The 57,671-nt window shown below is 55.4% G+C and carries 51 protein-coding genes, 1 tRNA gene and 1 pseudogene (2 of these 53 only partly in view); 34 read left to right on the top strand and 19 right to left on the bottom strand.

The window, feature by feature from the left end; translation table 11 throughout:
• The 4 genes from secG to G340_RS0111545 form a co-directional block, all read left to right on the top strand.
• Positions 1–64 carry the final stretch of a preprotein translocase subunit SecG gene (secG, locus tag G340_RS0111560; RefSeq protein WP_009065576.1) on the top strand. It extends 188 nt beyond the left edge of the window, so 64 of the gene's 252 nt are visible here — the last part of the coding sequence; its start codon lies beyond the left edge, outside the window; it ends in the stop codon at positions 62–64.
• A gap of 54 nt (positions 65–118) precedes the next feature.
• Positions 119–2,263, top strand: coding sequence for a ribonuclease R (rnr, locus tag G340_RS0111555; protein WP_020073816.1), 2,145 nt, complete (start codon positions 119–121; stop codon positions 2,261–2,263).
• A 56-nt stretch (positions 2,264–2,319) separates the two neighbouring features.
• Positions 2,320–2,580: a hypothetical protein gene (locus tag G340_RS0111550; protein ID WP_020073815.1), complete on the top strand. Its 261-nt coding sequence runs from the start codon at positions 2,320–2,322 to the stop codon at positions 2,578–2,580.
• A 99-nt stretch (positions 2,581–2,679) separates the two neighbouring features.
• Positions 2,680–2,934, top strand: coding sequence for a pro-sigmaK processing inhibitor BofA family protein (locus G340_RS0111545; RefSeq protein WP_020073814.1), 255 nt, complete (start codon positions 2,680–2,682; stop codon positions 2,932–2,934).
• A 69-nt stretch (positions 2,935–3,003) separates the two neighbouring features.
• On the opposite strand, the gene G340_RS0111540 is transcribed toward G340_RS0111545, so the two are convergent.
• Both G340_RS0111540 and G340_RS18240 read right to left on the bottom strand, forming a co-directional pair.
• Positions 3,004–3,303, bottom strand: a complete 300-nt coding sequence (locus G340_RS0111540) for a DUF6809 family protein (RefSeq protein ID WP_033402275.1) — start codon at positions 3,301–3,303, stop codon at positions 3,004–3,006.
• A 141-nt stretch (positions 3,304–3,444) separates the two neighbouring features.
• Positions 3,445–3,609 (bottom strand): ribbon-helix-helix domain-containing protein, encoded by a 165-nt coding sequence (locus tag G340_RS18240; protein WP_009065703.1) that lies wholly within the window; start codon positions 3,607–3,609, stop codon positions 3,445–3,447.
• Positions 3,610–4,841: 1,232 nt separating this feature from the next.
• Here G340_RS18240 and G340_RS0111530 point away from each other — a divergent pair.
• From G340_RS0111530 to G340_RS0111520, 3 genes are read left to right on the top strand one after another with little or no spacing between them, the layout of a single operon-like run.
• Positions 4,842–5,543, top strand: a complete 702-nt coding sequence (locus G340_RS0111530; RefSeq protein ID WP_020073812.1) for an AzlC family ABC transporter permease — start codon at positions 4,842–4,844, stop codon at positions 5,541–5,543.
• Positions 5,540–5,866, top strand: a complete 327-nt coding sequence (locus tag G340_RS0111525; RefSeq protein ID WP_020073811.1) for a branched-chain amino acid transporter permease — start codon at positions 5,540–5,542, stop codon at positions 5,864–5,866. The genes G340_RS0111530 and G340_RS0111525 overlap by 4 nt, the downstream gene beginning before the upstream one ends.
• 40 nt (positions 5,867–5,906) lie before the next feature.
• Entirely contained in the window at positions 5,907–6,647 is a 741-nt protein-coding gene (locus G340_RS0111520) for a copper homeostasis protein CutC (RefSeq protein ID WP_020073810.1), read from the top strand.
• Between the two features lies 1 nt (position 6,648).
• Here the strand turns inward: G340_RS0111520 and G340_RS0111515 are convergent, their stop codons facing one another.
• Together G340_RS0111515 and G340_RS0111510 are read right to left on the bottom strand one after the other, a co-directional pair.
• A complete protein-coding gene (locus G340_RS0111515) occupies positions 6,649–7,248 on the bottom strand; it encodes a DUF4364 family protein (protein ID WP_020073809.1) in 600 nt (199 codons plus the stop codon).
• 66 nt (positions 7,249–7,314) lie between these two features.
• On the bottom strand, positions 7,315–7,725 hold the full coding sequence (locus G340_RS0111510) for a helix-turn-helix domain-containing protein (RefSeq protein ID WP_020073808.1): 411 nt from the start codon (positions 7,723–7,725) through the stop codon (positions 7,315–7,317).
• Positions 7,726–7,955: 230 nt separating this feature from the next.
• Here G340_RS0111510 and G340_RS0111505 point away from each other — a divergent pair.
• A tRNA-Thr gene (locus G340_RS0111505) sits at positions 7,956–8,030 on the top strand.
• 716 nt (positions 8,031–8,746) lie between these two features.
• On the opposite strand, the gene G340_RS0111495 is transcribed toward G340_RS0111505, so the two are convergent.
• From G340_RS0111495 to G340_RS0111480, 4 genes are all read right to left on the bottom strand, one after another.
• The gene (locus tag G340_RS0111495; RefSeq protein ID WP_020073806.1) at positions 8,747–11,287 is read right to left on the bottom strand and encodes an ABC transporter permease; all 2,541 of its coding nucleotides are present in this window, start codon (positions 11,285–11,287) and stop codon (positions 8,747–8,749) included.
• Positions 11,288–11,974, bottom strand: coding sequence for an ABC transporter ATP-binding protein (locus tag G340_RS0111490; protein WP_020073805.1), 687 nt, complete (start codon positions 11,972–11,974; stop codon positions 11,288–11,290).
• A gap of 82 nt (positions 11,975–12,056) precedes the next feature.
• Complete coding sequence (locus G340_RS0111485; RefSeq protein WP_020073804.1) at positions 12,057–13,046, bottom strand: sensor histidine kinase; 990 nt, start codon at positions 13,044–13,046, stop codon at positions 12,057–12,059.
• Positions 13,033–13,719: a response regulator transcription factor gene (locus G340_RS0111480; protein ID WP_020073803.1), complete on the bottom strand. Its 687-nt coding sequence runs from the start codon at positions 13,717–13,719 to the stop codon at positions 13,033–13,035. The genes G340_RS0111485 and G340_RS0111480 overlap by 14 nt, the downstream gene beginning before the upstream one ends.
• Positions 13,720–14,924: 1,205 nt before the next feature.
• On the opposite strand from G340_RS0111480, the gene G340_RS0111475 reads away from it, so the two are divergent.
• From G340_RS0111475 to G340_RS0111425, 11 genes are all read left to right on the top strand, one after another.
• A complete protein-coding gene (locus G340_RS0111475; RefSeq protein WP_020073802.1) occupies positions 14,925–16,529 on the top strand; it encodes an ABC transporter substrate-binding protein in 1,605 nt (534 codons plus the stop codon).
• A 164-nt stretch (positions 16,530–16,693) separates the two neighbouring features.
• Positions 16,694–17,638, top strand: coding sequence for an ABC transporter permease (locus tag G340_RS0111470; protein ID WP_020073801.1), 945 nt, complete (start codon positions 16,694–16,696; stop codon positions 17,636–17,638).
• A 16-nt stretch (positions 17,639–17,654) separates the two neighbouring features.
• Positions 17,655–18,572 (top strand): ABC transporter permease, encoded by a 918-nt coding sequence (locus G340_RS0111465; RefSeq protein WP_020073800.1) that lies wholly within the window; start codon positions 17,655–17,657, stop codon positions 18,570–18,572.
• A gap of 108 nt (positions 18,573–18,680) precedes the next feature.
• Positions 18,681–19,697, top strand: a complete 1,017-nt coding sequence (locus tag G340_RS0111460; protein WP_020073799.1) for an ABC transporter ATP-binding protein — start codon at positions 18,681–18,683, stop codon at positions 19,695–19,697.
• A gap of 11 nt (positions 19,698–19,708) precedes the next feature.
• Complete coding sequence (locus G340_RS0111455) at positions 19,709–20,707, top strand: ABC transporter ATP-binding protein (protein ID WP_020073798.1); 999 nt, start codon at positions 19,709–19,711, stop codon at positions 20,705–20,707.
• A 53-nt stretch (positions 20,708–20,760) separates the two neighbouring features.
• Entirely contained in the window at positions 20,761–21,903 is a 1,143-nt protein-coding gene (locus tag G340_RS0111450; protein WP_020073797.1) for a M20/M25/M40 family metallo-hydrolase, read from the top strand.
• A gap of 15 nt (positions 21,904–21,918) precedes the next feature.
• A complete protein-coding gene (locus G340_RS0111445) occupies positions 21,919–23,379 on the top strand; it encodes a M20 family metallopeptidase (RefSeq protein WP_020073796.1) in 1,461 nt (486 codons plus the stop codon).
• Positions 23,380–23,507: 128 nt separating this feature from the next.
• A complete protein-coding gene (locus tag G340_RS0111440; protein WP_033402274.1) occupies positions 23,508–24,170 on the top strand; it encodes a cytidylate kinase-like family protein in 663 nt (220 codons plus the stop codon).
• A gap of 298 nt (positions 24,171–24,468) precedes the next feature.
• A complete protein-coding gene (locus tag G340_RS0111435) occupies positions 24,469–25,455 on the top strand; it encodes a helix-turn-helix domain-containing protein (RefSeq protein WP_020073794.1) in 987 nt (328 codons plus the stop codon).
• A gap of 177 nt (positions 25,456–25,632) precedes the next feature.
• Positions 25,633–26,919, top strand: coding sequence for a GLUG motif-containing protein (locus tag G340_RS0111430; protein WP_020073793.1), 1,287 nt, complete (start codon positions 25,633–25,635; stop codon positions 26,917–26,919).
• Between the two features lie 318 nt (positions 26,920–27,237).
• Positions 27,238–28,962 (top strand): GGDEF domain-containing protein, encoded by a 1,725-nt coding sequence (locus G340_RS0111425; protein ID WP_326522390.1) that lies wholly within the window; start codon positions 27,238–27,240, stop codon positions 28,960–28,962.
• Between the two features lie 123 nt (positions 28,963–29,085).
• Here G340_RS0111425 and G340_RS0111420 read toward each other — a convergent pair whose 3' ends face one another.
• Entirely contained in the window at positions 29,086–29,949 is an 864-nt protein-coding gene (locus tag G340_RS0111420; protein WP_020073791.1) for a bifunctional 5,10-methylenetetrahydrofolate dehydrogenase/5,10-methenyltetrahydrofolate cyclohydrolase, read from the bottom strand.
• Positions 29,950–30,391: 442 nt separating this feature from the next.
• Positions 30,392–30,685 (bottom strand): annotated as a pseudogene (locus G340_RS0111410) (methyltransferase domain-containing protein); the annotation flags it as partial.
• A gap of 337 nt (positions 30,686–31,022) precedes the next feature.
• Here G340_RS0111410 and G340_RS0111405 point away from each other — a divergent pair.
• From G340_RS0111405 to G340_RS0111355, 11 genes are all read left to right on the top strand, one after another.
• On the top strand, positions 31,023–31,772 hold the full coding sequence (locus G340_RS0111405; RefSeq protein WP_027103977.1) for a DUF134 domain-containing protein: 750 nt from the start codon (positions 31,023–31,025) through the stop codon (positions 31,770–31,772).
• 368 nt (positions 31,773–32,140) lie between these two features.
• Positions 32,141–33,004, top strand: a complete 864-nt coding sequence (locus G340_RS0111400) for a fructoselysine 6-kinase (RefSeq protein ID WP_020073787.1) — start codon at positions 32,141–32,143, stop codon at positions 33,002–33,004.
• Positions 33,005–33,033: 29 nt separating this feature from the next.
• Entirely contained in the window at positions 33,034–35,103 is a 2,070-nt protein-coding gene (locus G340_RS0111395; protein ID WP_020073786.1) for a hydantoinase/oxoprolinase family protein, read from the top strand.
• Positions 35,100–36,845, top strand: a complete 1,746-nt coding sequence (locus G340_RS0111390) for a hydantoinase B/oxoprolinase family protein (RefSeq protein ID WP_020073785.1) — start codon at positions 35,100–35,102, stop codon at positions 36,843–36,845. Before G340_RS0111395 ends, G340_RS0111390 begins: the two co-directional genes overlap by 4 nt.
• Before the next feature lie 22 nt (positions 36,846–36,867).
• The gene (locus G340_RS0111385; RefSeq protein WP_326522389.1) at positions 36,868–37,821 is read left to right on the top strand and encodes an ABC transporter ATP-binding protein; all 954 of its coding nucleotides are present in this window, start codon (positions 36,868–36,870) and stop codon (positions 37,819–37,821) included.
• A 17-nt stretch (positions 37,822–37,838) separates the two neighbouring features.
• Positions 37,839–38,825, top strand: coding sequence for an ABC transporter ATP-binding protein (locus G340_RS0111380; protein WP_020073783.1), 987 nt, complete (start codon positions 37,839–37,841; stop codon positions 38,823–38,825).
• Positions 38,822–39,781, top strand: a complete 960-nt coding sequence (locus tag G340_RS0111375) for an ABC transporter permease (protein ID WP_020073782.1) — start codon at positions 38,822–38,824, stop codon at positions 39,779–39,781. The genes G340_RS0111380 and G340_RS0111375 overlap by 4 nt, the downstream gene beginning before the upstream one ends.
• Before the next feature lie 10 nt (positions 39,782–39,791).
• Positions 39,792–40,625 carry an ABC transporter permease gene (locus G340_RS0111370; RefSeq protein ID WP_020073781.1) on the top strand — a complete coding sequence of 278 codons (834 nt, stop codon included), beginning with the start codon at positions 39,792–39,794 and terminating at the stop codon, positions 40,623–40,625.
• A gap of 32 nt (positions 40,626–40,657) precedes the next feature.
• Positions 40,658–42,271, top strand: a complete 1,614-nt coding sequence (locus tag G340_RS0111365) for an ABC transporter substrate-binding protein (protein WP_020073780.1) — start codon at positions 40,658–40,660, stop codon at positions 42,269–42,271.
• Positions 42,272–42,428: 157 nt separating this feature from the next.
• A complete protein-coding gene (locus tag G340_RS0111360; RefSeq protein ID WP_020073779.1) occupies positions 42,429–43,400 on the top strand; it encodes an SIS domain-containing protein in 972 nt (323 codons plus the stop codon).
• Between the two features lie 175 nt (positions 43,401–43,575).
• Positions 43,576–44,283 carry a GntR family transcriptional regulator gene (locus tag G340_RS0111355; protein WP_020073778.1) on the top strand — a complete coding sequence of 236 codons (708 nt, stop codon included), beginning with the start codon at positions 43,576–43,578 and terminating at the stop codon, positions 44,281–44,283.
• A gap of 99 nt (positions 44,284–44,382) precedes the next feature.
• Here the strand turns inward: G340_RS0111355 and G340_RS0111350 are convergent, their stop codons facing one another.
• From G340_RS0111350 to citC, 8 genes are all read right to left on the bottom strand, one after another.
• Complete coding sequence (locus tag G340_RS0111350; protein ID WP_020073777.1) at positions 44,383–45,381, bottom strand: YeiH family protein; 999 nt, start codon at positions 45,379–45,381, stop codon at positions 44,383–44,385.
• 462 nt (positions 45,382–45,843) lie between these two features.
• On the bottom strand, positions 45,844–46,413 hold the full coding sequence (locus tag G340_RS0111340) for a 5-formyltetrahydrofolate cyclo-ligase (RefSeq protein ID WP_020073775.1): 570 nt from the start codon (positions 46,411–46,413) through the stop codon (positions 45,844–45,846).
• 361 nt (positions 46,414–46,774) lie between these two features.
• Positions 46,775–48,157, bottom strand: a complete 1,383-nt coding sequence (locus tag G340_RS0111335) for a CitMHS family transporter (RefSeq protein WP_020073774.1) — start codon at positions 48,155–48,157, stop codon at positions 46,775–46,777.
• Positions 48,158–48,312: 155 nt separating this feature from the next.
• Positions 48,313–48,873, bottom strand: a complete 561-nt coding sequence (gene citX, locus G340_RS0111330) for a citrate lyase holo-[acyl-carrier protein] synthase (protein WP_326522388.1) — start codon at positions 48,871–48,873, stop codon at positions 48,313–48,315.
• A gap of 16 nt (positions 48,874–48,889) precedes the next feature.
• Complete coding sequence (gene citF / locus G340_RS0111325; RefSeq protein WP_020073772.1) at positions 48,890–50,434, bottom strand: citrate lyase subunit alpha; 1,545 nt, start codon at positions 50,432–50,434, stop codon at positions 48,890–48,892.
• Positions 50,435–50,437: 3 nt separating this feature from the next.
• Positions 50,438–51,340 (bottom strand): aldolase/citrate lyase family protein, encoded by a 903-nt coding sequence (locus G340_RS0111320; protein ID WP_020073771.1) that lies wholly within the window; start codon positions 51,338–51,340, stop codon positions 50,438–50,440.
• Entirely contained in the window at positions 51,328–51,648 is a 321-nt protein-coding gene (gene citD, locus G340_RS0111315) for a citrate lyase acyl carrier protein (protein ID WP_020073770.1), read from the bottom strand. Before citD ends, G340_RS0111320 begins: the two co-directional genes overlap by 13 nt.
• 3 nt (positions 51,649–51,651) lie before the next feature.
• On the bottom strand, positions 51,652–52,677 hold the full coding sequence (citC, locus tag G340_RS0111310) for a [citrate (pro-3S)-lyase] ligase (protein WP_020073769.1): 1,026 nt from the start codon (positions 52,675–52,677) through the stop codon (positions 51,652–51,654).
• A 292-nt stretch (positions 52,678–52,969) separates the two neighbouring features.
• Here citC and G340_RS0111305 point away from each other — a divergent pair, with 292 nt between their 5' ends.
• Both G340_RS0111305 and G340_RS0111300 read left to right on the top strand, forming a co-directional pair.
• The gene (locus G340_RS0111305) at positions 52,970–53,704 is read left to right on the top strand and encodes a GntR family transcriptional regulator (protein WP_020073768.1); all 735 of its coding nucleotides are present in this window, start codon (positions 52,970–52,972) and stop codon (positions 53,702–53,704) included.
• On the top strand, positions 53,701–54,609 hold the full coding sequence (locus G340_RS0111300; RefSeq protein WP_020073767.1) for a triphosphoribosyl-dephospho-CoA synthase: 909 nt from the start codon (positions 53,701–53,703) through the stop codon (positions 54,607–54,609). The genes G340_RS0111305 and G340_RS0111300 overlap by 4 nt, the downstream gene beginning before the upstream one ends.
• Positions 54,610–54,749: 140 nt before the next feature.
• Here the strand turns inward: G340_RS0111300 and G340_RS0111295 are convergent, their stop codons facing one another.
• Entirely contained in the window at positions 54,750–55,802 is a 1,053-nt protein-coding gene (locus tag G340_RS0111295) for an AbrB family transcriptional regulator (protein WP_020073766.1), read from the bottom strand.
• A gap of 393 nt (positions 55,803–56,195) precedes the next feature.
• On the opposite strand from G340_RS0111295, the gene G340_RS0111290 reads away from it, so the two are divergent.
• The gene (locus G340_RS0111290) at positions 56,196–56,747 is read left to right on the top strand and encodes a folate family ECF transporter S component (RefSeq protein WP_033402273.1); all 552 of its coding nucleotides are present in this window, start codon (positions 56,196–56,198) and stop codon (positions 56,745–56,747) included.
• 606 nt (positions 56,748–57,353) lie between these two features.
• A protein-coding gene (locus G340_RS0111285; protein WP_020073764.1) for a TRAP transporter large permease subunit crosses the window boundary here: on the top strand, positions 57,354–57,671 show its 5' portion. 1,011 nt of this gene lie beyond the right edge of the window; the window shows 318 of its 1,329 coding nt (coding positions 1–318); it begins with the start codon at positions 57,354–57,356; its stop codon lies beyond the right edge, outside the window.

Below are 57,671 nucleotides of genomic sequence, written 5' to 3'. Positions count from 1 at the left end.
AGCGGTGGGCTTTTTCGTAATGGTGATTGCCATTAACGCCGTTATGTTTTTCACCGGGAAATAAGAATGCAGCCGAAAAGCTCCGCTGAAAAGCGGAGCTTTTTTTCAAAAGGAAAGGGTGATTTGTATTATAAAGAAAGAGAAAACACCGACAGAGATCATCTTAAAGGCGCTTTCTAAGCTGCGCCATGCGATTTCTTCAAAAGAATTGCTCAAAAGAACAGGAATCAAAGACAAATCGGTCTTTTATGATACGCTGCACCAGATGCAGGTGCGCGGCGACGTATATGTGAATAAGCGCCACCAGGTGTTCGGCAAGGCCGGCCAAACCCGTGTGACCGCGACGGTCTATTCGCTGTCGGAAGGGTTTGCGTTTGTGCGCCCCGAAAACGGCGGTGACGACCTGTATGTTTCGAGCGACCGCCTGAAGGGTGCGATTGTGGGCGACACGGTTCTGCTGAAAAATATTGTGGAAACCCCCCGCGGGAAAAAGGCGGAGGTGGCCTCGATCACGAAGCGCCGGCAGTGGGTGACCACCGGTACCGTGCGCAAGTCGTACAACGGCTTTGAAATTGTGCCGGATATTGCCATCCGCTACAATCTGCCAATTCTCAAAAGCGACCTGATGGGCGCGCGCCCGGGCGACAAGGTGCAGGCGGAGCTGGTGCGGGTGCCGCGCCGCGAAAAGCTTTCGGCCCGCGTAGTAAAGATTTACGGCACCGCCGAAAGCGCAAAAATCTGCTCTGACGCGATTGTCGACCAGAACGGCATTCCCACGGTTTTTTCCGAAGAGGTGCTGGCAGAGGCGGCCCGCGCCGCAAAGGAACCGATCACGCAGGAGGAGCTCGGCGCGCGGCTTGATTTGCGCGGGGAAGTGATCTGCACAATCGACGGCGCGGACGCGAAGGATTTGGACGACGCGATCAGCGTGCGGCGCACGGAGCGCGGCTTTGATCTGGGTGTGCATATTGCGGATGTATCGCACTATGTGCGTGAGGACAGCGCCGTGGATGAAGAGGCGTTTCTGCGGGGCACGTCGGTCTATTTTGCGGATAGGGTCATCCCCATGCTGCCGAAGGAGCTCTCGAATGGAGCCTGTTCGCTCAACGCGGGGGAGGATAAGCTCACCTTTTCCGCTTTGATTCGTCTGGACGAAAAGGGGGAAATCCTCAGCTACCGTTTTGAAAAAACGGTGATCCATTCCCGAGTGCGCGGTGTGTATTCCGAGGTTAACCGCATTTTTAGCGGCGAGGCGGACGAAGCCTTGCTGCAGAAGTACGCCCCCGTGCTCGAATCCCTGAAAGCCGGCCGCGAGCTGGCAAAGATTCTCGAGCAGCGCTCCCGCGACAAGGGGGCCATGGATTTTGAAAGCGGCGAATCCATGTTTACGCTCGATGAAAACGGCGTGTGCGTCGATGTGCGCCCCCGTGTGCAGGGAGAAGCCGAAAAGATGATCGAGCAGCTGATGATCACCGCGAATCAGGCGGCGGCCAGGCTCGCCAAAGAGGAACAGCTGCCCTTTGTGTACCGCATTCACGAAAATCCGGACCCCGAACGCATCAAGGCGCTCGTCAGTCTGGCGGCCGCTCTGGGCTTTTCGACTCAGCGGCTCCGCTCCGAAAAGCCGTCTCCCGCCGATTTTTCAGAGCTGCTGGGTCAGGTAAAGGGAACGCCCGCCGAGCAGGTGATCTCGCATCAGGTGCTGCGCACAATGGAAAAGGCGAAGTATTCCACAGAGCCGGTCGGCCATTTCGGCCTGGCCCTTGCGGATTACTGCCATTTCACTTCGCCGATCCGGCGGTATCCCGACCTTGCGATCCACCGCATTCTGTCGCAGGCGCAGAGCCTGGGGCGGATCGAGCTGGCGCTGCGCTTTGCATCGTTCGCGGCGGCGGCCGCGTCGGAGTCCTCCAAGTGCGAGGTGCGCGCCATGACGGCCGAGCGCAGCGCGGAGGATTGCTACAAGGCAGAATTTATGAAAGCGCATGTCGGCGAGGAATTCGACGGCGTTGTCAGCGGCGTGACACAGCGCGGCGTTTTCGTACAGCTCCGGAACAGCGTGGAGGGCTTTGTGCCGATCGGCGCGTTCCCGAACGCCGACTACCGATTTGACGGCGTGGTGACGCAGGTGGATGAGCGCACCGGCAGCCGCATCACCATCGGTACTCCAATGAGAATCCTCGTGGCCGCGGCAGACATCCCGACCGGGCGCATCGATTTTATGCCCGCGGGGCAAGAAATAAATTCCAAAGAAACGGTATAAATTGGGTATAAAAGTCCAACATATTAGCATATGATAAACCGAAAGGCGGAGCTAATATGGAAACTGTACTCAAGATGATCCAGCAGACGGTAAAGCCTGCGGAGGAGGTAAAGCAGGATTCTGGAATTTTGCAAGAGTTGAGGGAAGTTTCAAGGCTGATGGCCTGCAACGAAAGATGGTTTCAGATGGAGTGCAACGAGGATCTGATCGATGCCTGCGTTCACCAGCGAATCGAGCTGATGGCGCGGTACCGCCATCTCTTGCAGGAAGCAAAGCGGCAGGGAATTTCGGCTTCTCCTTTTTCAAGCCTGGTGTAATCCGGCGGCGATCCGCCGCCCGGTTTTGCTGCCCGCGCGGGGTGCTGGCCCAGCGTGAGGCGGGAATGCAAAGAAAAAGGAGGCGGTCCGGTGCCAAGCATGACGACAATTCTGGTTGCGGCAGGGATCTTTCTGCTCCTCGCGGCGCTGCACGCGCTGCTGGGATCGAGACGCCCGATGCAGCGTGCGGCGGGCGGTGTAGTTATCGGGATCGGCGCGCTGGCCGCGGTCAACCTGACCGGGTTCTTTACCGGGGTCAGTATTCCGGTCAGTCTGCTCAGCCTCGGCGTTTCTGCCGCGGGCGGGGTACCGGGGGTCACGCTGCTGCTTTTGCTGAATCTGATTTTTCAATGAGAATCGGCGGTCAAGGAGAATTCTTTGACCGCCGGTTTTTTCTGTTCTTTGCTGGAAATGATTTGATTTTTAGCCGTTTGATTCGCCAAAAACCAAACCGTCTATGCCGACAAAGGCTTCGGCTGTCATGGTAAGCCCCAGCCGGTAGCCGTAAATCAGGTTGCCGACTGCTGTGAGCCTGTTTAACTCCCCTTGGGCCCCCACGTAGTTTTCAAATATGTTTTTCTCCTCTTCGTTCAGTCTTGCAAGAAGGCGCTCTTCATTTTGAGATAGTACCCGCAGAACTTCTCCGTATTCGGAATTGTGCCGGAAAGCGCATACTTCTGGCGATAGGTTGCCGTAGGCGAATTCTTCTAAAATGCTGGTCATAAAAATCATCCTTTCTTTGTTTCCAACGATGCCTTGAAAGGACTGACAGCGCATGCTATAATATTTACGCCGCATGTGCTTTCGGGCATCTGTTGGTTTTTGGGGGACGGTGTGCTGCTTGCTGTGGTGACACCGTCCCTTTCATTTTTTTGTGATGTCGGGCTCCAATCTCCTGATACCGTCACGAATTCCTTCCGCCTTTGACGTGCCTTTTTCTTCACAATAATCGTTGAGGATTCTATAGGTCTCGTCATCGATGCGGGCTTTGATTTCATGGCGTTTCGGGTTGTCGGTCGGCCGTCCCATCTTTTTCTTTGGTGGCAGCGAAAACACCTCCTTACTTATGTGCCCCAAATATAATATAGACTAATGGGGAACAAAAGTCAATGATAATTTTTTGTTTTCATGATGTGCATGCAAACGCAGTCTGTCTGCTGGCGTAGGGAAGCCCTTATGCCGAGGAGGGGAGTTGCTTGTTCTTTAGTAAGGTGGGCAGACGAGGCTTCTTTTTCTGTGGGGTTCTTTGTAATGTGCGTGAAAGCGCAGTTTGCCTGCGGGTACCCCCGCGTGGGATTCCGCTTGCGCGGGCATGCCCCTCGTGCCGGGGCGGGCATTTACTTTCTTTACGAAAAGAAAGTAAACAAAGATTCGCCAAAGGGGAGAGTTTCGATTCTCTCCCCCTTGGAACCTCCTCTCAACGACCAAAGGCGCTGCCTTTGGAAACCGGGAGAGGCTTCCGCTCTGGTTCTGTTTCACACACAGGCACGGCCTGCGTGTGAAGCGGGTGTGTAAAAGTAGCTTTAGTGCACAAAGGGTACAAGAAATCTTTGAGCGGTGGAACACCATCTGTAAGTCGGCAAACCGGAACTACCGTCAGGCAGCCCTACTGCGAGCCAACGAGAGCGCTCTGAAAATGCCCGCCGACGGACGAAAGCACTAAGCTTTTGATTTGCAGTAGCCAGGAGAGTGGGCATTTTCATTGGAGCGCCTTTTCAGTAGCTTTTGTTTGCACTTACAAGAACTGTTCCCCAAACGGATTCCAAAGGTGCCCTTTGGCGAGTCTTTGCTTACTTTCGCCTCGTAGCGAAAGTAAGTGCCCGCCCCGGCATGAGGGGCAAGCCCTGCGTCAGCAGAATTAATATGGGGAACCCGTAATGAAAAAATAACGATTCTGATAGAAGACTGTTTTCGTGTGAGGACAGCCAGCGCACGCGCGACGAATGAAGCGCGAAGCGAAAGCTTTTCTTCGAGCTGTTGCGCGACGTGCGTGCAGGCTCAGCCTGCCGCGAGCAGAATGTTATATAGAAATTTTCGCAGGAACAAATTTTTCATCAGCGGGTTCTTTTATTTTTATTGTAGTTATAATTTTTCAATTTGTAAGCATTGCATTTGCCTTGCAGGATTTTAATTGAAAATTGATTCGGGTTCCCTTTGGCAGCCTTGTCATTTTTTTGTATTCTGTGGTATAATTATCAAAAATTTGTCTGGGCGAATCAAGCGGGCGGCAGTCGCTTTGGGGGCATATGGGAGGGGTACGGTTGAACGAAAAGCGGCATCTTCTGCGCGAAGCATTTGTACATACCATACCGGTTATGACCGGTTATCTGTTTCTGGGCTTTGCGTTTGGGGTGTTTTTGGAGAGCAAAGGCTACGGCTGGCCGTGGGCCTTGTTAATGAGCGTATTCATTTATGCGGGCTCCATGCAGTTTGTCACGGTGGATCTGCTCGCGGGCGCGGCCTCGCTGATCGGTGCGGCGATCATGACGCTGATGGTCAACGCGCGGCATCTGTTCTACGGAATCGCCATGCTGGACGAGTTCCGGGACGTGGGCCGAAAAAAACCTTACATGATCTTTTCTCTGACGGATGAGACCTTCTCGCTGTTCTGCGCGCTCAAGGAACCGCCCGGGCCGGACAGAAAGCGGCTGCTGCTTTTCATTGCCCTGCTCGATCAGCTGTACTGGGTGCTTGGCAGCGTCGTCGGCTCGGTATTCGGGTCGATCTGGCACATCCCCTCGGAGGGCATTGACTTCGTTATGACGGCCCTGTTCACGGTAATCTATTTAGACCGCTGGAAGGCCGAGGCCGATCACACCGCGTCCATTCTCGGCGTTGTGATTTCGGTGCTCTGCCTGCTGGTGTTCGGCCCCTCCGGGTTCGTGATTCCGGCGATGCTTTCCATCACGGCGGTGTTTTTGCTGCTGCGCGGCAGGCTGGAAAAGGGGAGGGATGCGCAATGACGGAGCTTCACGGTTTGCTCTTAATCGGTGTGGTGGCGGCGGTCACCATTCTCATCCGTTCGGCACCGTTCCTGCTGTTCCCGGCGGACAAACCCACGCCCGGCTGGGTGTTGTACCTGGGGCAGATGCTTCCCTCCGCCGTGATCGGCATGCTGATCGTCTACTGTCTGCGCGGAGCCACTCCCTTGGCCTTCCCCTACGGGATACCGGAGGGCGCGGCCCTGCTGACAGTGGTGCTGCTGCATTTGTGGAAGCGAAACACACTGCTGAGCATTGCCGGGGGAACGGTTTTTTATATGCTGCTGGTGCAGCTGGTGTTCTGAAAGCCTCTGAAAACTGTCACATTTCTGTGGGAGGGTACATATGAAAGCGGTTTTGGAAGTGTGTGTCGATACGGTGGATTCCGCGTTTGAGGCACAGCGTGCCGGCGCGGATCGTCTGGTGCTCTGCTCTGGGCTGGTGCTCGGCGGAACCACACCGAACATCAATTTCTATTATGAGGTGCGCAACCACCTGGATTTGCCGATTTCTGTTCTGGTGAAGCCCCATTTCGGGGATCACTGCTGTTCCCCGGCGGAGTTCGAGATGATGAAGGATGATATCGCGCTGTTCCGCGACGCGGGCGCGGACGCGGTGCAGACTGGGATTTTGACGCCGGACGGCGCGCTGGATGTTCTGCGCATGGACGAGCTGATCGTTCTGGCGCAGGAGATGAAGATGGTGCTGGGGCGCGCGTTCGACGAGTGCCGCGAGCCGGAGGAGGCTTTTCAGTGCGCGAAGATGATGGGCTTTGGCGGGCTCGTTACCTCCGGCCAGTGCCGCCGCAGCTACGACGGCCGCAGCCTGATCGCCCGGCTGCTCCTCAATGCCGACGGGATGGAAATCGCGGTGGCCGGTGAGATGGAGCCGCATGAGTTTGCGGCGTTCCGCCGGGTGACGGCGGCCTCGGTGTACCAGGGCAACTGGCTGAAAAAGGCGGACAGCCCCATGCAGTACCGAAAAAAACGCCGGCTGCTGGAGCCGGCAGACGGGCAGAACTACACGGTTTGGCAGACCGACACACAAAAAATCGCCGCCATGCGCGCGGCGATGGACGGCGAGTAGTTTATGGTTTGGGTTGTTTTTTCATGCCCATCTCGGTGAGCGTTTCCGCCATCATTTTCTGGTCCTTGGTGACGGCGGCCAGCATGGCGCGGTAGATAATGTCGGGATCCTGCTGAAAATTTTGCTTTACCAGGTTGGCCTGCTGCAAATCGGGTACATATAGCGAAAGCGACATCAGCTCCATGTCGCCGCCGGAGATGTGGCAGGTGACCTGAATGCCGTTGTTGGTGTGGGTGATTTCCACGGTGTTTTCCTCTTCGCGCTTCATGCGGGTTAAAAGCTGCAGTGCCGCAGTCAGAGTGCGCTGGCGAACAGCGGTGGGGATGGTGCCGTCAAGCTGCTTTGCGATCATCCGGGCCGATTCCCCCGGCGTGCAAAGGCCGTTTTTTATTAGAATGCTGCCCTTGTCGATCAGGTCGGAAAGCGCAGTTGTAATTTCAAAGTAATTGGCCAGGCCGTTTTCCTGCAGAATATCGATAATATCCTCTTTGCGGAACGGTGTATTCACGCTGACCAGAAGGTAACAAATCAAAATACGGATTTCTTTGGTGTTTCTCAGGCCGCCCGGTTCAATTCCGGCGGCAAATGCGTCAAATTCCATGCGGCACCTCCGGCAAATAGTACATGCAGTTTCAGTATATCATGAAACCGGGATTTCCGCAAAGGTTCAATCCATTTCTTTCTTTTTATTTTTACCCTGAATTTCGGCCGCCTTTTGCAGGAGCTCTTCTTTTTCCTCAGGCGCGCAGGCCCGAAAAAATGCGATCAGCTGCAGTTCATCCTTTTTCAGATCATAAATGTGGCTGTTATTGTCTGTTACGCGCTTTGAACCCGATTTCCCGGAAGAAGAATCGTTCAGCATGGGGGAAATATCCTCCTGTCCCAGTAATTCCGACAAGCTGACTGAAAATACCTGGGACAACATGATAAGGGAGGAAATGTCCGGCGTGGTCTTCCCGGATTCATAATAAGAATACGTGGAACGGTCAATATTGAGCACATTTGCCAGATGCTGCTGCGTATATCCGCACTTTTCCCTGAAAATCCGCAAGTTTTTACCAATAGAACTCAGTGACATAGTATCACTCTTTCTCGGGAGCTTAATGTATTAATTATATGTTATCCCGGAATTAAACATATAGTTATGTGATTTTCTTTCACTTTTTCAACACAAGGAAAAATGTTTTTCGCAAAAAGAGGATACCATCATTTTTTTCGAGAAAATCTTGGCCTGTCCACTTGACGAAACCACTTCTTTTTTGTATACTATATTGGCTGACTTAGATAAGTGCGGCAAAAAACCCAAATGCTGGTGTGGCTCAATGGCAGAGCAGCTCATTCGTAATGAGCAGGTTGTCGGTTCGATTCCGACCACCAGCTCCAGCAGGCGAGGCCTGCATAGCAAAACGGTTCCTCACTCTGTGGGGAGCCGTTTTGTTATGCGCTCGTGTTTGTTTTGACCCAATGATGCAAATCAAGATCCTTAAGCACGCATGTTTACAGGATCTTGCAAAGAGATGCCTTCCTCTACGCCTTTTATCAAACAACACAGTGTGGATCAAAACAGGCCGGCAGTTCGTGTGCATGGGCACACTTTTCCGGCGAGAAGCACGGGTTTTTACCACCTATAAAAGCATCTGTTATGAAAAATAACCCAATACTGCCGCGGCAAATATGCGGCGGCTTGGTCTGTATAGATCAACAGATAAAAAATCGAGGCTGTTGTAAAATAAATTTGCAACAGTAAACGGAACAATGGAACAGCCTTAAAAACAAGGAAATGCGCCTTGGTACGACTTTTACAGGTCAGACCAAGACGCGTTTTTTGTAAATATTTTTTGCCTAAGGCTGTTTTGCAACAGCCCCAGCTGTCGGTTGCAATTCCATTTTAATTTGCGAGACAGTTTGTGTTCCTCCCCCGCCCTCGGCGGGGGAGGAACACAAACTGATTTGCATCATCAGTTGGAAATGCTGTAAATGGTGTTTCAGCAGGTGGAGCGTCCCGCCAAAGCAGCGTTTTATTCGGTAGGCTTACACCCCTTTGCTTTTTGCCGCGTTGCTGAATTGCATGCTTTCTCCAGAAACTTCCGTGCCTGAAATCAGGCCATATCATCCCGAAGTGCGTCAATAATGTTTTCCTTTTTAATCTTGCTGACAGCATACAGCATCGTGATGGAAACGATAACAAGCACACCAAGCACACTGATCCCCATGTTGCTCCACGGGAACACATAATGAACGCTTCCCCCGCCCATAGCCATGCCTTTATAAATCAGCCAGGAAAGAATTCCTGAGAGGGGCAGACCCCATAGCATTGTCCGCATTCCATACAGAATGCACTCAAAGCGCATCATCTGATTGAAATCCTTATCGGACATCCCCACGGAGCGGAGCATGGCAAGCTCCCGCCTGCGCAGCTTGATATTGGTGGAAATCGTGTTGAAAACATTTGCAAGCGCGATCAGCGAAATCATCAGGACGAAAACAGACGAGAACAGGTTGATAATGAATGCGATATTGCGGTTTTCCTCCAGTATTCTGTGGACATTGTACAGATGATAGTCGGCGGTAATGCTGGCTCCGTCAAGCATCCTCTGCATTTCGGCGGTAGACTGGCCGGGGTTTTCCGACTGGAAGGTCATGCCCAGCTTTGTGGGCTTTGTCGCTGTGCCCAGTGCGTCAAACTGCGGTTTTACCTCGTAAGGAGCTATCACCAAAAGCTCATATTCAAGGAACTCGCCCGGCTGTGCGGGCAGCAGATCCGGATAGCCCTGTACAAAGGTTGCACGAATTGTTTTCGTTTGACTCCCGGCCTTGGAGCGGAGCGTAAATTCCATAGGTTCTTCCTGTGTATAGAAGTTCCCGGGCAGGATTCCTGCTATGACCATTTTTTTGTCCTGTCCGGTGTACTCCTTTGCAGACAGACCGAGGCCTTCGAGGAGATTTTGATAGACACTGTCTTCCACAAACTGAATGTTGAGCTGCACCTCCGCTGTTTCACTTGTTCCATCATAACCGATGAGCTTGCCGAACTCATCCAAAAAGTGACCGGACAAATTCTTTGTGTCCAACACGCAGGAATAGGTGGAAAGTGCCTGATAAGAGCTTTTGGTAACGCCTGCGGCAGTTTTCATCTTATCATAAAGCTGGAACAGCTCGCTTTCCTTCATGTCTCGCGTATCGAAAGTGATGTCATAGTTTTCGCTCACCACAGAGGAGCTCTCTGCAATTTGATTCAGATAGGTTCCGAAAGAGCTTGCGGAGACGAACAATACGACACTCAATGTAAGCGACAGCACAATGCTGCGGTAACGCCGCTTGTTTCTCTTAAAGTTTTTTAACGCAAGTGTTCCCTCCAAACCGTAAAGCCTGCTTGTGAGGCTTGAGGTTTTTATGGCCCTGGCTTCCACCTTGACCTCGTTTGTCTGGCGGATGCACGCCATCACGGGCATACCGGCGGCCTTCTTCGCCGGAAGATAGGCTGAAATCAGAATGGTGATCATACTGATCACCGCCGCCGTCACAAGAGCGGGAACAGACACCACCAGGGTTAGCGGTACATTATCATACAAAGCATTCGCGAAGTTCTTTGCCACAAGAGTAAGCACAAGCTGAATGCTCGGTAACCCTGCCAAAATGCCGATGGGAATGCCGATTGCACCGATGCAAAGCCCCTCGAACAGTACGGAATTGCGCAGCTGCTTTTCCGTGGCACCCACCGACATGAGAATGCCGAACTGGTGTGTCCGTTCGTTCAGGGAGATGTTGAAGGAATTATAAATCAGGAACACCGAGCCGAGCATAACGAGGCCAATCAAGATAGCGCCGATGGAATACAGGAGAACGGTAAGCAGCTTTTCTCCGGAAAGACCCATAAAACGCAGCACATCATCGTTCAAAACGTAGCTGTGGTTGCCCGACAGGCTGTCTGTATAAGATGGAACCTGATAGGGATTCTTCAGTGTGACAAATACGCTCAGACTGTCCGCGGCGGTATCCTCTGTTGTGATTAACGTGTATCCGGGCGCGGCGTACTCCTCGATGGCCGGCCGTTGGCAGATGCCGACAACCGTATAGGTTTTCTCTGCCGTGGCGGCAAGCGTCTCCCCCCCGGCCCGCCGATAGGAATCATGCTGGCTGAGTCTTTGATCGCCGCTCATGCGGTTACCGACCGAGAGAGTGAGCGTGCTGCCTACCGGAATTTTCACACCGCCGTTTGCCGCAACATGTGCCGGAACCAGAATTTCACTGCTGTTTTTCGGCAATCTGCCGGATAGAAGCTCAATCGGCAAAGCCGAAAAGGCGTCCTTGTTAAATCCGGCAATGAATAAATAGGGTTTGTCGGGATTTTGTCCCCCGGTAAGCGCAGCATAACCGATATTTTCAAAGGATGCTATGTGTGCAACCCTGCTGTCGTCGGCCTGCTTCTGCACAAAGGAGGTGTCTGCGTCGGGGAATGCGACGTGCCAGTTGCCATACTTCATGATGGCTCCGTTCACCATATAGCTTTGCAGAGACACGCCAAAGGTGGTGACCGCCGTAATCAGAGCGGCGGACAGAGCCACTCCGATAATGGTGACAAGAGTTCGCGTGCGGCTCTTTTTCAGTCCTTGCAGGGCAACTTTATGAAAGATGTTCATTTATCGCGCCACCTGCCTCTCGTCCCGCGCCACTTTTCCGTCTGCAATGGTGATAATGCGGTCCGCCTGCAAGGCAATATTTTCGTCATGGGTGACAAGAAGCAGGGTCTGCCCGTATTTTCGATTGCTCTCTTTCAGCAGCCTGATGATTTCCTGCCCGTTGCGGCTGTCCAGACTGCCGGTGGGCTCATCGGCCAGCATGACCGCCGGGGCGTTCATCAGCGCCCGCCCGATCGCAACACGCTGCTGTTGACCGCCAGAAAGCTGATTCGGCAGATGCGTTTTGCGGTCCTGAAGCCCCAGCAGCTCCAGCAGATCGTTCAGCCGTTCCCCGTTGACCTTCCGCTTGTCCATCAGGATGGGAAGAGTGATGTTTTCCACCACGGTCAGCGTGGGGATAAGATTGTGGAACTGGTAGATCAGCCCTACCTGCCGCCTGCGGAAAATGGCAAGCTTTTCGTTGCTCCCCGCATACACGTCCTGCCCCTCCAAATACACCTTTCCGCTTGTGGGTACATCCACACCGGCAATGGCATGAAGCAGGGTAGATTTGCCGGAACCGGAGGAGCCGATGATCGCCGTGAAATCTCCCTTTTCAATCGTCAGGGTAACATGATCCAACGCGGTGATCTGGTTATCACCCTTGCCGTAGACCTTGCACAATTGATCAATTTTTAAAAACTCCATTCTATGAGTCTCCTTTCCCGTGGGTCACTCATATTTTAAACCCTTTCCCTGACGCCCCGATGACTTTTTGGTGAGAGATCCGTCACTTTGAAAAACGAATGGCAAATACCGCGCCGCCCTGCGGGTGGTTTTTGGCGGTAATCGTTCCGCCCTGCCGTGCGATAATCGTCTTGCACAGGGCGAGTCCAATCCCATACCCGGCGGCCCCCGCGTCTTTCCCGCGATAGAAGCGGTCGAACAGATGCGGCACATCTTCTTTTGCAAAGCCCGCGCCGCTGTCGCGGATCACAATTTCGGTAAACAGCGGATTCTCCTCGCAGGCAATCACAATCCTTCCGCCGTCGCCCGCGCTTTCCATGCAATTTTTAAGGATGTTTTGAACGGCCTCTGAAAGCCAGCTGAAATCGCCCCAAATGAGAATTCCTTCCGGCACATCCGTTTGCAAAGCGATGTTATGCAGCTCCATGGAAAGCAGGAACGGATGAAGCGCGCTGCTGATCAAGCTGCGCACGTCGATTTTTTCTCTCTGAAATACGGCGATACCCGCATCCAGACGGGACAGTTTCAGCAGAGAAGTGAGCAGCCAATCCATCTGTACAAACAGTTCCTTTGTTTCTCGGATCATCGCTTTGCGTTCCGTTTCATCCGGGTGATTCTCCAGCAGCGATAAAATCAGGTTTACCGACGTGAGGGGGGTGCGGAGCTGGTGAGCGATGTCGGTCATCGACTCGGCCAGATGTTCCTTTTCTTTTTTCAGCGCATCGTTTTGCTCCCGAATGCGCAGCGTCATTTTGGTAATCTCGCTTTGCAAAATGGAGAGCTCGCCCTCGCTCGTTTCGCCAAGGAACAGATGATCGGCGTTGTGCAGCACAAGGTCAATTTGTTCCGACAGCCGCGCAATACTCTTGTACCGGGCCTTGGTAAACACCCCGAATGCCGTGCCGAAGGCAGCGGCAGAGCCGAGAACCAGAAGGCCGGCTGCCGGTTGCACGACAAACCCCGCCGCGGCAAAGGCGGCGGTAATTACAGCAAACACCACGGCAAGCCGCCGTATTTCCCTATTCCGAAACATGTCCGTCCCCCAATCGATACCCTGTTCCGCGAACGGTTAGAATGATCTGCGGGCTTGCCGGGTCGTGCTCGATCTTCTCCCGCAGGCGTTTGATGTAGACGGTCAACGTATTGTCATTTACAAACTCGCCCGCGGCGTCCCATAATTCGTCAAGCAGCCTGCTCCTTGTGAGAATGCTTTTGGGATTGTTTAGAAACACCAAAAGCAGCCGGTATTCCAAAGCGGAAAGGAACACCTCGCTGCCGTCTTTTTTCACGATACCGCTCGCCGTATCCACATGAAGGCCGAAGATTTCAAAGGCCGACGGAGAAGTTCCGCTTTTGCGCAGAGCGCTTTTGATTCGCGCAATCAATTCGCGCGGGCGAAAGGGCTTGATGATATAGTCCTCCGCCCCCATGTTCAGCCCGGTAACCACACTCCCTTCGTCACCGGAGGCCGTCAGAAAGATGACGGGAATCTTCATTGCTTCTTTGATTTCGGTACAGACCGTAAAGCCGTTGCCGTCCGGCAGAGAAATATCGATCAGCGCCAGGTCGAATTGATTTTTTGCAAGCACCGCAAGCGCTTCTCTGTGTGTGGAGGCGTGAGTGACGGAAAATCCCTCCGAGCGGAGCAAAAGCACGAGGTTTTTCGCAATCGCCTTGTCGTCCTCAACTAAAAAAATTCGCTTCATTTATGCTCGCCGTCCCCTTTCAGCAGTATCATAATCTTTATCTTTAAAATCCATCATGAGATTGCGTCGCATCCGGCCAACTCTGTAAAGCATCCGTCTCCTCGGCGGTCAGCCCGCCGTCGCCTATGCAGGCGACGGGGAAGCAAAGCCCTGTCAAACCTTGGCTTTGCGGTAATGCCGTGCCTCTGTTGAGAGCATCTTACAAATATGCTCTCAAAACCTGTTCCCCATACGCAATTCGCGTTTGGGGCTTTGCTTTCTCTCGTGAATTTTATCGGCCGGGGATGCTGTGATATTAATTCCATATGTACCATCTGGCGCGCAATTCTTTGCCGGATTTGTGTGTGCGTTCTTTCCAATTTCATGATTTCTCCCGCCGGGCCGAAGGACAGAAGGCGCTTACGCACATACGACAATGAATTCCGCCTATAATCCCTGATCTTATCAAAGCTGCGGATCAGCTCGGAAAAAGTAGCTATTGTATCGCCTCAAACACCAGTGTATCGGATCATCCGCGGCAAATCAAGACATGCGCGATAGGAAAGAGTTGGTTTTCCCTATCCCGACTCTTTTTTCAGGGCTTGGGATCAGACACCGGCACCGACGCGGTAAAGCTGGCTGTCGTAAAGGGCTCTACCGTGCAGCGGATGTGCTGCTCCGTCTTAACGAGGAAGCTGCTGTGGGAAGGACTGTGTGGAGCTTGTTCCGATCGCTCTGGTAAAAGGTCTGTGCTCTCTGCGCTCAGAACAGGTGGAGTGCAAACGGAAATTTCCATTGATTAACATGAGGCTTTTTGTAGAAATCTGTTGTTCTGTTCAAATCGCATAGAAGCCAATGCCGTTTCGGAGTATGTGTTTGTGCAAGTTTTAAAAATGAAAAATTCGTATTAAAATTTGTGAAAACTGACTTTAGTTATTCGTTCCAAATATAAAATATGGAGCTATTGCCTATATCCGGTACGAAAACTGCCGTTTGCAGGAGGTGCTTTGGAAGGGAACGGAAAAAGAAATATGACTTTTTAGAGCAGCAAACTTGCAAAAGTGAACTTGCGTCTATTGACAAATGTTTTTTGACGGACGTATAATTCAAAACAACATATCAATTTTATTTGAACGGCTTGCAATGGGGCATGCGAATTTTTAGAATTCGTGTGCCCTTTTTTGCGGTAAAGAAGATCGAAACATTTGTTAGGAGGGTACTATCACATGAAATCGAAGAAGCTCAAACGATTCCTTGCTTTGGTTCTGGCGGCGGCTATGTCGCTGACAGCCTGTTCCGGGTCTTCGGGAACACAAAGCTCCACCGGGTCCGGCCCTGCTTCCGCCCCGGAAAACGCAACATACAGGGAAACGCTGCACATTGCGGTAACACAGCAGGCGCCTTCTTTGGATTTGCACAAGAACAGCTCCCTGATTGCAAGACAAATTTGTGATGGTACCGTTTGGGAAAAGCTGGTCACGTTGAATTCCAAGGCGGAAGCGGTGCCGGAGCTCGCGGAAAAATATGAAGCGACAAACGACGGTAAAACGCTCACCTTCACGCTGAGAAAAGGCGTGAAATTCCACGATGGCAGCGAGATGAAGGCCGACGACGTCGTCGCCTCCATGAACCGCTGGATTGAGGGCTTCAGCTCTGCGAAGACGATGGTTGGAGATGCACGGTTTACCAAGGTGGATGATTCCACCGTGAAAATCGACGGCAAAACCTCGCTGATTCTGCTGCCTGCCATGATCGCGGGCGCCGCACAGCCGGCTTCCATCACAACGGCCGCCGCGTGCAAGAACGAAGACAGCAACGGCTTTTTGAAGGACTACATCGGCACCGGCCCCTATAAATTCTCTGAGTGGAAGCAGGATCAGTACGTTAAGCTGGAGCGCTTTGACGGCTACGTTCCCTACGGAACAAAGGGAACCGAGATGGACGGCTGGAGCGGCTATAAGGCGGCCCCCACCAAGATCCTCCAGTTTGATCTGGTCGCGGATCAGGCTACGGAGTCCGCAGGCCTCGAGGCCGGGCAGTACGACGTCGCGTTCAATGTTTCTTACGACGATTTTGACCGCCTGACAAACAACCCGAACCTGACTACGGTCAGCTCTCAGATGGGTTCCATCGCCTTTATCCCGAATCACAAGCAGGGCATTGCCTCCAAGCAGTATTTCCGCACCGCGGTCAATACCGCGCTCGATTGCGACGAGGTTCTGAGGGCCGCGTACGGGGGCGGCTACGAGCTCGGCTCCTCCTATATGGATGCCGGCCAGCCGTTCTGGAAATCTGAGGCCGGAAAAGAAAATTACAACCAGAAAGACCTTGAGAAGGCAAAGAAAATTCTGACGGACAACGGCTATAAGGGCGAACCCTTCACCATTCTGGTCTCCACTTTGAACAAGATGGATAACATGGGCATCGCAATCAAATCGCAGCTCGAGAAGATCGGCATTCCCGTAAAGCTCACCGTGGTGGACTGGGCTACCCTGACGGAATACCGCAAGGATCCCACCAAGTACGATATGTACATTACCACCTTTGCGGAGGTTCCGGTACCGTCTTTGAAGCTGTATTACGGCGCCGCGTATCCCGGCTGGTCCAACGATGAAAAGCTGCAGACCCTGTTTAAGGAAATGACCTCCGCCCCAACGCTGGAGGAGGCAAAAGCCAAATGGGATGAACTGCAGGGGTATTCCTGGGAGTACCTGCCGATCATCTGCCCCGGCCACTACATGGGTATGTTCGCGTGGCAGAAAAATGTGACCGGCATCAATATGTACAGCGGCGGGCCGAAATTCTGGAACGCGGGGATTGTGGAGTCTTAAGTCTGGAACAGGGAATTCTGAATACAGCCGATTTGCTTTGGAAGGAGCTTTGTGAGGAACCCGATGTTTCTTCCCCCGCCGCAAGGCAGGGGAAGAAACCGACAGACTGCTTTCAAGTGGAGCCATTTAATTTTTAGATTCTCTTGGTTGTGGGGGGAAAGTTGATGCAGAAGTTCATTGTTAAGAGACTGCTGTCCGTGATTCCGGTTTTGTTCGTGGTGTCGGTGGTCATTTTCACATTGCTGAAGATGGTGCCCGGCAGCCCGGCGGCCACTCTGCTGGGCGATTTGGCCACGGCGGACGATATTGCGAAGCTGGAAGAAAAAATGGGCCTGAACCGCCCGCTGGTGGAACAGTATTTCATCTGGATCGGGAATATGTTTCACGGCGATTTCGGGATCAGCACGGCAGGCGGCGAACCGGTTGCCAGTATGGTGTTCAGCCATGTGAAGCCGACCATCTCCCTTGCGCTGTACGCGCTCGTCATCGCCAGTGTGATCGCAATCCCGATGGGGATGCTGGCGGCGAAAAACAAGGGAACCGGTGTAGACCACGGCGTGACGGTGCTGTCTTTGGCGGGCATCTCGCTGCCCAGCTTTTTATTCGGTTTGTTTTTGATGCTCCTCTTCGCCGTAAAGCTGCATTTCTTCCCGGTTTCAGGGTATGTGGAAATCAGCCGGGGGTTTTGGCCGCACATCAAATCGCTGACGCTGCCGGCGATTGCGCTGGGGTTTATGAATGCGGCGCTGATGATGCGCATGACCCGCTCCGCGATGCTGGAGGTTCTGGGCAGCGACTACATCAAAATGGCCAAGGCGAAGGGCGTGCGGAATTTTGTCATCACCACCAAGCACGCGCTGCGCAACTCTCTGGTTACGATCATCACGATGATCGGCCAGAGCGCGGTGCAGATGCTGGCCGGAGCGGCGGTTATCGAAAGCCTGTTCTCCATTCCGGGCCTTGGACAGCTGATGGTCAATTCCATCGGCCGCCGCGACTACTATGTAATTCAGGCGATCGTGCTTTTGATCGCGCTGTTCAATGTGCTGATCAATATGCTGGTGGATCTGCTGTACGGCGTGGCAGATCCCAGAGTCAGAGCAACCTGAGAGGAGGGAAAACGAGATGCTAGGTACAAACGGTTCGGAGGGCGCCATGGTTTACACGACCGCCCAGAACAACCTGAGTCTGCAGAAGAAAAAGCTGGCGCAGGAGCAGTTTGAAATCAGGCTGAAGAAATTCACCCATAACCGGGCTTCGGTATTCGGCCTGGCGGTTGTCGTCCTTGTGATCGTCCTGGCGGTGTTTGCCCCGCTGATTGCTGTGCACGATCCGCTCGCGATGAATACGGCGGATCGCCTGAAGGGCATCAGCGCAGAGCACTGGTTCGGCACCGACAATATGGGGCGCGACGTATTTGCCCGCGTGCTGTACGGCGCCCGGATTTCTCTCGCCGTCGGTTTTACGGTCGGCCTTGTTTCGGGCTTTCTGGGGCTTGTGATCGGGCTGTATGCCAGCACCAATGCGCTCGCGGACAATATCCTCATGCGCGTCTGCGACGGCCTCAAGGCAATCCCAAGCACGCTTTTGGCCATCACGATGATGGCGGTGCTGGGCGCGGACATCAAGAACGTGATCATCAGCCTGATCGTCGTCAATATTCCCAATATGGCCCGTCTGGCCCGCAGCCAGGCGCTGGTGGTGAAGGAGCAGACGTATATTGAGGCGATGCGGTGCCTCGGTTCCTCCCAAAAGCGGATTTTGTGGGCGCACATCGTACCGAACATCCTCTCGCCGATGATCGTTCAGATGACCTTCGTGTTTGCGAGCGCCATCATCACCGAGGCGGCCCTCAGCTTTCTCGGCGCCGGAGTTCCGGCCCCCGCGCCGAGCTGGGGCAACATTTTAAAAGAGGGCAAGGACGTGATCTACACCGCCTGGTGGATGATCCTGTTCCCCGGCGTGTTCACCGCGCTGACGGTGCTGGGGCTGAACCTTCTGGGTGACGGTGTGCGCGATCTGATGGACCCGAAAAGCAACTGAAGAGAATCCGCGGCGAAACGGGAGAATTTGCGCCCGCGCCGCCGGCGGGAGGGCGAACCCCCTTCGCTGTATGGCTCGAGAAGCCGTGTGAGAGGAGAGACCGGCAGCATGGAAAGAGTATTGCAGGTAGAAAATTTATGTACCGAATTCAAAACGGAGCGCGGCATGCTCAAAGCGGTGGACGGCGTCAGCTTTGAGGTGCGCGAGGGCGAAATGCTCGGCATCGTCGGGGAATCCGGATGCGGCAAAAGCGTCACCTCCCAGTCGATTCTGCGGCTGTACGACGAAAAGTCGTTTGTGCGCTACACCGGCGATGTGCGGTTCCACGACGAAAGCTTGCTCACGCTCCCCGAAAAACAGATGGAAAGCGTGCGCGGCGCCAAGATTTCGATGGTGTTTCAGGACGCGCTCAGCTCTCTGAATCCGGTATTTACGGTGGGTGATCAGATCATGGAAGCGATTCTGATCCACCAGAAAAGAACCAAGGCCGAGGCCAAAGCGCAGGCGATCGAAATGCTGAATATGGTCGGCATCCCCGACCCGGCGCGGCGGTTTCACCAGTACCCGTTCGAGCTTTCGGGCGGCATGCGGCAGAGGGTGATGATTGCGGTGGCACTGGCCTGCCACCCGCAGCTTTTGATCGCCGACGAGCCCACCACCGCGCTGGATGTGACGATTCAGGCGCAGATTATGGATTTGATTGTGGATATGAACAAGCGCCTCGGCATGGCGGTGATGCTCATCACACATGATCTGGCGGTTGTGGCCGAAACGTGCGACCGGGTGATCGTGATGTACCTTGGCCAGATCGTGGAAGAGGGACGGGTGGAGGATATTTTTGATCATCCCATGCACCCATACACGATGGGGCTGATGAATTCCATCCCGAAGCTCGACACCGCCAAGGCGACCCGGCTGTACCAGATTAGCGGCACGGTTCCGCTCCTGAACCAGATTCCCGTGGGCTGCCGGTTTGCCCCCCGCTGCCCCTATGCCACCGACCTGTGCCGGGAAGAAATGCCCGGGCTGAGCCGGGTTACGCAAACGCAGAGTGTGCGCTGCCATTACAGGAACGAACAAAACGGCGGCTTCGTTGAGGAGCCTCCCCAGTATGAGGCCGGTTAGGAGGAAATGAGATGACAAATACCGCAAAGGTTGTTTTGCGCGGAACAGGGGTCAAAAAATATTTTCCTGTGCGCAGCTCGGTTTTAAATCGGGTGAAGAGGAACGTAAAAGCGGTGGACGGTATCGATATTTCTCTGTATGAGGGCGAGATTTACGGCCTTGTAGGGGAAACCGGCTGCGGCAAAAGCACGCTGGGCCGCACGCTGGCCTACCTGACCGAACCCACCGGCGGCTCGATTGAGGTGCTGGATCAGGATATGACGGCGATGAAGCGCCACCAGCTGATCGAAATGCGCCGCAAAATCCAGATGGTGTTTCAGGACCCCTACACCTCGCTGGATCCCAAGCAGCGAGTGGGCGATATCCTCACGGAGGCGCTGAAGATTCACAACATCGGCACCCGCGAATCCCGCATGGATACCGCGGTGGAGATTATGGAGAAGGTGGGCCTGCGGCTCGAGCATTTCTACCGCTATCCCCACGAGTTTTCCGGCGGGCAGCGGCAGAGGGTCGGCCTGGCCAGAGCGCTGATTTTGAACCCGAAGATCATCATTTGCGACGAGCCCGTTTCCGCGCTGGACGTATCGATTCAGGCACAGATCATCAACCTGTTGCAGGATCTGCGGGAAAAGGAGCAGATTTCGTTTTTGTTTATCGCGCATGATATGAGCGTGGTAAAATATGTGTCCGACAGAGTAGGGGTCATGTATTTGGGGCATATGATGGAGGAGGCCGAAACGGAGGAGTTGTTCCGCAATACGCTGCATCCGTATGCGAAGGCGCTGCTTTCCGCCGTTCCGAACCCCTCTCCCCACACGAAAAAAGAGAGAATTGTATTACAGGGCGATCTTCCGTCCCCCATCAATCTGCCGTCCGGCTGCGTGTTCCATACGCGTTGCCCGTACGCTGCCGAGCAGTGCTCGGTGCGCACGCCGCATTTGAAGGAGGCTGCGCCCGGCCACCGGGTGGCCTGCCTGATGTATGAGGAGGGCTGGTCGGCCCGGGCCTGAGCGGGAGGGAAGATCCCCGGCGAAAACGAACGATGACTGGGAGGGTACCAACAGTGCTGACACAAAACGCGCAGAATTTTCTGCAGACTCACGGCAACGAGGCGTATCAGTTGTTAAAGACAATGGCGGCGATTCCATCCCCGTCGAACCATGAAGAGCGGCGGATGGAATTTTGCAAACAGTGGCTGGAGTCCTGCGGGGCCAAAGGCGTGTACACCGACAGCGCGCTCAACGTGGTTTGCCCGGTTGGGGTGACAAAGGAGAACCCGGTCGTCGTGTTCTGCGCCCACACCGACGTGGTGTTCCCGGATACCGACCCGCTCCCCGTGCGGGAGCATTCGGGTCGGCTCTGGGCGCCCGGCGTGGGCGACGATACGGCAAACCTGGCCGCCTTGATGATCGCGGCCAAATATGTTGTGCAGGAGGGGCTTCGCCCCAAAAACGGCGTGGGGGTGCTGTTCGTCTGCAACTCCGGAGAAGAGGGAATGGGGAACCTGAAGGGCTCCCGCAAGCTCTGCGAGGATTACGAAGGACGCATTCAGGCCTTTTGCAGCTTTGACGGAACCTTGACGCACGTGGTGAACCGCTCGGTTGGGTCCCAGCGCTTCCGGGTCGCCGTAACGGCGCAGGGCGGGCACTCCTATATAGATTTTGGGCGCCCCAACGCAATTGCGCAGCTGGCCGCGGTCGTCTCCGACCTGTACGCCGTGGGAATTCCCTCTTACGGGAGAACCACCTGCAACGTCGGAACAATTTCGGGCGGCACCTCCGTCAATACCATTGCGCAGAACGCCGAGATGCTGTGCGAATACCGGTCGGACGACGCCCGCGGTCTGCAGTATATGCAGGAGCAATATGAAAGAATTTTCTCCGCACACCGGAAAAAAGGAGTGGAGCTTGCGGTGGAGGTGGTCGGGAGCCGCCCCGGCGAACAGCTTTCCGCGGCGGCGGCCGCGGAGCGCGACCGCCTGGTGCAAAGGGCTGCCGATATTATCGAGCAAGTAACGGGAAAACGCCCGGGCACGGCGTCCTCCTCCACAGACTGCAACATTCCGCTGTCGCTGGGAATCCCCAGCGTGTGCTTTGGGTCTTACTACGGCGCCGGGGCGCATACGCGGGAGGAATATGTGGAAATTGATTCCCTGCCGCTCGGGTACCGGGTCGTGATGGAAAGTGTGCTGGAGTATTTCCAATAAACCAGGAGATGACTTATGAAACAGGAGTTGGATCTGCATCGTTATCTTGCGGAAATCGATGAGAAAGCAATGCCGCTCAGCGCGCTGAGCGATCAAATATGGGAGTTTGCCGAAACGCAGTTCGAGGAATTTCAATCGGCGGAGGCCCTCTGTGCCTTCCTTGAGAACGAGGGGTTTACGGTGGAGCGGGGCGCGTTCGATATTAAAACCGCGTTTACCGCCACCTTTGGGTCGGGCGGCCCGCGCATCGGAATTCTGGGCGAGTTTGACGCGCTTTCCGGTTTGAACCAAAAGGCGGGGGTTGTCCGCAGAGAATCGGATCACCCCGAGGCGAACGGCCACGGCTGCGGGCATAACCTGCTCGGTGTCGGATCCGTTGCGGCGGCGCTGGCGGTTAAAAAGTACCTGGAGGACGGGTTCCCCGGTTCGGTTACTTATTTCGGCTGCCCCGGCGAGGAGGGCGGCTCCGGCAAGGCCTACATGGCAAGGGCGGGCGCGTTTTCCGGGCTGGACTGCGCGCTGACCTGGCACCCGTCGAGCCTCTATATGGTGTACCAGAACAGCTCGCTTGCGAACTTTCAGGTGCAGTTTACCTTTCACGGCGTCAGCGCACACGCCGCCGGCAGTCCCGAAATGGGGCGCAGCGCGCTCGACGCGCTGGAGCTGATGAATGTCGGCGCGAATTTTCTGCGGGAGCACATGATCGAAAAGGCCCGCGTTCATTATGCGGTCACCAATACGGGCGGGTATTCCCCAAATGTGGTGCAGAACCTGGCCAAGGCGATCTATCTCGTTCGCGCACCCCGGCAGGATCAGGCGCTGGAGCTTTTAAACCGGGTCAAGAAGATCGCGGAGGGGGCGGCGCTCATGACCGAGACCACCGTGGAGCACCAACTGATCAAGTCCTGCGCCAACATGATCTCGAATCAGGTGCTGGAGCAGGTGATGTTCGATTCCCTTACGGAGGTCGGTATGCCCGGCTATACTCCCGAGGAATATGAGCTGGCGCGGCGCTATGCCGATACCGCGCCAAAGGGCGCCGACCGCGGCTATATGGATGCGGTTCAGGAGCGGCTTGACCCCAGGAACAAGCGGCTCCTGCTCCAAAAAAAATCCGACCCGCTGTACGATTTCATCGTCCCTTATGAGCCGATGCATCTGGTGCGGGTGGAAGCAGGCTCCACCGATGTGGGCGATGTCAGCTGGATGTGCCCGACCGCGCAGCTGTATGCCGCCACCTGGGCCCCCGGAACGCCGGGGCATTCGTGGCAGGTGGTCTCTCAGGGGAAATCCTCCCACGCGCACAAGGGGATGCTGCTGGCCGGCAAGGTGATCGCGCTCACTGCCATGCGCCTGATGCGGCAGCCGGCGCTTTTGGAGCAGGCGAAGGAAGAGCATGCGCTGGCACTGCAGGGGCAGACCTATCTTCCGATTCCAGACGAGATTCATCCGGTGCCCCTCAGAACCATGAGCTGATCGGAAGCCGTGGATAATAATGAAAACGGGTTTCTTTGCGCGCGAAAGGCGGAGAAAACCGGCCTCAATCCCGGGTTTGGTACCGTCATACGGAAAATCAATCGGAGGAAAAAGGGAGAGTGGAAACGATGGAACCTATCGTGATTACGATTGCCCGCGGCTTTGGAACAGGCGGCCGTGAAATCGCCGCGCGGCTTGCGGATCGTCTGGGAATTCACAGCTATGCCAATCGGATTCTGACGCTCGCGTCCCAATACAGCGGCAGAGACGAACACGACTTTGTAGAGGTGGACGAACGCCTGCGGGACGGGTACCTGCGCCAGCAATTGATGTCGCTGCAAAAACGGCTGACCCCGCTGCCGCATACCCATCCGTTTGAATCCGATGACCGCCTGTTCGAGTTTCAGAAGAAAATCATTCAGGAGCTGGCCCGCACGGAGAGCTGCGTCATCGTGGGCAAATGCGCCGATTATGTGCTGCAGGATTTTGACAACGTGCTGAGCGTATATGTGGAGGCCCGCAGGGTGTTCTGTGTGGAGCGCGTGATGAAAACGATGAACGTATCAGAGAGTGAGGCGCACAGCCTGATTGCCAAAACAGATAAATATCGCGCCGAATACTATAAATATTACACCGGCGGCAACTATTGGACGAATCCGGTCAACTATGATATGACGCTGAACAGCGGCCGGTGGAGCATTGACCAATGCGTCGATTTGATCGTGCAGGCGCTGCGAATCAAATTCGGCGACCGCTGCGAAAAAGCATTTCCCTCCATTTCAATATCCTAACAGGCAAAACGCGGAAGACGACTTGTTTTCCGCGTTTTGCCGCCGGGAGGGCTGCGCGGCTGCAAAACGGGTACCCTTTTGTCTGCCGCCCGCATGGGCTGGCGTTCGGCGGCCCCCGTTTGTGTTTTGCTATCTGCATCCCTAAAAGAGAGTGCTTTGGGGGCGTATTCTGCGTCCGTTTTGAGCGAAACGGCTTTTGAGGATGCTTGACATTGTGCGCGGTATTTGATACGCTTGTTGTTAGAAAAGGCTAACTGAACAGCGGGCCTGCCCAACAGGAAGAAGTGGAGGGGACTGTATGCATTCATTGGAGGAATATGATCTGATTTCTCCCGAGTCTTTAACGGTAAGGTACCGGCCCGACTGTGCGGTGTACCACATGACAAACATCGGCGGGGAGGGAACAATGACCAGCTTTGAGGTGTTCGACGGCGTTGAGCTGGTATACAACGATTTTCATTCCGCCTATTGCGTTTCGGGCAAAGGTACGACGGCCGACGTTATGGAGATCAACCACTGCCGCATGGGGCGCTTTGAATGCGATTTTCTGAACGGCACCTGCGTTTACCTGGAAGAAGGCGACCTTGCGGTAAATATGGTGAAAAACAAGACGAAAAACCCCTGCTTCCCCTTGGAATATTACAGCGGGGTTTCGATTGTAATCGACCTTGCGCGGGCCGAACATTCCCTTTCGGGTGTGCTCAAGGACATCTCGATCGACCTCTGCGCGCTGCGGGAGAAGCTGTGCGCGGGCAACCGCTGCTTCGTTATGCGCGCCACCGATTCCATTGAGCATATATTTTCAGAGCTTTACACCGTGCCGGATCAGGTGAAGTTCGGCTACTTCAAGCTCAAGGTGCTGGAGCTTCTGCTGTTCCTCAGCGTCATCAATCCCGAAGAACATTTGGCGGTCCCGCGCTATTTTCAGAAGAATCAGGTGGAGTGTGTTAAGCGGATGAAAAACTATATGGTGTGCCATCCGGACTGCCACTTCACGCTGCAGGAGCTGTCGGAACGGTTTGATCTGCCGATGACCACCATGAAGCAGTGCTTTAAGGGGGTTTACGGAACCTCCGTCTATGCGTATATGCGATGTTACCGCATGCAGCGGGCCGCCGTGCTGCTGTGCCAGAGCAGCGAAAGCGTTTCCTCCGTTGCGTGGAGGCTGGGGTATGTCAACGCGAGCAAATTCGCCTCCGCGTTCAAGCAGGTGATGGGCCTTTCGCCGATGGAATACCGCAAAAGACATCGTCTGAATGGAGCGGAAATTGTCCGCGCGGAGTAGAAGCGTCCGCCGCTTCGGGAGTATAATCATTTTCTGTTAACAGGGCAGAGCGCGCGCCGAAGGGCGCGGTTCCTCGGACTGCGAGTTAGCAAAAGCTAACACGGCTCCCGCCGCGGCGCGGGGTGCTTCCGCCCAGCCTGAAACACAAATGATGCATACCAGAAACGGAGGAAGAATATGAACGGACAGACCCAATCCAAAATGCAGCTTCGCGCGCGGGAGAATCCGCGCGGCAAAAAAAGGTACCTTGCGCTCGCCTGCGCGCTGATGCTCTCGGTTTCCATGCTCACCGGCTGCCAGGGCCAGCAGGCAAACGACGCGGCCTCTTCGCAGGTACAGTCGGTTTCTGAGCAGGCCGGCGGCTTTGCCGGCGGCAGCGGCACTGCGCAGGACCCCTGGCAGGTGGCGACGGCGGAACAGCTGAATCGGGTGAGAGAGCAGCTTTCGGGCCATTATGTGCTCACGGCGGACATCGATTTGTCGCCGCTTGGCAGCTTTGACCCCATCGGTACCTTCGAGCCCAAATCTGAGAAGGAAGAGGATGCGGAAACGCCGAGCGACGCGGCCGCGTTCAGCGGTACCTTTGATGGAGCAGGACATAAAATCTCGAACGTGGCTGTCAGCAGCAAGTACCAAAACGGTGTAGGCCTGTTTGGCTGCATCAGCGGAGAAGCCGCCGAGCTGAAGGATCTGACGGTGGAGAACATCGTTGTTCCGTCCTCTCAAATGTATGTGGGAGGAATCGTCGGCTACGCCAACGGCAAGGAGCTTAGCGGCCTCACCCTGACCGGGAAAAGCAGCGTGACGGGCCATTTTCTGGTGGGCGGCGTTGTCGGCGCCAGCCATGCGGATATTAAAAACTGCAAGGCCAGCGCGACCGTCATCCTCAGCGGCGACAATACCCAGGGGGCGGGCCTGATCGTCGGCGGGGGCGAGGACTGCAATGTGGAAGGCTGCGAGGCTTCCGGCGCGGTTGAGGCCAAGGGAACCGGCTGCTACAGCATCGGCGGTCTGGCCGGGTGCTTCCACAACAGCGAATACGCGAAAAACTGCACGGCGGATTCCGTGACGATCACCGCCGGGGAAAAATCCACTCTAATCGGCGGCCTTGCGGGCCACGCCGGCACACAGAGCGGCGCCGCAACGCAGATTACAGACTGCAAAGCGACCAACATCACCATTCAGGCGGCAGACACTGCCAGCCGCATCGGCGGAATTGTGGGCGGCGGCTTTTATCTGAATGCTTACAGCAATTATTACCCCGAGCCCACGGCTTTTGATGTGGTGAATTGCACCGCGTCCGGCAAAATCGACGGCGGCAGATTTGTGGGGAGCGTCGCCGGGTATGTTCACAACAACGCCGTTGTAAAGGACTGCACCGCGCAGATTGCGGTCAACGGCAATTCCAATGCGGAGCAGATCGGCGCGGCCTACGATTCCTGGAAGGACGTCGGCGCGATCTGATTTGAGAAATGGGGAGCGCACGCCGCCGTTTGGGTCATGCCCTTCCCCTTTTTACCAGTGTGTTTTTTCGGCGGAGATAACCTCCTGTGCAGAGTGCTGCTCTGCGCAGGAGGTTTTTCATGCGGAAATCTGGCGGGGCTTCTGCTCCGACCTGTTTTTTTAATTTGATTTTAACGCGTTATCAGAGCATGCATAATCGAAAAGATGTATAATTTACATGCAAATTTTTATAAATGAGAAATGTTTTTATCTTCCGGTGATAGAATCGATCCAACAGAGCAACGAGGGGTGGCGGAACGGATGGGGTCTGAAAATTCTTTGCTTGAAATCATAAGAGGGAGATACATCAAGCCTGTGTATCAGCCCATCGCCTCTCTGCGGGACGGCAGTATTCTGGGGTATGAGGCACTCAGCAGAATTTCTCTTCCGGGCTGTGAAATCAACATAGAAGAGCTGTTTGATCTGGCCACCTCCACACAACGGCTGTGGGAGCTGGAGCGCCTTTGCCGCACGCAGGCCCTGAGAAATGCCGTGGCAAAGCCGGTGGGCACGCGGCTGTTCCTCAATGTGGACCCCAATATTTTGTATGACCCCGAGTTTATTTCGGGATTTACGAGCCAGATGCTCCGCGAGTTCGGAATGAATCCGGACGAGGTGATTTTTGAAATTACCGAGAAGAGCAGCGTCAGCGCAGTTCCGGTTTTTATCTCCTCCATTGAGCATTATCAAAAGCAGAATTTTCAAATTGCGATCGACGATTTTGGTTCCGGCTATTCCGGTCTGGTACGGGTCTGCGCATTTTTGCCGAACTACCTCAAAATCGATATGGGGATCGTGAGGAAAATTGATCAGGACAGCAGAAAAAAATCTGTAATGACCGGAATCGTAAAATTCTGCAGAGAAGCCGGAATCCAGGTGATTGCGGAGGGAATCGAAACACAGGAGGAGCTTGCCACTCTGATTCAGGTTGGGGTGGATTACGGGCAGGGCTTTTTTCTTGCAAGGCCCAGCGAAAATTTTCAGCGGCTGCCCGGCGAAATCAAGCTGCTCATTAAAGAAGCCCGGAACAATTCGCTGAACATGGGCGGCAGCGTGCCCGTTTTTGGGCATGTTGGCGCGATTTGCCGCAAAAAAAGAGCGCTGCCGGCGAATGCTCCCGCGCTCCCGGTGTATCGGGATATGTGCAGCGACCCCTCTATGACCGAGGTCTGCGTTTTGAATGATGACGGCACCGTCTGCGGGCTTTTGACGCGCCAGTATCTGCTGGGGCGCTTCAGCGGGCAGTTCGGGTACAGCCTGTATTACCGCCGAACGGTAAAGGAGCTGGTTCGGGAAGATTTTTTATCGGTGGATTCCGCCACGGCTATTGACGATGTGGCCGCCCAGGCGATGGAGCGCGGGCCGAAAAATGTGTACGACGCCGTGGTGGTCACCGAGGGGAAGCAGTATCTTGGCATTGTCACCGTTCGCGACCTGTTGAACGAGGCGATCAGTATTCGGGTAAAGAATGCGGCGGACGCGAATCCGCTCACGGGGCTGCCCGGCAATAACGCCATTCAGCGCGCGATTGAAGAGCTGATTGCCGACGATCGGGACTGCGCGATCATCTATCTTGATCTGGATAATTTTAAGGCGTACAACGACGCCTACGGCTTCTCCTGCGGGGACAACATGCTCCGGCTTTTGGCGCAGGCCATGAACCTGTGCTGCTCCGCCGGGGATTTTAAAGGGCATATCGGCGGAGACGATTTTATCATCCTCACGCGCGACACAGAGCGTCTGCACGAGCTGTGCGGCCATATTATCGAAACCTTCTCAGAGCAGATACAGTCGCTCTATTCCAAAGAGGACTGGGAGCGCGGCTACATCGTTTCAAAAAACCGCAACGGATTTGCGGAGAATTTTCCGATCGCCACGCTTTCCATTGCGGCGGTGACGAACCGTACGGTCGATTTTTCTCAGACGGAGCTGTTGTCGAAAACCGTTGCCCATGCGAAAAAGCAGTGCAAGCAACAGGCGGGCCATTCCGTTGTGATTGTTTGAAAGCCTGTTTCAGCGCAAAATGCGCAGCAATGCCATCCGGCGGGCTGGCCATTCCCTTGGAACAGCACGAAAACCCGCGGGCGGTCTGCCGGGAAGGATAAGCCTCCAAATTCGGCTGCCGCCTTACCGCTGCTGTTGAGGGAGGGAACGTTTTGCGGCCTCGATCACGTGCTTGGCGAGAATCGTGGTGGTGACGGTTCCGACTCCGCCGGGAACGGGAGTGAGCGCCTCCGCCACCGAGTTTGCCGCCTCAAAATCAACGTCGCCGTACAGGCGGCCGTCCGGCCCTACGGTGACGCCGACATCCAGAATCACCTGGCCGGGTGAAAGGCAGTCTTTGTTCAGCAGCGCACGCGCCCCCGCCGCCGCTATGAGGAGTTCCGCCCGGCGGCACTCCGAGGGCAGGTCTACGGTATCAATGTGGCACAGGGTGACGGTGGCCCCGCGCGCCAGCAGCATCATTGCCACCGGCCGGCCGATCACAAGGCTGGCGCCCACCACAACGGCGCGCTTGCCCCGCAAAGAGACGCCGCAGTAATCCAGAATATCAATGCAGGCCTGCGCGGTGCAGGGAGGGAACCCCTGCCGCACGCCGGTGAAAACGCCGTATAGGGAAAGACTGGTTACGCCGTCCACATCCTTTTCGCAGCAGAGTGCGTCGCGGATGGCCCGGTCGTCCAGATGCGGCGGGAACGGGCGCAGCAGCAGCACCCCGTGAACACGGGGGGATAGATTCAGTGCTTCAATCACCTGCAGCACTTCGCCGAGGCTGCTGTTTTCCGGCAGAATCAGCGACTGAACGGCAATGCCGAGCGTTTCACAGCGTTTGGTCGCCCCCGCCTGATAAGCCGCGGATTCGGGACGATCTCCAATGCGCACAACGGCCAGAGTCGGCGTGCAGCCCTGTTCCCTTAACAGGGCGGTCTCCTGCCTGAGCGCGCCGTTCATGGAGGTGACGATCTCTTTTCCTGCAATGATTCTGGCCATTTGCAAATCCTCCTATAACGAGAAAAAGATGCTTCTGCCGTTACAAGCGGCAGAAGCCAGGGGGGTTATCCATCCCAATTTTCAAGGCTCTTTCAGTCGTCTGCGGCTCGCCGCCGAAAACGGCGGGAGGCTGTAAGTCCCTTTCCAAGGAGCTGTAACCTCTGCTAAGGTTTTATTATAAAGGAATTGAAAAAAACAAACAAGGTGAATTTGTTCTAAAATAGAATAAAAACATGAAATTTGTTCTATTTTAGAACAAAGGAAAAGGTCGAATCGAAAATTTTGTTTCGGTTCGACCTTTTTGAGACGCTTTTCCAATGGTTCAGGCAGGCATTTCTTGCTCGTCTATGAAAGAATGGCAAAGTTGCTCCTGCCACAGTGGGTTTGACATTTGCTGCCTGTTCAGGTTCGGCCTATCAGCGTGTAGAGGTTTTCGCCCTGCTCAAACCCATGCGGCGCGGCAAAAGCGGTGCGTGGTGAGCTGCTCTTCCAGCCGCTCCAAGCTCCAAAGGCGCTTCGGCGGCGGACCGAACTGTGTTGGCATTGGAAAAAATTCAATGACGGCGAGGGTGCCGCCCGGCTTTAGAATGTGCCGAATTTGCTCCAGCCTTTCACCGGGCTTTTCCAGCTTGTGAGAAACGGTGCAGAGCAGCGCTGTGTCGCAGGAGGAATCCGGCACGTTTTTTACGTTGTTTTCCACAATCACGTTCCGGGCGTCTCGCTTTGCCTGCTTTGCAGCAGCTCCGGCAGCTCGGCAGAAATTTCGACCGCATACACCTTATTGGTCAGCTCCGACGCCGCAAAGGTAAAACCCCCGTTCTCGCGCCGATGTCACAAAAGGTGTTCCCGCGCGTCAGGCCGATCCTTTTCAGCGTTTCCGGTGGGTTCAGCTCCTGAATCCGCTCTGTGCGTTCCCGCTGCAGTTGCTGGTTCCCCGGCTTTTGAGGGAAGAAACAGGCTCTATTTTGAAATCCGCTTTTGCATTTATTTTGAATAATAGATTGACATATGTCAAAAATAGAGTATGATATAAATGACATATGCCGATAATTTACCTGAAAGGAGACGTCGCCATGCCAAGACCCCGAAAATGCAGGCGGGTATGTACCATGCCGCAGCGGCGCAGCTTTGGGCCGCTGGATGGGGCTGAAAACGACACTCCGCCCATTCTGCTGTCGGTCGATGAGTTTGAGTGCATCCGGCTGATCGATCTGGCGGGAATGACGCAGGAGGAATGCGCCCGGCAGATGGGGGTAGCCCGCACAACGGCGCAGGCCATCTACGCCGGCGCGCGCGAAAAGCTGGCCGATTGCATTGTGAACGGCAAAAAGCTGCACATCGAGGGCGGCGACTATATTCTGTACGGCAGTTCGTCGGCCTGTGGGTGCGGCTGCTGCCACCAGAGGCGGCCGTGCGAAAAAAAAATACAGGAGGGAAAGAACATGATTCTGGCAATGCCGTATGAAAACGGAGCGATATTTCAGCATTTTGGCAAGAGCAAGGAGTTTCAGCTGTATGAGATTGAGGACGGAAAAATCCTCGGGAGCCGCGTGATATCTGCCGGAGAGAACGGGCACAGCGCGCTGGCCGATTTGCTCGGTAAGCAGGGAGTGACCGTGATGGTGTGCGGCGGAATCGGTGACGGGGCCAAACAGGCGCTTGCACAATGGGGGATTCGGGTGCTGGCCGGAGTACAGGGCCCTGTGGAGCAGGCAGTGGAGAAGTATCTCGCCGGGCGTCTTTCCGCATCTTCCAATGCAACCTGCGACCATCATCATGAGGAAGGGCACTCCTGTCACGGCGGGGATTCCTGCTGTCACTGAGCGGCTGCACGCAGTGACATATGAATATTTTGATTTTTTTATAATTCGCTATTTACAAATAAAAGAGTATATGCTAATATAAGTTTATATTAGTGCAAAGAAAGCTGAAAAGCAGTCGGCTCAATTTGGCTGGCCGGTAAATCTGAATATTCGTTCGAGGGCGAACAAGAGCTATTTGCTTTTGTTCGCCTTTTTTTACAAATTTATTCATAGCAATTTTCACATCAGAAGATTCAAAGGAACAAATTTATAAACTTGTTACAAAATAAATTAACCATTTTTAAAAAATATATTGACATACTATTATTTAATCACTAATATAAACTTATATTAGTGATTGGCGCGGAACAAGAAAGAGGAGGATCAAAATGCTTCGAGTCATTGGGGTCGGCGATAACGTGTGCGACAAGTACCGGCATCTCGGTCTGATGTTCCCGGGAGGGCAGGCGCTGAATGTGGCGGTTTACTGCCGAATGAAAGGCTGTGACGCGGCTTATCTTGGGGTATTCGGAACGGATGCGGTCGCGGAGCACGTGATGAAAACGCTGACGCGCCTGCAGGTGGATTTTTCGCATTCCCGGCAGACGGAGGGAGAAAACGGCTACGCGGTGATCGATTTGGTGAACGGCGACCGGGTGTTTGTAACCAGCAATCGCGGCGGAGTGCTGCGGGAGCACCCAATTCAGCTGAATGAGGGGGATCTTGAGTACCTGGCCGGGTTTGATCTGATCCACACCAGCAACAACAGCTACATAGAGTCGCAGCTGCCGGCAATGGCGTCGCTGGGGCGGTTTGTTTCTTATGATTTCTCCGGCACGTGGAGGGACCGGGAACGCACGCAGAGCATCTGCCGGTGGGTAGACTGCGGGTTTCTGTCCTGCTCGGGCCTGACGCAGGAGGAGGTTCGCGAGCAGCTTACCGAAATCGTGCGCCTTGGCTGCGGGATTGCGGTGGCGACAATGGGCGGTGACGGCGCCATGGTGTGGGACGGCGAAAGCTTTTACCAGGCCAGAGCCAAGCCCGTGGAGGTGGTCGATACGCTCGGCGCGGGGGATTCGTACGCGGCGGGGTTCCTGATGGCCTACCTGACGGAAATCGTTCCGAAACAGCTTTCAAAGGGCAGCGGCGCGTACCGGGAGAAGATGGAGAAGGCGATCGCGGCGGCCTCGGAGCTTTCGGCCAAAACCTGTGGGCGGCCGGGCGCTTTTGGATTTGAAACCCAACTGGCATAAAAGTATAGATTTTTCGAGAGGTGACAAAGATGGGATACATGATAGGCGTCGACGTTGGCGGAACCTTTACGGATTTTTCCGTATTCGATTCCGAAACGAAAAGACTGTTTCACTACAAGCACAGCTCTACCCCGGACGATCCGTCCCGCTCCATCGTCAGCGGAATCCACTACATACTGGAAAGCGAGGGGATCGACCCGGTCGCGGTGGAATACCTGGCGCACGGAACGACCGTGGCGACCAACGCGCTGATTGAAAAGCGCGGCGCGCGCATGGGCCTGATCACCACCAAGGGCTTTAAGGATTTGATGGAGATCGGCAATCAGAAGCGGCCCTCCCTGTACGACCTGCTCAAGGAAAAGCCCGAAAGCCTGATTCCCTCCGGACTCAAATGCGAGGTGGAGGAACGCCTGCTGCACGACGGTTCCGTAAAAATCCCCCTCAATGAGGAGGATGTGCGAAAGGCCGTCCGGTTCTTTCAGGAGCAGAACGTGACCACCATCGCCGTGTGCACGCTGTTTTCCTTTATTAACCCGGCGCACGAGCGGCGAATCAGGGAAATCATTCTGGAGGAGTACCCCGGCGCGTATGTTTCCATCTCCAGCGAGCTGGTCAGCGAGTTCCGCGAGTATTCGCGCATGAGCACCACGGTGCTCAACGCCTACCTTGGCCCGGTTATGAAGAAGTATGTGGAGAATTTTCAGAACAGCGTACGGGAATCCGGAATCGCCGTGGCCCCCTATGTCACCCAGTCCAACGGTTCGATTATCTCCATCGCGGAAACGGTGGAATGCCCCATCAAAACCGCGGTGTCCGGCCCGAGCGCCGGTGTGGTGGGCGCAACCTACATCGGCCGCCAGTGCGGCATCGATAAAATCATTACGTTCGATATGGGCGGCACCAGCGCAGACATCAGCCTGATTAAGGACGGCAAGGCGCAGGTTTCGTATGAACGAATGGTGGAGGGCTACCCCGCCCGCATCCCCATGATCGATATTATCACGGTCGGCGCGGGCGGCGGCTCGATTGCCGCCATTGACGAGGGCGGCGCGCTCAAGGTGGGCCCGCGCAGCGCGGGCGCGGTACCCGGCCCGGCGTGCTACATGCGCGGCGGCGAAAACCCCACCGTTACCGACGCGAACATCCTGCTCGGCAAGCTGAACCGCCACAAGATTCTGGGCGGCCGCATGGATGTGGACTGGAACCTTGCTCACGACGCCATTCAAAAGAAGATTTCAGAGAAATCCGCGCTGAGCGTGGAGGACGCCGCGGCAGGCATTATTTCGGTCGTCAACTCCAACATGGTGCGCGCGATCCGCGTCGTTTCGGTTGAGCGCGGCTACGACGCCCGCGAATTTACGCTGATGGCCTTTGGCGGCGCTGGCCCTCTGCACGCCTGCGAGGTGGCCAGAGAGCTCGGCATCACTCAGGTTCTGCTTCCCCCCGCGCCGGGCACGCTTTGCTCGCTGGGGCTTTTGATGGCCGACACCCGGTTCGACCTGAGCCAGTCATATATTATGATCGCCGAAGCGCAGAATTTGTCGGAAATGAACCGCATCTTCTCGCAGCTTACCGAAGAGGGCGACAAAATGCTCGAAAACGAGGGCATCGCCAAGGAGGACCGCGCGTTCGTCTATTCGCTCGACTGCCGGTATGAGCGCCAGAACTATGAAATCACGGTGGAGATCCCCACGGGAGAGATCACCGAAGAGGTGCTCGCGGGTCTGGTGGAGCAGTTCCATCAGGAGCATGAGCGCTCCTACGGCTATTACGACCAGAAAAAGAAGATCCAGATGGTCAACTACCGCGTTGGCGCGATCGGCACCATCGACAAGCCCGACCTGAGCGAGCACCCTGTGGAGGAAAATCCGCAGGTTCCGGCCCCGGTAGAGGTTCGCAAGGTTCGGTTCGAGGGCTCTTCGGAGTATCTTGACACCAACATTTACCAGCGCACGCAGCTGCCCTGCGGCTGCACCGTCAGCGGCCCGGCGATTATTGAGCAGATGGATTCCACCTCCATTATTCCGCCCGGGTGGCAGGCGTATAACGACCCGTTCCTGAATCTGATTGTCACTTATCACGGAGGTGAAACGGCATGAGCAAACGTGTTGATGCAGTAACCGTAGAAATCATCGGCAATCTGCTGTTGTCCATTGCGGAGGAAACCGGCATCGCGATCATCCGCAGCGCATATTCCACGAACATTAAGGAGCGCCGCGACATTTCCACCGCGGTGTTCGACCCGGACGGAAATATGGTGGCGCAGGCCGAGCATGTCGCCATGCACCTCGGTTCTCTTCTGGGAATCGTACAGGAGGTTTACAAGCATTTCGACCGCTCCGACATTCGGGAGGGCGACATGTTCATCGGCAACGACCCATACAACGGCGGCGGCACCCATCTGCCAGACATTACCGTTGTCGCGCCGGTGTTCCACAGCGGCAGGCTGATCGGCTGGGTGGCCAATCTGGCGCACCACAGCGACGTGGGCGGCAAGGTGCCCGGCTCCACCTCCGGCGACGCGGTCAGTATTTTTCAGGAGGGCACGAAGATTCCGCTCGTGCGCATTTGCAGCGGCGGCGAGGTCTGCAAGGACATCGTCAGCATCATCATGGCGAACAGCCGCATCCCGAATGAGCGCTACGGCGATTTGCAGGCGCAGATTGCGGCCAACCGTGTGGGCCTGCGCCGCATGCTTGACGCTTACGACCGCTACGGAGACGTGCTGGTAGACAGCATGTATCAGCTGCAGGATTACGCCGAGCGCAAGCTCAAGGCGGGCATTGAGAAGCTGCCGGACGGCGTGTACCAATTTACCGATTATATGGACGACGCGGGCACCGCCTGCCCCGATCCGCTGAAAATTTGCGTGACGATCACCATTGCGGGCGCCAGCATGACGCTCGACTTCAACGGCACCGCAAAGCAGGTTCCCGGCCCGATCAATGTCACCTACAACGGCCTTTTGGCCACGGTGTTCTATTCGCTCAAGGCGCTCATCGACCCCACCGTTCCGTCGAACGCGGGCATTTACCGCGCGTTTTCTGTGGAGTGCGAAAGCGGCCTGCTGGTCAATGCGGAAAACCCCGCGCCCGTGGGCGAGCGAATCGATACCTGCCAGCGCGTGGCCGACGTGATTTTCGGCGCTCTGGCCCCCGCCGTGCCCGACCGGGCAATTGCCTGCTGCAACAGCTCGGTGACCTCGGCGATTTTCTCCGGGGCCGACCCCAAGGACAAAGACCGCTTCTTCGTGTATTTGGAGGTAGTCGCGGGCGGCTCCGGCGCCAGCCGCGACGCGGACGGCCTTTCCGGTGTGCAGGTGCACATGACCAACACCTCGAACCTGCCGGTGGAGGCGCTCGAAATGGAGTTTCCGCTGGTCACCGTGAACAAATATGAGCTGCGGCGCGACAGCGGCGGCGCGGGGCGCAACCGCGGCGGGCTCGGCATTGTCCGTGAATTTGAAATGATGTACGACGGCATCTCTTACACCGGTCTCGGTGACCGGCAGAAGATTCCGCCGTGGGGCCTGGAGGGCGGCCTTGCCGGCGAGGGCGGCGCTTACTATCTTGTCAAGCCGGATGGAACCAGTACCCGTCTGCCCTCCAAGTGCACCGATATCCCGCTTGAGCGGGGCGATGTGATCAGCGTGCAGACGCCCGGCTCGGGCGGGTACGGCAACCCGCTGGAGCGCGATCCCCTCCGCGTTCTGACCGATGTGATCGAGGGGAAGGTCTCCCCCGAGCGCGCGCAGGAGCTATACAGTGTATGCGTTGTAAAAAACGGCAGCGGCTGGGCTGTGGATGAGGAGAAAACCAAAAGACTCAGAGAAAAGCGGTGATGTTTGGATGGCCGAACCCCTGTTGGATGTTCAGAACCTGGAAATGGTGTTTGAAAATAAATATCAGGCCTTTACCGCCGTGGATCACCTGAGCTTTTCGGTGGAAAAGGGCCAAACCTTGGGCATCGTGGGTGAAAGCGGCAGTGGAAAAACCATGGCGGCCCTTTCCGTGATGAAGCTGCTTCCCAATCAGGGCAGGGTGTCCGGCGGAAAAATTCTGTTTGAGGGCAAAGACCTGGTGCCGCTGAAGGATAGAGAGATGCAGAGGCTGCGCGGCAGGGAGCTCGCGATGATCTTTCAGGATCCCATGATGTCGCTGGATCAGGTGTATACCGTGGGCAGCCAGATCGTAGAGGCGATTCTCACGCACGAGCCGGTGGGGAAAAAGCAGGCGGAGGAGCGTGCCCTTGCACTGCTCGCCGCCGTGGGGATCGCGCACCCGCAGCGGGTGTTCCGCAGCTACCCGTTCGAGCTTTCGGGCGGTATGTGCCAGAGGGTGATGATCGCTATTGCCCTTTCGTGCAACCCAAAGCTTTTGTTTGCCGACGAGCCCACCACCGCGCTCGATGTGACCGTGCAGGCGCAGATTCTGGATCTGCTGCGCAAGGTGCGCGACGAATACCAGATGGGCATCGTTTTGATTACCCACGATCTCGGTGTGGTTTCGGATATTGCCGACCGGGTGATTGTAATGTACGCGGGCAAATCCATGGAGGACGCGTCCACCGATGTGATCATGAATCACCCGGCTCACCCGTATACCATGGGGTTGATTCAGTCGGCTCCAAAGCTTGAGGAGCAGGTGGAACGCCTGCACAGTATTGAAGGCGCGGTTCCCGATATTCGGAGCATGCCGAAAGGCTGCCGGTTCTGTACCCGGTGTCCGCAGGCAAACGACCTGTGCCGCGAAACCGAGCCGCAGGCCAAAGAGATCGCACCGGGCCACTTTGTGCGGTGCCATTATGCGGGCAGCTAGGAAAGGGGGAATGCAGCTTGAATGAAGTACTGTTGGATGTAAAAAACGTTTCCAAAACCTTTCCTGTCAAAGCCGGGCTGTTTTCTTCGGCGAAGGGTGTGGTACACGCCGTAGACAATGTCAGCTTTCAGATTCACCGCGGCGAGAGCTTCGGTTTGGTTGGGGAATCCGGGTGCGGAAAAAGCACGCTCTCCCGCACCTTGCTGCAGCTGGTTCCGGCGGATACGGGCGAGATCTGTTTTAACGGCAAGAACCTGGCGGCGCTCTCTAAAAAAGAGATGCGCGCGCAGCGCGAAAGCATGCGCATGGTGTTTCAGAAGCCGTTTGATTCGCTGAACCCCCGCCAGACGGTGCGGCAGATCATTTCGGCCCCGATGCAGGTTCACCGCAAGATGAGCCGGCAGGAAATGGATGCCGAAGTGATGAAGCTGATGGACCTCGTCGGCCTCTCCCGCGGCTATGTAGACCGCTACCCCCACGAGTTTTCGGGCGGGCAGCGGCAGCGCATCGGCATTGCCCGGGCGCTCGCGCTCCAGCCGCAGCTGATCGTCTGCGACGAGCCGGTCTCCGCGCTGGATGTTTCGATTCAGGCGCAGATTCTGAATCTGCTCAAAGACCTGCAAAAGGAATTCGGGCTGACGTACCTGTTCATTTCTCATAATCTGGCGGTTGTCAAGCATATGTCGGACCGCATCGCCGTGATGTACCTCGGCTCCTTGGTGGAGGTAGCGAACGGGCCGGAGCTGTACCGGGCCGCAAGGCACCCGTACACGCAGGCGCTGCTCTCCGCGATTCCCGACCCCGGCAGCGGACAGAAACGCCAGCGCATCATCCTTACCGGGGATATCCCCAGCCCGGTCAACCCGCCCGCGGGCTGCCGGTTCTGCACCAGGTGTCCCAACGTGATGGAACGCTGCAAAACCGAGCGCCCGACGCTTCGTACCCTTGCGGACGGCGGGCAGGTCGCGTGTTTTCTGTATGAACAGGAGGGAGGAACGGCATGACCAGATTTATTTTGCGCCGAAGCGCGATTGCGGTGCTGCTCCTCTTCGTGGTTTCGAGCATCGTGTTTTTAACCGTTCATATGATGCCTGGCGACCCGGTGCTGCTGATGCTGGGCACCGATTCCAACCCCGACCCGCAGGCGGTGGAAGCGTTGCGCAGGGAACTGGGGCTTGACCAGCCGATTCTGACGCAGTATGCGAACTGGATGCTCCACGCCCTGCAGGGGAATTTGGGAACGTCGTACAGCGAGCACGTCCCGGTGATGCAGTCCATCGGGTCGCGGCTGCCCCGCACACTGGAGCTGGCGGGCGTTTCGCTGCTGCTCGCGTGCCTTATCGGCCTTCCGCTTGGGGTGCTTTCCGCCCTGCGGCGCGGAAAATTCTCCGATCTGGTGATGACGACCGGCGCCTCGCTTGGAACCTCCATTCCGGTTTACGTGCTCGGCTACCTGCTGATTATCCTGTTCTCCCTGAATGTGTTCGGGTGGAATATTCCCACACTGCCGTCGAGCGGGTATGTGAATTTCTCGAAGAGCCCCTCGGCGCACTTTCAGCGGCTGCTCTTGCCCGCGGTGGCGCTGGCCCTCGGGCTGGCCGCCTCGATCATGCGCATGACCCGTTCCTCCATGCTCGACGCGCTCTCCGCCGAATCGGTGCGGGCGCTGCGGGCCAAGGGCCTGCCGGAGCACAACGTCATCATCCGCCATGTAATCCGCAACGCCTTCATCCCGGTGGTGACGGTGATCGGATTGCAGATGGGTAACCTGATCGGCGGAACGGTGCTGTGTGAAACGGTGTTTAACTGGCCGGGACTCGCGACGCTTCTGGTCAAGGCCATCAACCAGAGGGATTATCCGCTGATTCAGGGCTGTATTCTGGTGATGTCCTCCGTTTTTATTTTGACCAATATGGTTGTCGACATCATCTACGGTGTGCTCGACCCCAGAGCGCGGTAGGGGGGATATTATGGATTTTCTGAAACGAAGCATGAAAAACAAGAAATTTGTGTTCAGCATGGTTGTTCTGGTGCCGCTGGTGTTTGTAATCCTGTTCGGCCCCCAGCTTGCGCCGAATGATCCGCTGGCAATGAATACATCGTCTGCGCTGGCTCCTTCCTCGTCCCAGTATCCGCTGGGAACCGACGAGTACGGCCGCTGCATTCTTTCCCGTTTGCTGGTGGGCGTGCGGCCCTCCATGACGGTGGCGCTGTTCGGCACGTTGGGCGCATTCGCCGCGGGGCTGCTGCTCGGCATCTTCGCCGGGTACCTCGGCGGCAAAATCGGCGGCGCGATCATGAGAGCGGTCGATGTGATCCTCTGCTTTCCGCCGATTCTGCTCGCGATGATGGTCGTGGGTCTGTGGGGAGCCGGGGTGCGCAACCTGACCGTGGTGGTGGCGATTTTGTATACGCCCCACTTTACCAGAATCGCCTATTCCTCCACCATCAAGGTGCGTAAAATGGAGTTTGTAGAAAACGAAATTTCCATCGGCGCTACTTTGAACCGGGTTCTGTTCGGTACAATTTTTCCCAACATTTTTTCTCCGCTGGTCATTCAGATCAGCCTGACCGTCTCGAGCGCGATTCTGCTGGAATCCGGCCTGAGCTTTCTCGGCCTCGGCGTGCAGCCGCCCGACCCCTCCTGGGGGCAGATGATCGGCGACGCGAGGAATTTCCTTTCGGTAGATGTGATGTACACGGTGTGGCCGTCGCTGTTTTTGAGCCTGACGATTTTGGCCACGAACCTGATGGGCGACGCGCTGCGAGATATTCTCGATCCCAAGCTGAGGGACAGCTTTTAATGATGAATCAGAGGATAAAAGGAGGAAAACAAATGAAAACAATCTGCAGGCGAATCCTGTCTGTGTCGCTGGCGGCCACAATGGCGCTCACCGCACTGTCGGGATGCTCGGAAAGCAAACCCAGCTCGTCCGGGGCGGTGTCCGGCGCGCCGGAATCCTCGGCACAGAGCCAGGCCGGCAAAAAGGATGAGCTCGTTGTGGCCATCAGCTCCGATGTTTCCACGCTCGAGCCCATGGTGCAGTCCGGCCAGGCGATCCGGCTGATCAAAACGTGCCTCTACCGCGGCCTGATGGCTTACCAGGCCGACGGGAAGATCGGCACGGAAATCGCGGATTCGTATGAGATCGGCAGCGACAACAAGACGTATACCTTTCAAATCAAAAAGAACGCCAAATTCCACGACGGCAGCGACATCACCGCCGAGGACGTCAAGTTCTCTCTGGAGCGCATTCTGGATGAGTCCGTCGGCGCGACCTTCCGCTCCGATTTTGTGAATGTGCTCGACAAAGTCGAGGCAGTGGACGCCAAGACCGTCAAGATCACCCTCAAGCAGCCCTGCGCACCGTTCCTCGATTACCTCACGCTGCCCGAGTCGGTGATTGTATCAAAGGCGTGGTGCGAGAGCCACAAGAACGACCTGAATGCAAGCCCGATGGGCAGCGGTCCCTACACGTTTACCTCCTGGGATAAGGGCCGTGAGATCGTTCTCACCGCGTTCCCGGATTTCTACAAGCCCGGCAAGCCCGAAACCAAAAGCATTCGCTTTGTCATCACACCCGACGCCACAACCAGAGCCAACGCCCTGCAGACCGGCGACGCAGACCTGATCGACTATGTGGCGGCCAAGGATATTACCGCGATGGAAAAGGACGACAGCTACAAGGTCTATGTCTCTGAGGCCCCGTTCATGTGCCTGCAGTTCAACGTCAAGAGCGGCCCGCTGGCCAACCCCAAGGTTCGCCAGGCCATTGCCTACGCGGTTGACCGTCAGGGCGTAATCAACACCGCCTTCATGGGCCGCGGCACCCAGATTTTCGGCTTCCCCACCCAGAAGGGGGAGAACGGCTACGACGGCAAGTATGACAACTACTTCAGCTTCGATCAGGAAAAGGCCAAGGCCCTGCTGAAAGAGGCCGGTTACCCCGACGGTTTTAAGATCAAGGTTCTGTCCAGCTCTACCTACGATATGCACAAGCAGACCGCCATTGTGGTGCAGGACAGCCTGAAGAAGATCGGCATCGACGCCGAGGTGGAGCTGCCCGACTGGTCCACCCGCATCGAGCGCTCCAACAAGGGCGATTATGAAATTCTCGTTTCCGGTACCGCCGGCAACATCGTCGATATGGACTGGACGACCAACTATTTTGAAAGCGGCGAGCCCAGAATGAACAGCTCTGCCTGGTTCTCCGATGCGGAGATCGACAGCCTGCTGAAGGAAGGGCGCACCACCATCGACGCGGCCAAGCGCCAGGAGATTTACGATAAGCTGAGAAAGCGCGTGCTCGATCTGTCACCGTTCGTATTCATCAATTACCGTGAACAGGCGTTTGCCAGCTCGAACAAGGTAGAGGGCTTTGCCAATCTGCCGGGCGTTCTCACCTACAACTCCGGCCTGACACTGGAGGACACTTTCGTAACCGAGTAAGCGAATGGATTCGTTCGCCGTGTTTTCCCCGCTTTCGGCGGGGAAAACACCCGAACCCAAGCAGATATTGGCGATAAAAATGGCAGGAACTTGTGCGCCGGCCGGGCCTGATATTCGGCGGGCCCGGTTCGGTGCGCAACAATGAGAGGAGATTTTTATGGAGATCAAGGAGATCATTGCGGACATCAAGGGGAAAATGGAATCGTCCGGTGGTTTGAAAAAGGTATATTTTGTCGCATGCGGCGGCTCGCAGGCAGCGATTTATCCTGCGAAATATTTGATGGAGTGTGAAGCGAAAAATATTGGAACCGGCATCTTCAACAGCAACGAGTTTGTTTACGCAACGCCCGAATCGGTCGACGACCGCTGCATCTGCGTGATCTGCTCACTGAAGGCCACAGCCGAAACTGTGGAAGCGGTCAAATTAGCGAATGCAAGGGGTGCTTACACCATCGCGATGACCGGGTTCCCCGATACCGCCATGGCCCAAAACGGCAAATATACGGTCGTCTATTCCAATGGGGATGATCAGGTCTATTCCGAGGCGAACCAGGCGCTGGCCTTAAAGCTTGCGTTCGAGATTTTGTATCAGTTTGAGGGCTACGCCCACTACGACGCGGCAATGCAGGCATATGGAAAGCTCGATTCGATCGTTGCCGGGGCAAAAGAGAGCATGCTGCCCGCCGCAAGGGCTTTTGGCGAGCGGTACAAGGATGAGGAGATTTTTTACGTAATGGGCAGCGGCCCGCTCACCGGCACGGCCTACACCATGGCGTGCTGCCATTTGATGGAGATGCAGTGCCGCCACGCGGTGATGCTGCACAGCGGGGAGTATTTTCACGGCCCGTTTGAAACGACGGATAAAAAATTGCCGATCATTCTGCTGATGAGCACGGGAAAAACGCGTTTTCTGGATGAGCGGGTGCTGAAGTTTTTGAAAACCTATGCGGAAAACTACACGGTCATCGACGCGGCGGACACCGGGCTTTCTCAAATCGACAGCAGTGTTTCGGAGTATTTCAATTCCGCCGTTATGATTCCGCTCGAGCGCTTCTTCGTTTTGCAGATGGCGGAAATCCGCGGGCGCTCCATGGATGACCGCCGCTACATGTGGAAGGTGGAATACTGATTTTTTCTGCTTTCGTCGGCTGTCAGACGGGCGAATTGCCTCAGTTGTACTTGAATATTCCCGTTTCATGAAGTACACTAAAAGGGATATATGGGATTGGGGCGAAGCTGCTTTGCGCTTTCATTCCTTCAATACAAATCGGCCGAAGGCAGGCTTGCATAGGGAGAGATTCGGAATGTTGAAATCGAAGGCGATTACACCCTTGTATCAACAGTTGATGGATAAGCTGAAGGATCAGATCGGCTCCGGGTACTATCAGCCCGGGGACCAGCTGCCTTCTGAAGTGGATATGGCCAAACAGAACGACGTGAGCGTCATCACCGCCCGCAAGGCGGTAAACGAGCTGGCCGCTCTCGGTTTTGTGGAGAAAAAGCAGGGGAAGGGTACCTTTGTGGCGATTCCGAAATATTGGAGAGATTACCGCAGAATCATGGGATTTTCGGAATCCTGCCGAATGGCGGGGCTGACCGCGGGCAGCCGCCTGCTGGAGCATAAGCTGGTTGTGCCGCCGGTTAAAATCGTGCAGTCCCTCGGCCTGCCCGCCGGGTCGCAGACGGTGTTTATTTCGCGCCTTCGGTTTGTCAATTCGGAGCCTATGGCGATTGAAAACAGCTATTTCTCCTTAAAATATGCTTTTTTGCTGGAAGAACCGCTGGACGGTTCCCTGTTTGAGGTGCTCAGGGAGCGCGCGAACGCAGTCGTGACAAAATCGCAGAAGCAGATTGAAATCTGCCGCGCCACTTCTTCGGAGGGCAAGCTGCTGAATATCAGCAAGAACGACCCTCTTCTTTTGGTAAAGAGCACGGCCTATCTCGAAACCGGCGAGCCGGTTTATGTCTGCTCGCAGATCATCAATGGAGAGCGGTTCACGCTGTATCTGTAGGGTACATACGGTCAAATCAGCTTTTTCACCGTAAAAAAGAGAGAGAAAAAGAGGTGCGCACAGCGGTTGCTGTGCGCACCTCTTTTTCATGAGAACAGATCAGAACAGGCCGCCGGGCAGACCGTACTGCACGGCAAGAGAAGTGACCGCCAAAATCGCCCAGCAGGAGAAGCCGAGCACCACCGGCCGCCAGCCGTGTTTGACCAGATCGATCAGATTGGTGTTCAGGCCGATTGCCGCCATTGCCATGACGATCACAAATTTGCCGAAGGAGGCGAGGGACTTTCCCATTCCCGCCGGGAGGGGAAGAAAGGTGTTGATGACCGCCGCCGCGACAAAGCCCAGAACAAACCACGGAAAAATCTTTGCAAAGCTGTAATTGGCGCTGCCCGTGCGGGACTGCCGCTTTGCCGTGTAAAAAGCGAGCACCAGCGTGACGGGGATGATCATCAGCGTGCGCGTCAGCTTGACAATAACCGCCAGATTGCCTGCCGCGTCGCTGAAAGTGTAGCCCGCCGCCACAACGGAGGAGGTATCGTTTATGGCGGTGCCGGCCCACAGGCCGAAGTGGAAATCCGACATCTGCATGGTGTGGCCCAAAAATGGGAACAGGAACGCCGCAATCACATTGAAAAGGAAGATCGTCGAGATGGAACGCGCCACGTCTTCGTCCTTTGCGCCGATGACGGGGGCCGTTGCCGCGATGGCCGAGCCGCCGCAGATCGCCGTACCCACGCCGACAAGGATATTCGTATCGCGGTCAACCTTCAGTGCCTTGCCGACCAGATATGCCCCCAGAAACGTGGCAGTAAGGGTAAAGGCCATCAGCAGCAGGGTCTGGCTGCCGGCCTGAAAAATCTGGAACAGGTTCATGTCGAAGCCCAGCAGAATAATGGAATACTGCAGCAGCTTTTTCGAGGTGTACGTGACGCCGCTCTGAAATGCCGGCGGGCGCTTCCAGAAGGCCAGCAGCATACCGAACAGGATGCCGAGCACCGGACTGCCGATTACGGGAAATTGTTGGCCCAGAACCCAGGCCGGTACGGCGATGATCGCCGCCAGCGAGATTCCGGGCAGTTTTTTGATGACTGAATCCATGAACTACCACTCCTTATGTTATCTGCTGATCAGCAGATATTCTATCTTTTTCATTTGTTTTCTGAATGCGGAAAACAATTTTTCGCTCACGGAGAAAATCACCTTTTCTTAAAGGTGAAAAAGCTTTAGCGGATTTCCTCGCGCGGAAATTTCTGTTGGTGTAGTACACGCTTGCTTGTGCCGAAGCCCGGGTCTTACTTTCTATGCCTGCTTATTATAACGCCGACCAATCAATAAGTAAAATATGATTATTTTATCTTATCGATTATATATTTCTTATAGTTAGAAATGCGCAGCTCAAATCCCCTGTCTTCCAGAGGTGGGTAAATCCGCTGCTTCGAGTTGCAAAGCTCTTGGACCCGCTCAAAATCTTTGATTTCGTCAGCGGGGCGGATTCTTATCAATAAAAAAGCAGCCCGTTTGGGCTGCTGAAAAAGCGATTGTGAGAACCGCCGCGAAGGATTATTTGCGGGAAAAACAGCCGGCCTCGGTGATCACGACCGGGATGGCGATATCGTGCGCCTCTGTCGGAATCTGCTCGCAAAGCAGGCGTTCCCGGCAGATCAGAACCGAGCGGAAGGACGCCTGCCTGAGAAAGCGGTCATAATAGCCGCCGCCATAGCCCAGCCGGTTCCCTTGCCTGTCGCACGAAACGCAGGGGAGGATCGCGAAATCAATTTCTGCCGGGGGAACGAGCGTGCTGTCCGCAGCGGGCTCCAGAATTCCCATCATGCCGCTGTGCAGTTCGGCAAGTGAATGAATTTCCCGCGCTTCCATGATCCCTTTGCCGATGCAGAGTGGAATCGCGACGCGCTTGCCGTCGGAAAGCGCCTGCTCAATCAGGGGGCCGGTGTTGATCTCACTGGCAGTACCGACAAAACAAAATATCGTTTTTGCCGTTTGGTAGCAGGGGTGACGGAAGATATTCTGCAAAATCTCTCGATCCGATTTTTCCATATAATCGGGCGTCAGTGCCGCAATTCTTTGTTTGAGCTCGGCACGCAGTTTCTTTTTTTCCTCCGGAACAGACATAAGGAACCTCCTTTTCTGCTGTAAGGCGCGCCCCAAAAGCGCCGCCTGCCTTAGCATAGCATGTCTGCGGTTCGATTGCAACCGGCATATCAACAGGGCGCCGGGAAAGCTGCGCAGCCGCAAAATGGTAAAACGATTTTGCTCCCTGTGTTGCCGTGTACCCTTAGGGGTACTGTGTGTCCGCAAGATGGCTATATCCTGTAAGGTTCATCCATATACAACGAGTATGCGGTTTCCTTTGCCGTATGGCCGTCTTGTCTTGCACCGTTTTTGGCGGCCTGTATCGCTATACAGGAACGGGACGCGATACAAAAGCATCGCGTCCCGCCCGGGGCAAAAATTATTTGAAAAAAGGAGAGAGCTATTTAAATAACGGAACAGATCCGGTAATAGCCGCCATACCGATGAAGATGACAAAAATTCCGATGGCCCATTTAGCGGATTCCTTCTGCCACTCACCCATGTCCAAACCGGTCAGGTTCAGCAACAGATAGATGAAAGCGACCAGGGGGCTCAAAAGGTGGAATGCCTGGCCCAGCAGAGATGCGGTGCCGAGCTCCAGAGCGGTGTAGCCGTAGCGGTAACCGGCTTCTGCGAATACCGGCAACACGCCATAGTAGAACGCGTCGTTCGACAGGAAGAAGGTGCCGGGCGCGGAAATCACCGCGGTAACCAGACCCCAGAAACGACCCATCTGCTCGGGGATCAGGTAGATCATGCTGGAAGCCAGCGCGTCGGACATGCCGGAGTTGGTGAACAGACCCATGAAGATACCGGCCGCCATAACGAGAATGGATACCTGCAGGGCATCGCCGGCATTGTCGGAGATGCGGGCTTTCTGATCCTTAATGGAACGATAGTTGATCAGGACTGCAAGAGCAGTGCCGACAAGGAAGATAAAGACGGACGGGAAGGTGCCGAGAACCAGCATAACCACGGCGCCGATCGTCAGGATCGCATTGATCCAGATCAGCTTCGGGCGCTTGAGTGCTTCCTCTTCGGGAGAGGCAGGCTTTGTCAGCGCTTCGATTTCGTCGTGGCCCAGGTGCTGAATGCCAACACGCTTGCGCTCTTTTAAGCCCAGATAGCCGGCAACGATCAGCACGTAAACGATCGCCACACCCATGCCGGGGAGCACAGCCTGCAGAATCGACTGCTCCGAAACCTCGCCCAGTACCGAGATTACGCGCGCGGTCGGGCCGCCCCAGGGGAGCAGATTCATGATGGTGTTCATCAGAATCAGCAGAACGCCCAGATTCATGATCTTCAGGCCCAGCTTTTGGTAGATCGGGATAAAGGCGGTGCAGACGATCAGGGTGGTGGTGGTGCCGTCGCCGTTCAGGGAGACCGCCGCGGAAACCGCCGCGGTGCCGACCAGAACCTTCACCGGGTCGCCGCCGGCCAGGCGGATGATGAATTTGGTGACGGGGTCAAACAGACCCACGTTCAGCATGATGGAGAAGAACAGAATTGCGAACAGCAGCATGATCGCGGTGGTGGAGGTCTTGGTCAGACCGGCTACCGTCCATTTGCCGATGATCTGAATCTGATTCCAGATGGTAACGTCAGCAGCTGCGACTTCATTGGTTTTTGCAACAATATCAACGTATTGATTGGCGAGCGCTCCGACCAGAGTAAAGGCGATGGGAACCAATACCAGAGCGGTAAACGGCTGCATTTTTTTGGTGATGACCAGCGTAAGAAATACAATGATCATAGCCCATGCAAGAATAGTCAAAAACATAAGCGATCCTCCTCAAATTAGTTGGGCATGCCCGGCGACAATGGTTCCCGAACGTGCATGCACGCCTGACCGGACTATGTAGGCGGAAGGCTCCCGTTGCCGGGAGACAATCCTGGAAGTGAGATAAGTCAGTTGCCATGCCGCGCTTTCGCGTGTTACCGTGCGGATCCGTCCTTCTCCAGCTCCTCTGCGTTTTCTTCCAGCAGCCGAATCAGGCGCTGCTGCAGCATGGGAACTGGATGAAGCCGTCTGCTTGCGCAGATTCTGGCATCCTGGTCGCAGATCAGGCATCGTCTGGGCTCATAGCCGAATTCCACTCTGCTGCGAGTCCGCACTAGCCCGTCCTTCTGATCCAGCACATCCGCGTCGAACAATCTGCCCAGTGTTTCTTCCTCAAATAAAATCATGTTGCGCTTCACCTCGAAGGAATCCTCCGGGATGACCCAGAAAGCCTCCGGCCCTGTGCGCAGGTTCAGCCGCTTCTGGTAGTTTGGCCGCCAGCCTTGGTTCGACAGAATCTTATGAATCCGGTTTTCTCCGTAGCCGAACAAAGCTAAAATTTCCCCGTTGCTTTTGATGGGCCCGGGAATGTTGCACTTCAGAGAGACGACGCAGCTTTTCGGGAAGCGCCGGAGCAGCTCCTCAATCAGCTTTACCCGCCGCTCGCGGTTCAGAAGAACCTCGTTAAGCTCAGGAGTCTCCCCGTGTGCGAACATTTCTGCCGCGTTCATCTCAGCGCTTAACCTGCCTTACCACATCGATCAGGCTGCCGTCGCGGTACTCGATGAGCGCTACAACCTTGTCGCCGTACTCGATGGGGTCGGGCGTGCCGGCCAGCGCATAGGCCTTGTCTTTGAGCTCCTCTATGGTAAAGAGGTTGACTCCGGCGTTCTTCAGGGCCTCCTGCAAATCTTTTCTGCGGGGGTTCACTGCAATACCGACTTCCGTGACGACAACGTCGATTCCCTCGCCGGGGGTAATGACGGTGTTGACCTTTTCCACAATGGTCGGGATGCGTCCGCGCAGCAGGGGGCACAGAATCAGGCTCAGCTTTGCGCCCGCCGCTGTGTCGCTGTGCCCGCCGGAAGCACCGCGGATGACACCGTCGGAACCGGTCATGACGTTCACGTTAAAGTCAGTGTCGACCTCCAGTGCCGAGAGCATTACGACATCCAGCTGGTTCACCGCCGCACCCTTGTTGCCGGGGTTGGCGTAGAAGGAGGCCGAAATTTCGTAGTGGTTCTCGTTACGGGCGATCGAGTCCGCAGCGCCGCGGTCAAAGGTCTGGGTGTCCAGAATCTTTTTGGCCAGCCCTTCTTCGAGCAGTTCCACCATATTGCTGGTGATACCGCCCAGCAGGAATCCTGCGGTGATGCCGCTTTCGCGCATTTTTTCCGCCAGAAAGCGGGTGACCGCCAGAGTGGAGCCGCCAGAGCCGGACTGGAAGGAGATGCCGTCTTTAAAGTAAGGAGAGGCGGTGATGACTTTGCAGGCATTTTCCGCGATCAAAAGCTCCTTGGGGTCGGAAGTAAAGCGGGTTGCGCCCTTGGCAATTCCGTCGGGATTGCCGATCGCGTCCACCACCACAACATAATCCACCAGAGTTTGGGGGATGCTGATGGGGGTGTTGGGGTAATCGACCAGATGGTCGGTAATGATGACGACCTTATCCGCGTATTCGGCGTCTACCTTGGCGTAGCCCAAGGAACCGCAGGTCGCATTGCCGTGGGAGCCGTTCGCGTTGCCGTAGGGGTCTGCGCTCGAGGCGCCGAGGAAGGCGACGTCGATGTGAATCTCGCCGGATTCAATGGCACGCGCGCGCCCGCCGTGAGAACGGATGACGACCGGCTTTTCCATCAGGCCGTGGGAGATTGCGGAGCCGACCTTGTCGCGCAGGCCGCTGCTGGTGATCTCGGTGATCACGCCGTTTTTGATGTGCTCAATGAGCGGCTCGTGCACATTGGCGATCGAGCTGGCGGCGAGCTTCAGGTTTTTAATGCCCATTTTGGCAATCTCGTCCAGCACCATGTTCAGAACATAGTCGCCCTCACGAAAGTGGTGGTGGAATGAAATCGTCATGCCGTCTTTCAGGCCGGTCTTTTCAATTGCTTCCCGCAGGGAAGAAACGAGCTTTGTCTCGCCGGGGAGGGTGGGTACCACCTTGCCGGCCGCTCTTCTATATTCGTTTTTGCGGGCGAACTGGCCCTCGAACACGCCGTACTGGTCTGCGTATTCCTTCGGGATTTCACGGCCCACTGCGTTTTTAACCGTTTCCATTGTTTAACCCTCCTGTCCTTCCGGCCCGGTATAAACGCCGGCGGCTCTGGCCAGCGCAATCACGCGCTCCGCACGTTCCACAATGGGCTTGTCGATCATTTTGCCGTTCAGAGCGATGACGCCGGAGCCTTTGGCATTGGCCTCTTCAATGGCGCGGATGACGTCGAGCGCCTTATCGATTTCTTTCTGGTTCGGGGTGTAAACGGAATTGACCACTGCGATCTGGCGGGGATGAATGACGGATTTACCGTCAAAGCCGAGCTGACGAATAAACTCGGTTTCCTTGCGCAGGGTTTCCATGTCGTTCACATCGGCGAACACGGTGTCGAGCGCGGCGATTCCGGCCGCGCGGGCGGCGTGCACAATCATGGAGCGGGCGAAAAAGATCTCTTCGCTGTTGCGGTCCGCGTAGCGTTTGGTTTTCATTGCGGTAACGTAGTCTTCGGAGCCCAGCGCGATACCGATCAGGCGCTTGCTGGAATGGGCGATCGCAACCGCGTCCAAAACGCCGCGGGGGTCCTCAATGGCCGCCATCATCCGGGTGGAGCCGGGTTCGCGGCCGCAGGCCTTTTCCGCTTCCAGAATCACTTCCTCGGTGTCCAGAACATCCTGGGCACAGGTGGTTTTCGGCAAACGAATGACGTCGATGCCGGCGCGCACCATTGCGTGCACGTCGTCTACGCCGCCTGCGTCCAGCGAGTTGATGCGGACAACGGTTTCCGTAGAAGAGAAATCAAAGGTTTTTACCGCCTGGAAAACAAGAAAGCGGGAAGTGTCCTTCTCCGCCAGGGAGATCGCGTCTTCCAGGTCAAACATAATGGAGTCCGCGCCGTAAATGATCGCGTCCTTCAGCATGCCGGGATTGCTCGCCGGCAAAAACATCATGGTTCTTCTTAAACGTTCCATGAATCGATCGCCTCCCAATCATAGTGCTCGGTAATTCCGCACGACCGGTGTACCGCCGCGATGGTGCGGGCGATAATGGTGCAGTCCAGCGCGCCCTTATCCACGGCGGTCAGCTTTGCATTGCTGATCCCCATATTGGAAAGGGTTTTGAGGATCGTTTCGCGAATCTGCCGGCCGTACTGGTGCTCTACGCTGCTGGTCAGGTTGATGTCGATTCCCTCGCCGTCATTCCTGTCGATCATGATTTGAATATCGGAAGATTCCAGCGTACCGGCAATGGCCGGTTTTTGAATTTGATAAAGCGGCATGTGTTATCCCTCCTGCTGCAATTTCTGAATCAGTGCTTTTCCTTCGGGAGAAATCAGGTAGGCGTAGGTGCTTTCGGGAACAAGCTCCTTCGCTTCTTCTGTTTTTCCCCGCCTGAGAAGATCCCTTACACGGGAAGCGCTGATGACGTTTCCCCCTTGCTCGACGCGGGGGAGGATGACCAAATCAATCGCTCCGTGAAACACCTCTTTCATAGATTCATTATATAGCTGTGTCACCGGAGACAGGGGCTCTTCGCCAACGTATCTGCGGGTAATCCCCGCGGCCGGGGCGATATGATCCCGAAACAGGATCGCATCCAGCGTGGCCTGAACCTTTGCCACCTGAACGTCCTCTTTCAAAAAGTAGGAAGGGAACGTTTTGGCGGAAACCATGTAATCTCCCGTGGGGTGAACACGAACGTTCGGCAGATGCTGAACTCCGCGCCGGACAAGCTCCAGCCGGGTAGCGGCCGGGAAAGCGGACAATTCTTCCGACAGAACGAACAGATGCAGCGTTTCGTTTTCTCTGGCGGCTCTTTCCGCCAGGTAACGGTGTCCCAGTGTGAACGGGTTTGCGTTCATCACAATTCCGGCCGCCCGGCCGGGAACTCGCTGCCGCTCCAGATCCTTCAGGTACTGCGGGAAGCCGTAAATCGCTCTCTCCATAAATACCAGCTGATCGTCTACGCGGGCCAGCTCCGAAAACCCCAGCTCTTCAAAAGAGCGGGCCGCCTGGGGCTTGGTGTACACGTAGCAGGAGGAGCTGCCGTTTTCCATTACGGTGCTCAGCAGGTGAGAGAGAAGAATGCTCACCGCCTTGCCGCCCTGGTGCGCGGGGCTGACTGCCACGCATTTGATGATGTTCTGGTACAAAGAGCCGGTGGCCACGAGCCGGTCTTCAAAGAAAAGCCCTGCACAATATGAGATGGCGGCCTCCGGGCGGATGCCGCCGCTTTGCAGAAGGTTCTGCCAAAGCTGCTTTTGGCGGGGATCGCGGTCGATCCATAAACGCCTGATTTCGTACTCCATAACGCGGCTCCTGTTCTTTAAAACCGATTATCCCCCTGAAAAACGACATCCTGCGGTTTTTAGGATATTATTGCAATACTTTGCCGTAAAAGGAAGAGTTTTTACTTGAATCTGTCAAAATCACTTTTGCGCTTTTTTGCTTTGTCTGTGGACATTATACATTAATTCATCACAGGGTGGGTGTGCTTTTGATGTCCTTGGTGTTTTTTTATTGCTTTTCTTACACATAAATAAAATTGACAAACGATCGAATATTCCCTTATAATGATTAACATTAAAGGACGGTGGTTTTGTGCATGAATATTTAAGCAGATTGGTGAAAATCATCAATTTATCGCAGAACAGACCGCTCAACGATATGGTATATGAGGGCCTGAGAAAAGCAATCATTCAGGGCGTGATTCCGGTCGGCGAAAGGCTCAACGAAAAGGTCTTGTCCGACTATATGAACATCAGCCGCACGCCGATCCGAAACGCGATCAAAAAGCTGACGGAAGAAGATTTGGTGGAGTATATCCCCAAATACGGCGTGGTGGTCAAGCGGGTGACGATTGAGGATGCGGAGGAGATCTACCAGATTCGTATCGCGCTCGAAACCATGGCTACCATTGCCGCCATGGAGCGCATGACGCCCGAAAATCACCGTGAAATGCAGGAGCTGCTGCGCGATATGCAGGAGAAGAACGACGCGGGGGAGGTTCAGCAGGTCATCCGCTATTGTACGGATTTCAACGCGCTGATATACCGTTTTTCGCGCATGCAAAGACTGGAAGCGGTCGTGGGCAAAATGCTGGAATATGTCTCCCGCTTTCGCGACATCTCTCTGTATGACGATCAGCGGAGGAGCCTTGCCGTAAAGGAACACGGCCTGATTTACCGCGGGATGCAGACAAAGGACGAGGAATTGATCACGCTGATTGTGAAAGAGCATCTGAATCATTCCAAGGAATTTGTGATGCGCGAAATCATCCGTTCGCAGGAGAATATGAGGGACGATCTGAAGGATCTGTACCGGAGGATGGAATGATACGGCGAAACCAAAGAGAAACCGCGCGCGACGCTTACTGCGGCCAAATTTCAAAGCTGGCGGTTCGTTCGCTTTTGTATGAGGTGTGCATTGGGCCCAAGCCCGGGCTGGTAGACCGTTTTAACAACGGCGCCCACCGCGATATGAACCTGTTTACTTTTCTGGACAGCGCCTGTGCGCTGTCCGGCTATTTTCGGGAGATTACCGCGCAGGCAATGCGCCTTCGGCGAATACCGCCGGAGCGTTTGCTGCCGCACCTGCGCGCGCCAGGCATTGAGGCGGAGCGCGAAATGTTCCGCGCGACCGGAGGGGTGAACACCCATAAGGGAATCGTGTATTCCATGGGGATTTTTTGCGCCGCCTGCGGCCTTTTGTACAGCCAGCCGCGCAGTGTTCCGGTGGAGCGGCTGTTTTCGCTGTGCTCCCAAATTGCCCGCGGCGCCCCTCCGCCGAAGGAAAAAGCGGAAACGAACGGTGAACGGCTGTACCGCCGGTACCGCATTCAGGGCGTGCGCGGTGAGGCGGCCAATGGGTTCCCTTCGGCCCGCGTACACGGCCTGCCGGCGCTGCGCAGGGCCTGCGCTCTTGGCTGGGACACGGATGCCGCCGGGATTTACGCGCTGTTTCATATTATGGCCAATCTGGAGGACACCAACCTGATCAGCCGTTCCAATCTGCAGACACAGCGGCAGGTTCGGGAACAGCTGGCCGCTTTGCTGCAAACGCCCGGCCTTTCGCCGGCGATGCTGCTGGCGCAGGCGGCCCGGATGGATCGGGAGTTTATCGACAAAAACATCAGCCCGGGCGGCGCGGCGGACATGCTCTCTATGACGCTGATGGCCTGGTGGCTGGAGCGGGAATTCCCGGAACGCTTTTGTCCGGCTGCCCCCGGGGGGAAGGATTGAGGCGGCGAAGCGCGCTTTCCACCTGTTAAAAAGCGTTGAATACGGCTGCGAAATGCACATAAGCCGCAAAAATAACAAGGGCGCCTTGCTTCTCTCCAAACGGAGCAGAAGAAAGACGCCCTTGGTTATGTTTTCCAGACTCAGGCAAAAATATGTGCCAGAACGGGAATCAGGCAGATGACCGAAATCAACCGGCAGGAATGCATCAAGACGATCTTCGGGGTGTCGAGTCCCAGCTCCTCGGCAATCAGTCCCATCTCAGTGATTCCGCCGGGGGTGCAGCAAAACAGCGCGGTGGCCTTGTTCATCCCGGTAAAGCGGCTCAGCAGGTATGCCGTAACAAATGACATGGCAAAAACCTCTACGGCCATGATAATCATGGGGATGACCAGCTCGCCCAGAGCGGCCCAGGTAGACCGGCTGATCTGGCTGCCGATATAGCACCCCGCCAGCACGCGGGAAAGAACCTTGACGAACGACGGGTAAGAGAGCAGCTCCGAAACCACGCTCAAAACCACTGTGGCCAATATGGCGCCGATGATCGCGCCGGCCGGAACACCCAAAAAGCGCAGCAGCAGCGCGCCGGCCGATGACACGACCAGGGAAACCGCAAATTTTTTCAGCTTTTCCGGCGAAAATTGTCCGGAGGGGTCCTTTTCTTTTCGCTGCGCCTCGCTGTCCTCCACAGAGATTGCGGGCGCGGGGGCGCTCAAATACAGCTTTTTGATGATGTTGGGAAAAAACACGACCACAACGATAAACCGGAACAGCTGCAGCAGCATCACCTTGTCGGTGCTGGCGCCGAAGTCCACCGCAATGAGGGATAAGTCCGACATTCCCCCCGGCGAGCAGGCGAACAGCGAGGTCATGAAAGAAAGACCGGATATTTTTTGCATGAGCAGGGAGAAAAGGATCGTAAAAGTGAACATCATGGTCAGCAGAATCAGAATCGGCTTGCCCATCACGCGCAGCGCCTTCACGTCCTCGCGCGTAAAGCGGCTGCCGATGATCAGGCCCGACAGAATCTGTACGACGACGCGCAGATTGGGCGGGTAGTGAGCCGCGTGCCCCACCAGCGTGTTCATCAGCGCCACGGCCAGCAGCGCACCGATCATCGCGCCGGCCGGAATCCCTTTTTTCTTTCCCCAATAGCCGCCCGCACCGCCTACCAGGTGCGTAAGAACCAAATACACCGAAGCGTTGCCTCCCCTCAGTTTGCGCACAAAGCCGCCCGCGGCACAGAATGCTCGCAGCTGCAATGACGTGTATTGCCGCATTAGTATAGCATAAAACAAATAATTTGCAAAACTTTTTTTCATTCACGATCAGAATCAAAACGGAAACATTTTGGCGCTTTATAGAACGCCAAATGTGGGAAAAAGCAATTCCCGCAACGAGAAGCGACGATAAACAGCCTGGTTTTGTGTGTGAGAAAGACGAAAAATCGACGCATTTATGGTACTTTTATTTACGGTACCCGCTCTTTTTCTATATTACAGAGAGTGCCGAAAGACAATTTTTGAATTGATTTCAGACTGCGCGTTTGCCGCGCGGCAACGAGAGGGGCATTTTTTTTGAAAAACTGGATGGAACAAATCAGATCGTCCGCACATGAGATGAAGCAGGTATCCACCATTTCCTTTGCCGGTCTGCTGGTGGCGATCAGCGTGGTTCTGGCGTTCTTTAAGCTTGCGCTTACAGAAACCCTTCAGGTCAGCTTTGCGTTTCTGCCGGTTGCAGGCGGCGGAATGCTGTTCGGGCCGGTGGTGGGCGGAATCATCGGGGCGGTAAGCGATGTGGCTGGGTTTGTGATGCGCCCCACAGGGCCGTTTTTCCCCGGCTTCACCGTCAGCGCAATGGCAACCGGCGCGCTGTTTGGGCAGCTGCTGTATAAAAAGCCGGTCACCGTCTCGCGTGTTCTCACCGCCTGCGTTCTGAATGCCGTTCTGGTGAACTGGATGCTGAATACGCTGTGGCTTTCCCTGATGTACGGAAACGGATTTATCGTGCTGCTGGGCGCCCGCATGATTAAAAATCTGATTCTGCTGCCGATCGATACGGCGCTTTTGTTCTCGCTGCTCAAGCTGCTTGAACGCTTTCGGTTTATCAACAAGGCGAAAGGAAACGGCAGCTTTTGAATATTCTTCCCTTCGGCAAACAGGTTCCACACACAGTATAAAAATGAAAAAAATTGAATTATTTTGTAGTCATTCCGTACAAATCCATTATTTTCTGAAAAAACAGATTGACAAATTGTGCAGGATTCATTTATACTGATTGCAGAAATCAGCAATTGCTTTTGCGGGATTTTCTGCAGGAACCGCCGATGATCTGCCGGGAACCTTTCTTCAAAAGATACTGGCAGATAACAAGCCGTTTTCTGAAAACAATACACGATTTTTATTTATTGGGGCCGGACGTCCTCCGGTTCTGTCAGTAAAGGGAATCCGTTGTCTTGCATTTTTTGAATGCAATACAGTGGGTTCCCTTTGCGCTTTTTAACGGGAGATCGGCAAGGTGTTGTTTTGGGAAGCGAATGAATTGCCAGACGGGAAATCCTGCATAAAGTAAGAGGCTGTAAGGCAGAACCGAGGGTGTGGCAGGGGGTGACAGCGCAGAGAAAAACACGGTTTCAAAGATTCGGAAAGGGTGCGGTGCAGGCAGCTCCGCCGCAGTCTTTCGGCAGGGGCATGAGCCGCATGCCGTGAAAACAATGGCTGAAATTGATTTGAGGAGGTTATTTTATGGAACTTGGAAGCTGGTCACTCATCCATTCCCCTTCGCTGCTGGCGTTGATTCCGCTGGCGGTTTACATCATCATGGTGTTCCGCGGGAAGGACAATACGTCCGGCATTATCGTGGGTATCGCGATCGGCGCGCTGATGATGGGTCAGGATTTGAAAATGCTTGCTTCCGCTTTTGCGGCGAGCCTTGGCTCCAGCACGGCGCTGATCGGCGTGATCATTATGACGGGCGCGGGTCTCGGCGTGTTAATGACAGAGGCGAGAGTGACACATACGCTGGTCTACTGGATCGTAAAGCGAATCGGAGTCAATACACAG

The sequence above is a fragment of the Faecalispora sporosphaeroides DSM 1294 genome (genome assembly GCA_000383295.1).
GTDB classification, from domain to species: Bacteria; Bacillota; Clostridia; order Oscillospirales; family Acutalibacteraceae; genus Faecalispora; species Faecalispora sporosphaeroides.
Note: the sequence above shows the minus strand (reverse complement) of the source record. Positions and strands in the feature narration are given on the sequence as shown.

What these genes read in the sequence shown, in the direction of transcription:
- G340_RS0111480 (WP_020073803.1), bottom strand. Translation starts at nt 13,719, where the DNA reads ATGAAGCGAATTTTTTTAGTTGAGGACGACAAGGCGATTGCGAAAAAC.
- G340_RS0111390 (WP_020073785.1), top strand. Translation starts at nt 35,100, where the DNA reads ATGAGCAAACGTGTTGATGCAGTAACCGTAGAAATCATCGGCAATCTG.
- G340_RS0111515 (WP_020073809.1), bottom strand. Translation starts at nt 7,248, where the DNA reads ATGGAATTTGACGCATTTGCCGCCGGAATTGAACCGGGCGGCCTGAGA.
- G340_RS0111320 (WP_020073771.1), bottom strand. Translation starts at nt 51,340, where the DNA reads ATGGAACGTTTAAGAAGAACCATGATGTTTTTGCCGGCGAGCAATCCC.
- G340_RS0111335 (WP_020073774.1), bottom strand. Translation starts at nt 48,157, where the DNA reads ATGTTTTTGACTATTCTTGCATGGGCTATGATCATTGTATTTCTTACG.
- G340_RS0111405 (WP_027103977.1), top strand. Translation starts at nt 31,023, where the DNA reads ATGCCAAGACCCCGAAAATGCAGGCGGGTATGTACCATGCCGCAGCGG.
- G340_RS0111290 (WP_033402273.1), top strand. Translation starts at nt 56,196, where the DNA reads ATGGAACAAATCAGATCGTCCGCACATGAGATGAAGCAGGTATCCACC.
- G340_RS0111475 (WP_020073802.1), top strand. Translation starts at nt 14,925, where the DNA reads ATGAAATCGAAGAAGCTCAAACGATTCCTTGCTTTGGTTCTGGCGGCG.
- G340_RS0111455 (WP_020073798.1), top strand. Translation starts at nt 19,709, where the DNA reads ATGACAAATACCGCAAAGGTTGTTTTGCGCGGAACAGGGGTCAAAAAA.
- G340_RS0111460 (WP_020073799.1), top strand. Translation starts at nt 18,681, where the DNA reads ATGGAAAGAGTATTGCAGGTAGAAAATTTATGTACCGAATTCAAAACG.
- G340_RS0111300 (WP_020073767.1), top strand. Translation starts at nt 53,701, where the DNA reads ATGATACGGCGAAACCAAAGAGAAACCGCGCGCGACGCTTACTGCGGC.
- G340_RS0111355 (WP_020073778.1), top strand. Translation starts at nt 43,576, where the DNA reads ATGTTGAAATCGAAGGCGATTACACCCTTGTATCAACAGTTGATGGAT.
- G340_RS0111360 (WP_020073779.1), top strand. Translation starts at nt 42,429, where the DNA reads ATGGAGATCAAGGAGATCATTGCGGACATCAAGGGGAAAATGGAATCG.
- G340_RS0111435 (WP_020073794.1), top strand. Translation starts at nt 24,469, where the DNA reads ATGCATTCATTGGAGGAATATGATCTGATTTCTCCCGAGTCTTTAACG.
- G340_RS0111370 (WP_020073781.1), top strand. Translation starts at nt 39,792, where the DNA reads ATGGATTTTCTGAAACGAAGCATGAAAAACAAGAAATTTGTGTTCAGC.
- G340_RS0111490 (WP_020073805.1), bottom strand. Translation starts at nt 11,974, where the DNA reads ATGGAGTTTTTAAAAATTGATCAATTGTGCAAGGTCTACGGCAAGGGT.
- citF (WP_020073772.1), bottom strand. Translation starts at nt 50,434, where the DNA reads ATGGAAACGGTTAAAAACGCAGTGGGCCGTGAAATCCCGAAGGAATAC.
- G340_RS18240 (WP_009065703.1), bottom strand. Translation starts at nt 3,609, where the DNA reads ATGGGACGGCCGACCGACAACCCGAAACGCCATGAAATCAAAGCCCGC.
- G340_RS0111545 (WP_020073814.1), top strand. Translation starts at nt 2,680, where the DNA reads ATGACGACAATTCTGGTTGCGGCAGGGATCTTTCTGCTCCTCGCGGCG.
- G340_RS0111395 (WP_020073786.1), top strand. Translation starts at nt 33,034, where the DNA reads ATGGGATACATGATAGGCGTCGACGTTGGCGGAACCTTTACGGATTTT.
- G340_RS0111525 (WP_020073811.1), top strand. Translation starts at nt 5,540, where the DNA reads ATGACGGAGCTTCACGGTTTGCTCTTAATCGGTGTGGTGGCGGCGGTC.
- G340_RS0111520 (WP_020073810.1), top strand. Translation starts at nt 5,907, where the DNA reads ATGAAAGCGGTTTTGGAAGTGTGTGTCGATACGGTGGATTCCGCGTTT.
- G340_RS0111470 (WP_020073801.1), top strand. Translation starts at nt 16,694, where the DNA reads ATGCAGAAGTTCATTGTTAAGAGACTGCTGTCCGTGATTCCGGTTTTG.
- G340_RS0111365 (WP_020073780.1), top strand. Translation starts at nt 40,658, where the DNA reads ATGAAAACAATCTGCAGGCGAATCCTGTCTGTGTCGCTGGCGGCCACA.
- citD (WP_020073770.1), bottom strand. Translation starts at nt 51,648, where the DNA reads ATGCCGCTTTATCAAATTCAAAAACCGGCCATTGCCGGTACGCTGGAA.
- G340_RS0111540 (WP_033402275.1), bottom strand. Translation starts at nt 3,303, where the DNA reads ATGACCAGCATTTTAGAAGAATTCGCCTACGGCAACCTATCGCCAGAA.
- G340_RS0111550 (WP_020073815.1), top strand. Translation starts at nt 2,320, where the DNA reads ATGGAAACTGTACTCAAGATGATCCAGCAGACGGTAAAGCCTGCGGAG.
- G340_RS0111340 (WP_020073775.1), bottom strand. Translation starts at nt 46,413, where the DNA reads ATGTCTGTTCCGGAGGAAAAAAAGAAACTGCGTGCCGAGCTCAAACAA.
- G340_RS0111400 (WP_020073787.1), top strand. Translation starts at nt 32,141, where the DNA reads ATGCTTCGAGTCATTGGGGTCGGCGATAACGTGTGCGACAAGTACCGG.
- G340_RS0111510 (WP_020073808.1), bottom strand. Translation starts at nt 7,725, where the DNA reads ATGTCACTGAGTTCTATTGGTAAAAACTTGCGGATTTTCAGGGAAAAG.
- G340_RS0111350 (WP_020073777.1), bottom strand. Translation starts at nt 45,381, where the DNA reads ATGGATTCAGTCATCAAAAAACTGCCCGGAATCTCGCTGGCGGCGATC.
- G340_RS0111375 (WP_020073782.1), top strand. Translation starts at nt 38,822, where the DNA reads ATGACCAGATTTATTTTGCGCCGAAGCGCGATTGCGGTGCTGCTCCTC.
- citC (WP_020073769.1), bottom strand. Translation starts at nt 52,677, where the DNA reads ATGGAGTACGAAATCAGGCGTTTATGGATCGACCGCGATCCCCGCCAA.
- G340_RS0111485 (WP_020073804.1), bottom strand. Translation starts at nt 13,046, where the DNA reads ATGTTTCGGAATAGGGAAATACGGCGGCTTGCCGTGGTGTTTGCTGTA.
- G340_RS0111420 (WP_020073791.1), bottom strand. Translation starts at nt 29,949, where the DNA reads ATGGCCAGAATCATTGCAGGAAAAGAGATCGTCACCTCCATGAACGGC.
- G340_RS0111445 (WP_020073796.1), top strand. Translation starts at nt 21,919, where the DNA reads ATGAAACAGGAGTTGGATCTGCATCGTTATCTTGCGGAAATCGATGAG.
- G340_RS0111495 (WP_020073806.1), bottom strand. Translation starts at nt 11,287, where the DNA reads ATGAACATCTTTCATAAAGTTGCCCTGCAAGGACTGAAAAAGAGCCGC.
- G340_RS0111465 (WP_020073800.1), top strand. Translation starts at nt 17,655, where the DNA reads ATGCTAGGTACAAACGGTTCGGAGGGCGCCATGGTTTACACGACCGCC.
- G340_RS0111430 (WP_020073793.1), top strand. Translation starts at nt 25,633, where the DNA reads ATGAACGGACAGACCCAATCCAAAATGCAGCTTCGCGCGCGGGAGAAT.
- G340_RS0111440 (WP_033402274.1), top strand. Translation starts at nt 23,508, where the DNA reads ATGGAACCTATCGTGATTACGATTGCCCGCGGCTTTGGAACAGGCGGC.
- citX (WP_326522388.1), bottom strand. Translation starts at nt 48,873, where the DNA reads ATGTTCGCACACGGGGAGACTCCTGAGCTTAACGAGGTTCTTCTGAAC.